The organism is Pseudomonas sp. 28 E 9, assembly GCF_900004785.1.
Taxonomy (GTDB): Bacteria; Pseudomonadota; Gammaproteobacteria; order Pseudomonadales; family Pseudomonadaceae; genus Aquipseudomonas; species Aquipseudomonas orientalis_A.
Window position 1 is genome coordinate 294,998 of sequence record NZ_CVTK01000050.1, and the last position, 50,337, is coordinate 345,334.

Below are 50,337 nucleotides of genomic sequence, written 5' to 3' on the forward strand. Positions count from 1 at the left end.
CGTCCTGCCGGGTTGCCCACGGATTCAAGCCTGCGTTCGGCCAGCGTGGTTTAACGGGGCGCCTGAGATCAAAAGCAGATCAAGATCAAGATCAAGGGCGACTCGCTTCGCATCGTGGTTAGCGTTGGGTGCTACCGCGTTGTGTCGATACCTATGGCTGTCAGGTACCAGCGGGGGCATCCGGCACGTGCGGCAGCGGCGTACCCTTGGGCCATAGCATCCAGATCTGGCCCTGCTGCTTCATGTTCCCCGCCAACTCGCCTGCTGCTTCGCCTGTGCCCCAGAACAAATCTGCGCGCACTTCCCCGGTGATGGCGCCGCCGGTGTCCTGGGCTGCGACGGGTCTGGCGATCGGTGAGCCGTCGGGTTTGGTGGTGGATAGCCACAACAGACTCCCCAGCGGAATCACCTTGCGGTCCACCGCCACGCTGTATCCTGCTGTCAAGGGCACGTTCAGCGAGCCGCGCGGCCCTTCATTGCTGTCGGGGCGGGCGCTGAAGAACACATAGCTGGGGTTGCTCGCCAGCAGTTCGGGAATGCGTTGCGGGTGCGCTTTGGCCCAGGCGCTGATGGCGCCCATGCTCACGTCGTCCTTTTTCAGCTCACCCTGTTCGATCAGCCAGCGACCGATAGGGCGATAGGGATAGCCGTTCTGGTCGGCATAACCCACGCGCAGTTGACGCCCATTGGCCAGTTGAATACGCCCGGAGCCCTGGATCTGCAGGAACTGAAGGTCCATCGGGTCGGTCAGCCAGGCGATCGGCTTGGCGCTCGAGCCTTGGCCGTTGAGGGTGCCGGCATCGTCATACGGCTTGAGCACGCGGCCCTCCAGGCGACCGCGCAGGCGTTTGCCCTTGAGTTCCGGGTAGATGGCTTCCAGGTTGACGATAATCAGGTCGTCCGGCACGCCATACACCGGCACATGGGCGGTGGCGGTTTCGGTGAGGCTGCCGGGGTAGACCGGCTCGTAGTAGCCGGTGATCAGGCCGTTCGGTGTGTTGTCGGCTGAACGCAGGCCAAATACATCCAGGCGCTCCTTGAGGAACCCGCGAACCGCCACGGCATCGCCCGGTACGCCGGCTGCGGCTGCGCAAGTCGCACCCCAGACCGGGTCGGCCTTGAGGCGCTGGCAGGCACTGCGCCAGGATTCGAAACCTGCCAGCAGATCGCTGTCGGAAACAGACGGCAGCGCCTCCCACGGCGCGCTCACGTAAGTGGCGACGGCATGGGGTTTGGCGGCTTCTTCTTTGGCGGGTTCTTTGCCCGCGTCCTTGCCCAGGTCGCAGCCGGCCAGCAGCGCGATCATCGGCAGAGCCCACGCCAGGCGGCTCCAGGGTTTCCAATTGTCATTCATGTACGTAATTCCTGAAGCGATTGCCCGGGCTTTATCGCGTTGGGCAACCCTTATTATTAATAGGGCTATTGGTCTTTGCGGACGAGGCGGCGATACTGGCCGCCGTTTTCCGTGACCCTGAGCCACCATGACTTTTAAACATATGACGGTTGTTGCGCTGGCCTGCCTGGCCTTGTCCGCCTGCGGCGGTGTTGACCCCAATTCGCCCCTGGGCCAGCGCAAGGCGATCTTCAAGCAGATGCTCAAGACCAGCGAAGACCTGGGCGGCATGTTGCGCGGGCGTATCCCGTTCGACGGCGCCCGGTTTGCCGACGGCGCGGTCAAGTTGGACGTGTTGGCCCATGAACCCTGGCAGCATTTCCCGAGCGTACGTGAAGACGACCACACCAGTGCCAGGGACGAGGTGTGGCAAAAGCAGGCGCAATTCCAGCAACTGGCTCGCGACCTTGAGGCGGCCACCGGTGAATTGGTGACCGCAAGCCAGGTCCAGCCCTATAAGGCCGGCAGCCTTCAACCTGCGGTGCAGAAAGTCGAAGATGCCTGCAGCGCTTGCCATAAGCAGTTCCGGGACCATTGAGCGGTTTTACTGGTCGAGTTCTTCCACAGCATCCTGCAACTCCTTGCGCGATTCGGCGAGCTTGTCCTTGCGCTTGTTGATCTTGTCCGCATCGCCTTTTTTCATGGCCTTGTCGAGGTCGGCCTGACGGCGGCTGACTTCGTGCTTGGCATCGAGCACCTTGTTTTCGCGCTCTTTCTTCAGCGATGCGTCAGTGCAGTTGGCGGTGACCTCGCTCAGGGCTTTTTCCAGTCCGGCCTGTTGGGCGCTGTTGCCATGGGCCTTGGCCTGTTCGATCTGGGTACTGATGGCTTGGCGCTTGGCGGCGCAGCCTGTCAGTTGGGGGGCTTCGTCGGCGGCCAGCAGCGGCGTGGTCGTGAAGCTTGCGAAGGTGAGTAACGCAAGAGGGGCAAGAAATTTCATATAAGGGCTCCAAGGTAGCAATCAGAGGGCCGGGCCGGTTTCAAAAACCGTCTATGCCGGCGCCATGTAATATTTCAGCCAATGCCTGTACCTGCGGGTCGCGGAAAAAAGCGCTCAGTTGCGCTGCGCGTCCCGGGCCGATGCCGTCAGAGGCCAGCCAGGCTTGGGTGTCTTTGGCGACCAGCGTATGCCAGTCGCCCTGCAGGTTGTTGCGCGCCGCGGGCGGCACCCCCAATGCCTTGAGCCATTGTGCAAAAGGCCGTTTGCGGGCGCTGTGAATACTGTCGAGCACCCGCGTACGGGTGCGTTCGCCGAAGCCATCAATGTTAGCAAGCTCTGCCGCATCCAGGGTCAACCAATCGAGAAAGCCTGCGATTAGACCGGCCTGGATCAATACGTTCCAGGTTTCACGGCCCATATGGGGCAACGCCAGGCCCTGGTTGCTGCTCAGCCAGGTGAGGCGCGAGAGCAGTTGCTCCTCGCAACCAGGGTCCAGTTGCCAGCAACTCAAGGCATGAAAGTCGCGAGTATCGGGCACCGGCACTTCCACCCGGGTCTTGTTGCGCAGGACCACCTCATCGAGCCGGGGAATGACCTGGCCGGCCAGGCTGATGGACACCTGGTCGCCGGGACGGATGTCCAGGTTCTGCCAGTTTTTCAGCGAGCCTGCGCTGACCCGCCTGATTTGCCGATCATCCAGCCACACGGGGTCCAGTTCGAGAATCGGTGTGATACGCCCGGTACGCCCGATCCTGAACTGCACCTTGCGCACCAGCGCCAACGCCTTGCTCACCGGGTACTTCCAGGCCACGGCCCAGTAGGGTGCGCTGGCTTTCCAGCGTTTGGCCGGCGCGCGCGCCGCCTGATGCAACACCACGCCATCGCTGGCGAACGGCAGCGGATGGTTGTACCAATGCAGACGCCAGCGCGCGGCATCGCTGATGCTGGCGATGGACTGGCTATACCGCTGGCTGTCGGTAAACCCCCACCGTGCCAGCGTGGCCAGGCGCTCGGTGAAGCTGGCCGGGCCCTCGGGCCAGGCCCACACGAACAGCCCGATACCGCCTGCCTCGGTGTCGCTCAATTGCCGTCGGTTCATCAAGCCCGCCACTTTACTGCGCGCGTTGAGCCCGCCCTGTGCAGACTGTACGTGGTCGTCGAGGCGCCAGTAGAGCTCGCCTTGCAGTACCGCATCGACCGGCTCCGACAGTTGCTGGACGATACCCGGGATTCTGCGTGCGCCAGCGGACCAATCGTGACCGAGCAGGCCGTCGCCGCGGCTGATGAGTTGGTGCAAGCGGCCTTTGCGATACACCAGGGTCACGGCGACGCCGTCGACCTTGGGTTGAATCCAGACGTCCTGTCGGGTGCTGAGCCAATCACCCACTTCGGATGCGTCCAACAGCTTCTCCAGGCCGGTATGGGCGACCGGATGGCGGACTGTGCCACGAGCGCTTGCCAGCGGGTTGTCAGCCCTGGGTGTGGGTTGCAGCGCGCATTTGCGCCAATGGGCCAGGCGACGCCGGGCCTGGTCGTACAGTTCATCGCTGATGGGGGATTGGCCCTGTCGGTGGTAGGCGTCATCCCATTGGCTGACCTGCCTGGCCAACGTGTCGATTTGCGCTCGGACATCATCGGGGCAGTCTTCGGCCCAGGCCCGGCACGCTAGAAAGCTGATCAGGAAAATCATCAACAGACGCATCGTGAGCATCCTTGCTCGGAAAGGGTGCTCAGCCTAAGTGATCGGCACGGCCACAAAAAAGCCCCGACCGAGCGGGGCTTTTTACCGGGTGTTTCTGCCTGGGTGAACAGGCCGCCCCACGCGTGCGGCGCGTCGTTGTTATCCGTCTCGGCGCCGCGCTTTTGCTGGCCCGCGTCGACTTCGGCCGCGGTTTCAACGATTTTGTTGCAACCTTTGAGAAACAAAAAGCCCCGCCGGGCGAACCCGGCGGAGCTTTGGCGGCCGCGAGCGATTACAGGCCGGCAGCGGTCCGCAGGTCGTTGGCGCGGTCGGTTTTTTCCCAAGTGAAGGTGGTGAAGGTGTCGTCGCCGACCGTCTTCTGCGCAGGGGTACGGCCGAAGTGGCCGTAGGCTGCGGTTTCCTTGTACATCGGGTGCAGCAGGTCGAGCATGGTGGTGATCGCGTAAGGGCGCAGGTCGAAAATCTCACGCACCAACTTGACGATCTTGTCATCGCTGATCTTGCCGGTACCGAAGGTATTCAGCGAGATGGACGTCGGCTGGGCTACGCCAATGGCGTAGGACACCTGGATCTCGCAACGCTCGGCCAGGCCTGCGGCGACGATGTTCTTGGCCACGTAGCGACCGGCGTAGGCGGCGGAACGGTCAACCTTGGACGGGTCTTTGCCCGAAAATGCACCACCGCCGTGGCGGGCCATGCCGCCGTAGCTGTCGACGATGATCTTGCGACCGGTCAGGCCGCAGTCGCCCACTGGGCCACCGATGATGAACTGGCCGGTCGGGTTGATATGGAACTGGGTGTCCTTGGTGAGCAGTTCGGCCGGCAGCACGTGCTTGACGATCAGCTCCATCACGCCTTCGCGAAGGTCTTTGTAGGAGACGTCCGGGTTGTGCTGGGTGGACAGTACGACGGCGTCGATACCGACCACTTTGCCGCCGTCGTAGCGGCAGGTGACCTGGGACTTGGCGTCCGGGCGCAGCCATGGCAACAGCCCGGATTTGCGCGCTTCGGCCTGGCGCTGGACCAACTGGTGGGAGAAGGTGATAGGCGCGGGCATCAGCACGTCGGTTTCATTGCTGGCGTAGCCGAACATCAGGCCCTGGTCGCCGGCGCCCTGATCTTCAGGCTTGGCGCGGTCGACGCCCTGGTTGATGTCGGGGGACTGCTTGCCGATGATGTTCATCACGCCGCAGGTCGCGCCGTCAAAGCCCACGTCGGAGCTGGTGTAGCCGATGTCGGTGATCACGTCGCGCACGATCTGTTCCAGATCGACCCAGGCCGTGGTGGTGACTTCGCCGGCGATGATCGCCACGCCCGTTTTCACCAGAGTCTCGCACGCCACACGGGCGAACTTGTCTTCAGCAATGATGGCGTCCAGCACCGCGTCAGAAATCTGGTCGGCGATTTTGTCCGGATGCCCTTCAGACACGGACTCGGAGGTGAAAAGGGAGTATTCGCTCATCTCGATGTTTTCCTGATATTTACCGATGGTGAGTGTCGCCAGCCGGTCGCTGAAAATGGCGGACCTGAATCTGGAAACCATTACGTAAACCTACATAGAGGCTTTCCCCGGGAACGAGTCCCGCAGCGGTGGCCCAACGGGCCAGATCGTCCTGTTCAAAACCCAGCCAGAGATCACCGCAGGCCTCCTTGGCCCAATTCTGGTTGTGGCTGCATAAATCCGTCACCAGCAGGCTACCGCCGGGGTGCAACAGCCCGGCCATTTGCCTGAGCGCATCGGCCGGGGCGGCGAAATGGTGCAAGACCATGTTCAGCACCACGCAATCGGCCTGCAGGCGGGTGTCACTCAGGGCATCGGCCAGTTGCAGGCTGACATTGGCCAACGCTTCGCGCTCGCACAACTGGCGGGCCAGTTCGAGCATCGCCGGACTGTTGTCCAGTGCCGTCACCTGCCCGAAGCGTCGCGCCAGGTCCGGCAGAAAACCGCCGTCGCCAGGGCCCACTTCCAGGGCCGTGGCCTTATCACTGAAGCTCAGCTTGTCCAACAGCGCCAGTACGCTTTCGCGGTACTGGGGCAAGCCGGCGATCAGGTCCTGCTGGGCACGAAACTTGTCGGCGACCCGGGAGAAAAAGTCCTGGCTGGCGGCAGCACGTTGCCCATGCACCTGGGCGATCCGCGCTTGCACAGCGCCGGGCAGGCCCAGGTTGTCGACTTCTTCGAGCAGCGCCGCGTGCAACTTGCCGCCGAGCAATTCGGTGTGGGGCAGGGCGCGGCGGTAAAAAATCGCATTGCCTTCGCGGCGGGTGGCCACCAGGTCGGCCTGGGCCAGCACCTTCAAATGATGGCTCATGCCGGACTGGCCGATGGCGAAGATCTGCGCCAGTTCCAGTACCCCGAATGAATCATTGGCCAGTGCGCGCAATACGTTCAAGCGCAACGGATCACCCGCAGCCTTGCAAAGGGCTGCCAGTTCATCGCTGTCGGCGGGAAGCAGGGAGGGCACGGGTAGGTTCATAAGGCCAGCAGTCTAGTGACGGGTGGTACTCGCCGCAAGGTCAATATCAAAAAGTTTTGATATTGATCGATAAGTGGCGGTTATAAGCAGCCGCTATTGCCTTTAGACGAACCCGCAGCGCAATTGTGCAAGGGATCGGTGCGCAAACCGCGGGAAAAACCTGCTCAAGTGACTATCTGTCATTGCCCGCAGGCGGTGGCTGAGGGAAAATGCCGGTCCTTTTTTCCGTTTCCTTATTCAAGCCCCCAGGAGATCAGCGATGCCCAGCCGTCGTGAGCGTGCCAACGCCATTCGTGCCCTCAGCATGGATGCCGTGCAAAAAGCCAACAGCGGCCATCCCGGTGCCCCGATGGGCATGGCGGATATCGCCGAGGTACTTTGGCGTGACTACCTGAAACACAACCCGAGCAACCCGTCGTTCGCCGACCGTGACCGCTTCGTGCTGTCCAACGGCCATGGCTCGATGTTGATCTATTCGCTGCTGCACCTGACCGGTTATGACGTCACCATCGACGACCTCAAAAGCTTCCGTCAACTGCACAGCCGCACCCCCGGCCACCCTGAATTCGGCTACACCCCAGGCGTCGAGACCACCACCGGTCCCCTGGGCCAGGGCCTGGCCAACGCTGTCGGCTTCGCGCTGGCGGAAAAAGTCCTGGGCGCGCAGTTCAACCGCCCCGGCCATGACATCGTCGACCACCACACCTACGTGTTCCTGGGTGATGGCTGCATGATGGAAGGCATTTCCCACGAAGTCGCCTCCCTGGCCGGCACGCTGGGCCTGGGCAAGCTGATTGCCTTCTACGATGACAACGGCATCTCCATCGACGGCGAAGTCGAAGGCTGGTTCACCGATGACACCCCCAAGCGTTTCGAAGCCTACAACTGGCAGGTAATCCGCAACGTCGACGGTCACGATCCGGAAGAAATCAAGATCGCCATCGACACCGCCCGCAAGAGCGCGCAGCCGACCCTGATCTGCTGCAAGACCACCATCGGTTTCGGTTCGCCGAACAAGCAAGGCAAGGAAGACTGCCACGGCGCCCCACTGGGTGACGCGGAAATCGCCCTGACCCGTGAAGCGCTGAAGTGGACCCACGGCCCGTTTGAAATCCCGGCCGATATCTACGCCGAATGGGATGCCAAGGAAAAAGGCCTGGCCGCCGAAGCCGAGTGGGACCAGCGTTTCGCTGCCTACTCCGCCGAATTCCCGGAGCTGGCCAATGAACTGGTACGCCGCCTGGCCGGTGACCTGCCTGCCGACTTCTCGGAAAAAGCCTCGGCCTACATCGCCGAAGTCGCGGCCAAGGGCGAGACCATCGCCAGCCGTAAAGCCAGCCAGAACACCCTGAACGCCTTCGGTCCGTTGCTGCCGGAGTTCCTCGGCGGTTCGGCCGACCTGGCCGGTTCCAACCTGACCCTGTGGAAAGGCTGCAAAGGCGTGTCGGCTGAAGACGCCAGCGGTAACTACATGTACTACGGCGTGCGTGAGTTCGGCATGAGCGCCATCATGAACGGTGTGTCCCTGCACGGTGGCCTGGTGCCTTACGGCGCGACCTTCCTGATGTTCATGGAGTACGCCCGTAACGCCGTACGCATGGCCGCGCTGATGAAGAAGCGTGTGATCCATGTGTACACCCACGACTCCATCGGCCTGGGTGAAGACGGCCCGACGCACCAGCCGGTCGAGCAACTGACCAGCCTGCGTACCACGCCGAACCTGGATTGCTGGCGCCCAGCCGACGCGGTGGAATCCGCCGTGGCCTGGAAGCACGCCATCGAGCGCAAGGACGGCCCTTCGGCGCTGATCTTCTCGCGTCAGAACCTGCAACACCAAGTGCGTACCGACGCGCAGATCGCCGACATCAGCCGTGGTGGTTATGTGCTCAAGGACTGCATCGGCGAGCCGGAGCTGATCCTGATCTCCACCGGTTCCGAAGTGGGCCTGACCGTCCAGGCCTACGACAAGCTGACCGCGCAAGGTCGCAACGTTCGCGTTGTATCCATGCCGTGCACCAGCGTGTTCGAAGCCCAGGACGCCGGCTACAAGCAATCGGTACTGCCGTTGCAGGTCAGCGCGCGTATCGCTGTCGAAGCGGCCCACGCTGACTACTGGTACAAGTACGTGGGCCTGGAAGGCCGCGTGATCGGCATGACCACCTACGGTGAGTCGGCGCCGGCGCCAGCGTTGTTCGAAGAGTTCGGTTTCACCCTGGAAAACATTCTGGGTCAGGCTGAAGAGCTGCTGGAAGACTAAGGCGCTAACGCGGTGGCCCACTGGCCACCGCCTCTACTGTAGGAGCGAGCTTGCTCGCGAAGATCGTCAACGATAACGCAGCGTTTCTGGTTTAACGCGGCGCTCTCAAGTTCTTCGCGAGCAAGCTCGCTCCTACAGTTTGTGTCGCCCACAATGCGAGAACCCCATGCCCCAACCGCGTCCCTACAAAGTTGCACTCAACGGCTACGGCCGCATTGGTCGTTGCGTCTTGCGTGCGCTGTTCGAGCGAGGGGCGGCGGCCGGGTTTGAAATTGTCGCGATCAACGATCTGGCCGACATGGCCAGCATCGAATACCTGACACGCTTTGACTCCACCCACGGCCGTTTCCCCGGCGAAGTGCGGATCGAAGGTGATTGTCTGCATATTAATGGCAGCTGCGTGCAGGTCTTGCGCAGCGCCACCCCTGAAGGCATCGACTGGAAAGCACTGGGCGTCGACCTGGTGCTGGAGTGTTCCGGTGTCTATAACACCCGTGCCGACGGCCAGCGTTTTCTCGACGCCGGCGCACCGCGCGTGCTGTTTTCCCAGCCGATGGCCAGCGAGGCCGACGTGGACGCCACCATCGTCTACGGCATCAACCAGGATTGCCTGACTGGCGCTGAGCTGCTGGTGTCCAATGCCTCGTGCACCACCAACTGCAGCGTGCCGTTGTTGCGCCTGCTGGATCAGGCGATCGGCATCGATTACGTGTCGATCACCACGATTCACTCGGCAATGAACGACCAGCCGGTGATCGACGCCTATCATCATGAAGACCTGCGCCGCACGCGCTCGGCATTCCAGTCGGTGATTCCGGTGTCCACCGGCCTGGCCCGCGGCATCGAGCGACTGTTGCCGGAACTTGCCGGACGAATCCAGGCCAAAGCCGTACGGGTGCCGACGGTGAATGTGTCTTGCCTGGACATCACCCTGCAAACCGTCAGCGACACCGATGCGACGGAGGTCAACCGGATCCTGCGCGACGCCGCCACCCGCGGCCCGCTCAAAGGCCTGCTGGCCTACACCGAGTTGCCGCACGCCAGTTGTGATTTCAACCATGACCCGCATTCGGCCATTGTCGATGCCAGCCAGACCCGCGTTTCCGGCCCGAGGCTGGTGAACATCCTGGCCTGGTTCGACAACGAATGGGGTTTTGCCAACCGCATGCTTGATGTGGCAGAACACTATCTGCACATCGCCGCTAAACAACCTCAACAGTAACTCAGGAACTGCGACCCATGACCGTGTTGAAGATGACCGACCTCGATCTGCAAGGTAAGCGCGTACTGATTCGCGAAGACCTCAATGTCCCAGTCAAGGACGGTGTTGTCACCAGCGATGCGCGAATCCTGGCCTCGCTGCCGACCATCAAGCTGGCCCTGGAAAAAGGCGCGGCCGTGATGGTCTGCTCCCACCTGGGCCGCCCGACCGAAGGCGAGTTTACCGCCGAAAACAGCCTCAAGCCGGTCGCCGAGTACCTGAGCAAGGCCCTGGGCCGTGACGTGCCGTTGGTCGCAGATTACCTGGGTGGCGTGGACGTGAAAGCCGGCGACATCGTGCTGTTCGAAAACGTGCGCTTCAACAAGGGCGAGAAAAAGAACAGCGACGAACTGGCCCAGCAATACGCAGCTTTGTGCGACGTGTTCGTGATGGACGCCTTTGGCACCGCCCACCGCGCCGAAGGCTCGACCCACGGCGTGGCCAAGTTCGCCAAGGTCGCCGCGGCCGGCCCGCTGCTGGCGGCTGAGCTGGATGCATTGGGCAAGGCCCTGGGCGCTCCGGCACAACCGATGGCGGCCATCGTCGCGGGTTCCAAGGTTTCCACCAAGCTGGACGTGCTCAACAGCCTCAGCCAGATCTGCAACCAGTTGATCGTCGGCGGCGGCATTGCCAACACCTTCCTGGCTGCAGCGGGTCACCCGGTGGGCAAGTCCCTGTACGAGCCGGACCTGCTGGACACCGCCCGCGCCATCGCCGCCAAAGTCAGCGTGCCGCTGCCGGTGGACGTGGTGGTCGCCAAGGAATTCGCTGAAAGCGCTGAAGCGACCGTCAAGCTGATCGCTGACGTGGCCGACGACGACATGATCCTGGACATCGGCCCGCAAACCGCAGCCAACTTCGCTGAACTGTTGAAAGCTTCCCAGACCATTCTGTGGAACGGCCCGGTCGGCGTCTTCGAATTCGACCAATTCGGCAATGGCACCAAAGTACTGGCCAAAGCCATTGCTGAAAGCTCCGCATTTTCCATCGCCGGCGGCGGTGACACCCTGGCGGCCATCGATAAATATGGCGTTGCTGATCAGATCTCCTACATTTCTACCGGTGGCGGTGCGTTCCTCGAATTCGTCGAGGGTAAGGTACTGCCGGCCGTGGAAGTGCTGGAAACCCGGGCCAAGGGTTAAGGCGCGCGTGATCAGGAAAAGGAGTGTTCCCATGATCAAGTCGTTGGCACTGGTGATCGCAGCGGGCCTGTTGGCCGGCTGCGGCAGCACGCCGAGTGCGGCGCCCGAGGCGGAAAAGGCCTCGGCCCCGCTTAAAAAAAGCTGCTACCAGGCTGACTGGCAAGCCGAGACCATGCCGGTGATCAACAAGCGCATCGGCAACGAACGGCTGGAGAAATACGACTCCGCGCCCAACGGTCAGGAACAGGGTTGCCCATGACGGGTCTGATCCACTAACCCACAGCAACGGCGGCCTCTGGTCGCCCTGCGAGGATTGGCAATGAAAGGCGTTTTCGCCCTGGCAACCCTGGCCTTGTTGGCCGGTTGCAGCAGCATGAGCATGTTCGACAAGGCAGAGCCTGTAGGCAAGTGGACCACCTGGACCTGCGACAGCAAGGCCGAGGTCAACTGGCGCTTTGTCAATCAGGACCGCAGCGAGGTGGATGTACGTCTCGGTGGTTCGGATCAGGTCTACCGCCTCAAGCAGGACGTGGCGGCATCGGGCGCGCTGTACAGCGACGGCCAACTGGCCTTTCACACCAAGGGTGAGGAAGGCCTGGTGTATTGGGTGGCCACGGATGATCTGATTGGGCGCGGCTGCAAGGCCAACTGAGATCTGTCATGAGATGAGATCCAAATGTGGGAGGGGGCTTGCCCCCGATTGCGGCGTGTCAGTCAGCACTTGGGTGTCAGGCTGACCGCTATCGGGAGCAAGCCCCCTCCCACATTGATTCGGTTTCAACTTGGAATTTGAGTCGGCTACACCAGCAATAACGATTCAGCAGCTCAAGCTCAACCCCTTGATCTGCAATAACTTGAATAGCAGCCGCCGCTACGGCAGGCTTGCACGATTAACGACCCTCGATCGGGAGAGACAACACAATGGCACTTATCAGCATGCGTCAAATGCTGGACCACGCAGCCGAGTTCGGCTACGGCGTCCCAGCCTTTAACGTCAACAACCTTGAGCAGATGCGCGCCATCATGGAAGCCGCTGACAAGACCGACTCCCCCGTGATCGTCCAGGCTTCGGCCGGTGCCCGCAAATACGCCGGCGCGCCGTTCCTGCGCCACCTGATCCTTGCCGCCATCGAAGAATTCCCGCATATCCCGGTGTGCATGCACCAGGACCACGGCACCAGCCCTGACGTGTGCCAGCGCTCCATCCAACTGGGCTTCAGCTCGGTGATGATGGACGGCTCCCTGGGTGAAGACGGCAAGACCCCGACCGATTACGAGTACAACGTACGCGTGACCCAGCAAACCGTGGCCATGGCTCACGCCTGCGGCGTGTCGGTAGAAGGCGAACTGGGCTGCCTGGGCTCCCTGGAAACCGGCATGGCCGGTGAAGAAGACGGCATCGGCGCCGAAGGCGTGCTCGACCACAGCCAGATGCTGACCGACCCGGAAGAGGCTGCGGACTTCGTCAAGAAGACCCAGGTCGACGCCCTGGCCATCGCCATCGGCACCAGCCACGGCGCCTACAAGTTCACCAAGCCGCCTACCGGCGACGTGCTGGCGATTGATCGCATCAAGGAAATCCACAAGCGCATCCCTAACACCCACCTGGTGATGCACGGTTCTTCCTCGGTACCGCAAGAGTGGCTGGCGATCATCAACCAGTACGGCGGCGACATCAAGGAAACCTACGGCGTACCGGTTGAAGAAATCGTCGAAGGCATCAAGTACGGCGTGCGCAAGGTCAACATCGATACTGACCTGCGCCTGGCGTCCACGGGTGCGATGCGTCGCCTGATGGCGACCAATCCGAGCGAATTTGACCCGCGTAAATTCTTCGGTGCGACTGTGACCGCGATGCGTGATGTATGTATCGCGCGTTATGAAGCATTTGGTACCGCCGGTAATGCTTCGAAGATCAAGCCGATCTCGTTGGAAGCAATGTATCAGCGGTATTTGAAAGGTGAGTTGAACGCTAAGGTGAACTAAGTCTTAGCGTGTGACTTTTAAAAAAACCCGCTGCAAAGCGGGTTTTTTCATAGTGCCCTATAAGTGCGTTTTGGTTGTTTAAAAAAACGCTGGAGCTTAGTTGAATTTTATAAGCTCCATGGTCCCAGCAACGTTGTTAACCCAAAAGTTTCCGGTAAGTTTTTGGAACGGTGTACTTTCGTTTACCACATTTGAAACCAGTGAAAATCTATAGCCTATTTTTGCTCCGGCGGCTCCATCCAAGGTAAAGCTGGCGGGCCCTCCTTTTTCAGCATTGGCGAACTTATAAGTTCCAGTGAGCGAGTAAGCATCTTTGCCGTCATGAAAGTCTGCCGTTATAGCACCGCTGCTGCTATTAGCTGAGGTAATAGTAAGCTGTTTGGGGCCAGTGGTGCTTCCTCCGACATAGGTACCCATTGGGTTAGGCATTGTCATGACTTCGTTCCTCTCGAGGTGGTGAATACAAAGCGGTGAGAACTTAAAGTAATGCGCCTCGCGCCTGAAGAAACCTGTCATAACTGACAGTTGTTTAGAGTGTCTGGAGCTAACTTGGTGACGAAAAGGCTATAAGAAGCAGAGGGTGAAATTGGGTTTTTATAAAAGGCATACGCCGCAAGGGGCAGATTTCTAAGAACACACTAAGCGCGACTTAGCGTTCGGCTTTTTCAATGTGATGAAAAACCCGCAAAATGCGGGTTTTTTTGCTTTAGAGTTGATCAGGCGGCGCAAGGCGTATCGAACCCGCGTTGTTCAATCACCCGAAACACATCACTCACATCCTGCACCAGAATGCGCGCGGTATTGGCCACATGGTTCAGGTCGCGCTCGGCGAAGTCCGGCAGGCTGGAGCAGGCCATGAGGTTAAGGTGTTCGAGGGCGGCGTTGAGGCGTTCGCGCAGGCAGGCGTGGAGGTCCAGCAATGGGGCTTCGCTGTCGATCAACAGCACGGGGTAGTCGGTGGCGGTTTCGGTGCAGGGGGTGAAGCGGCGGGGTGGAAGTTGTTGGGTCATGGCAAATATTCCTCGTATCTGAAAGGACTACCGCCATTCGCTGCGAAACGAATTGGGTGGTAGCTGTGTGCGGGTTCGCAGACCGAGGATACGAGGAACCCGGCAGACCCGAAGGTCTCCCACACACAGCTACCATAAAAACAGACGACGGGCGCCGAAGCGCTCATCGTTGTATTCATGATGCTTGGTTACACACGTATCGTTAGGGCTGCGAAACCCTGTCGCTGTTCAAGTCCAGCGACGGAGCGAACTATAAGCGGCGATCTGTCTGGCCGCAACGATACTGTAGGACGAACACCAGCCTCTCAGGCCAAGCAGGACAACTGTGGGAGGGGGCTTGCCCCCGATTGCGGTGTGTCAGCATACACAGTCGGCGGCTGGCCCACCGCTATCGGGGGGCAAGCCCCCTCCCACAGTGGATTCAAGCGTCTGGACCTATCGGGAATGATCCTCGCGCTCATCGGACATGGCCTACTCGCATTGAGGCCAATCCGTCACTCGTGAGCAGCCGCCCGTCTGCAATTGCATCAGACGTACGGTGACTGAAATGTCCATTATAACGGACATAATCAGATTAATTTCATTAAAAGTTCTGTATAGGTGACATTTTGCTCATCACTACTCCCCCGGCTTTTGGCGAGCGGATCAGGCAATTGCGCCGGGCGAAGCACTACAGTCAGCAGCAACTCGCGGAAAAAGCGCGGTGCAGCCGTAAAACCATCATCGACCTGGAAGCGGTGGAAAACGTGGCCATGTACACCGCCTTCAGGGTGATTATGGCGTTGGGAATGGCATTGGAAGTGGTTGACCGGCGAATCGATCTCAAATCCCTTGCCGAACTGGTAGAGCACGATGAGTAAAATCATGCGGCTTAACATTGCCACACCTCAAGGCAATGCGGGTGAACTGTCCAAGGGGTCGCAGTTTTCCTCCGCATATGCGATTGAGTATGGTCGCAAGCACTGCGGTGTAGCAGCCCCAGGCGTGATCATCGAGCGTATTGCAGACGCAATGTCCGAGGCGCTTGGCGCCCATCAGACGCGAGTTGATGTTGAGCTTTTTTCCACAATGCGCAAGGAGTGGGACGCGGGCCGTGCGATGGCGTTACACGACTCGGTGGCGTCGGGTATGCGACGCAAGCCGGTGGTAAAGCCTTTGCATTAAGGCTCATGGAAAACCCGCAAGAATGCGGGTTTTGGCCTTCGGGTCAGGCGGCGGCAGGTATATCAACCCCACGCTGTTCAATCACTCGGAATACAAGCAGGACAACTGTGGGAGGGGGCTTGCCCCCGATTGCGGTCTGTCAGCATACATAGTCGGCGGCTGGCCCTCCGCTATCGGGGGCCCCCTCCCACAGGTGGACTGCAGTGGATTCAAGGCCTGGGAACGGTCCCTGGGTTTATCAGACCTTGCCTGCATAAGCTGGGCCGATCCGTTTTACTCGTGATCAATATCCAACTTGGCAAACGTCACCCGTGCGCCTTCCTTGCTGTCCCCACTGTTGTCCTGCACATACACCCCCGCCTTGAAGTACAGCGGCTTGTCGCCCCAGGCCGCGCCGATGCGATCATTCCACTCGCTGTCGGCCGCGTTCACGCTGAGCAATCCGGCCTTGTTGAGGTTGATCACATAGGTAAAGCTCTTCTCCAGGGGCACGTTGGAGGCGACCGTGATGACCCTGCTTTCGGATTCATCCGGGCGCATGCGCACTTTGGCGACGATGTTGCCGGTCTGGGTTTTTTCCTTGAATTGGTACTCCAGCTTGATCAGGGGTTTCTGGCTGTCATAGGCATGGATCTGGCCGATCACGACCTTGCCGCTGGACGGCACCTGATTGACGGTGAGTGTGGCGCGCAGGAAGTTGTCGGCCTCGGGGTAGGTCCAGTTGCGCAGGCGCCCGTCGGCGTAGGTTTCGCGCAGTTCGCTGCGCGGGTAGATGGCGTTTTCGGTGCGGGTGCCGGTGACGGGCGTCCAGAACTGCACATCGCTGCCTTCGGCCTGGAAGTACTGGTCATTGAAGCCGCTGAGCAGCTTCGGGGTTTCGATGGTCGTGGGCGGGGAGCCGACCGGAATGCTCAGGTTCCAGGTGGAAAGGTCGATCATGGTGTTGGCCTTTTGACGAGGGGTGAACGCTTTAGCCCGAGGGCTGCACAGGTTCTTTATAGGTGGTGTTAACCCACTTGTTAAACGCTGGCTGGCAATTTATTGGCGTCAGAGGAATGCCAAAAAGCCATGTTGCCCATGGTACGCGGGCTGCAGCGCCTTACCGTTAGTCGGCTTCCCGGGGTTTGGCGCGATGATGGCACCGACGTTACTTCTGCTTTTATATTCCCGGGGCTAGAGTGAGGCCTCATTATTTGTCCGGTTTTGAGTACCCGAAGTGACCGGTGCAGTTCCTTAAGGAAGAGACGTAGCATGGATTGCGCTTCAAACCTCGGCGACGGTCGTTCAGTTCTCCTGGTGGTCGATGACTACCCGGAAAATCTCGTCAGCATGCGTGCCGTGTTACAGCGTGAAGACTGGCGAGTGATTACCGCGACTTCCGGTTTGCAGGCCCTGGAGTTGCTGCTGGAGCATGACGTCGACCTGGTGTTACTGGACGTGCGGATGCCGGGTATGGATGGCTTCGAGGTGGCGCGCCTGATGCGCGGCAGCCAGCGCACGAGCATGACGCCGATCATCTTTCTCTCGGCTGCTGCCCAGTCCCCCGACGCGGTGCTCCAGGGCTACGCCAGCGGTGCGATCGACTACCTGTTCAAGCCCTTCGACCCGCATATTCTCAAGCCCAAAGTGCAGGCGCTGCTGGAACATCAGCGTAATCGCCGTGCGCTGCAGCGGTTGAGCCATGACCTGGAGGCCGCCCGCGCCTTCAATGCCTCGGTACTGGACAACGCCGCCGAAGGGATTCTGGTGGTGGGCGAGGGCAGCGTGATCCAGTACGCCAACCCGGCTATCTCCAGGCTGCTCAATGCCACGATGGCCGAGTTGCAGGGTGAGAGTTTCCTGAGTTTCCTGCAAAAGCCCCATGTGCCGGCCTGGCTGGGGTTCCCGATGTACGAGGCGTATTGCAAAGGCGAAACGTGGCGCTTGCACGACGCTATTTTGCGCACCAGTCGCGGTCAACAGGTGCCGGTGGCGTTGTCCTGCGCACCCTTGCCCGCAGAGCAGAAGGCGATGGTGGTGACGGTGCTGGACATGTCCGAGGTGCGCCACCTGCACCAGCAGTTGGAGTTCCAGGCGGTGACCGACCCGTTGACCGGGCTGCTCAATCGTCGGGGCTTCCACCAGACGGTGGAGAGCATGTTGTCGCGCAGCGAGCGCAATGAGCAGTCGCTGGTGCTGCTGTACCTGGATCTGGATGGTTTCAAGCGCGTCAACGACACCCTGGGCCACGACGCCGGCGATCGCGTGCTGCGCTGGGTGTCCGAGCAGATGCAGGCGTGCTTGCGCTCCTACGACATTCTTGGGCGCATGGGCGGGGATGAGTTCACGGCATTGCTGGAGCTGGAATTCCCGGAGCAGGCCGCGAAAATTGCGGAAAAACTGATCGAGCGGGTGTCTGTGTGCCAGCAGGTCGACGGTTTGGAGGTGATGCTCGGCGTCAGCATCGGTATCGCGACCTTTCCGGACTGCGGCTCGGACCTGAGCGGCCTGTTGCGCGCGGCGGACATCGCCATGTACGAAGCCAAGCGCGCCGGCCGTCAGCAATATCGCTATTACGACCATGAAATGAACGGTCGAGCCCGCTCGCGCCTGATGCTTGAGGACAGTGTGCGCACCGCGATTCAAAACAAGGATTTCGTCCTGGTGTACCAGCCCCAGGTGTCGCTGGTGGATGGGCGCTTGCGGGGTGTCGAGGCGTTGCTGCGCTGGCAGCACCCGAGTGTCGGTGACGTGCCGCCGGGGTTGTTCCTGCCGCTGCTGGAAGAGGCGCGGCTGATCAGCCAGTTGAGCAGTTGGATTTACCAGCAGGTCGCTGCCCAGCGCCAGGTCTGGCAAGCGTCTTTCGATGATGAGCTGGTGTTGAGCGTGAGCCTGAGCAGCAGTCAGTTCAATACGCCCAACCTGGTCGGCCAACTGCGGCAGGTCCTCGAACGGCACGGTTTGCAGGGGCGGCAACTGGAGGTGGAAATCAGTGAAGACTGCCTGATGAGCAACCTTGAGGAATCGACCAAGCAGCTCACCTTGTTGCGTGAGCTGGGGGTGCGTATCGCCCTGGATGACTTTGGCGCGGGTCGCTGTTCCCTGGCCCATCTGCGCGACCTGGCGTTCGACACCCTCAAGCTTGACCCGCAATTGGTGGCCCGATTGCCAGGCTCCGCGCGGGATGCCGCAATGGCGCGCAGCATCATCGAGCTGTGCGGGCATTTTGAGGTGCTGGTGATCGCCGAAGGCGTGCAAAGCCTCGAACAGGCGCAGTGGCTCAAGGCCAACGGGTGTTCATTCATCCAGGGCACCTGGGCGGCGGCACCGCTGATGGCCGAGGACGTCGTCGGTTGGTCGCACCCTCACGCGCTGTGAATTCGCTACACTGGCGGCCGTCCGAATCACATTGCAGCCCCCATGACCGCGTTGAAATACCTTCAGGCCTATCCCGCCGCCCTTCAGGAACAAGTGCGCCAATTGATCGCCAAGGACCAGTTGGGCGCCTACCTGGAGCAGCGTTACCCCGAGCGCCACGCCGTGCAGAGCGACAAGGCCCTGTACGGCTACGCCCTGGCCTTGAAGCAGGAACACCTGCGCAATGCACCGTCGATCGACAAGGTGCTGTTCGATAACCGCCTGGACCTGACCCACCGCGCCCTGGGTTTGCACACCACGATTTCCCGGGTGCAGGGCGGCAATCTCAAGTCCAAGAAAGAGATCCGCATCGCCTCGCTGTTCAAGGAGGCGGCCCCCGAGTTTCTGCGCATGATCGTGGTGCACGAACTGGCGCACTTCAAGGAATCGGACCACAACAAGGCGTTCTATAAACTCTGTGAACACATGATGCCGGGCTACCATCAGGTGGAATTCGACCTGCGGGTGTACCTCACCTGGCGCGATTTGCAGGGCAAGCCCCAATTACAAGGCGATTGACCATGGATGTGAGCAAGACCAAGAGCAGCTTTTACCGTCGCCTGTATGTGGCGTACCTGATCGACAGCGGGCTGGCCAGCAGCGTCCCGGCGCTGACTGAAGTGACCGGTATGCCGCGGCGCACGGCGCAGGACACGATTGCGGCGTTGGCCGACCTGGATATCGTGTGTGAGTTCGAGCAGGAAGAGGGGGCGCGCAATCACGCCGGGGGTTATCGGATTCGTGAGTGGGGGGCGATTGATCGGGGGTGGATCGAGGCCAATCTTGTGGCGGTCAAGCGGGTGTTGGGTTATCCCTGAGTGATGCGGTGTTTGGGCTGGCGCTATCGGGGGCAAGCCCCCTCCCACATTTTGACGGTGTTCACAAATCAACAGTGTGGGAGGGGGCTTGCCCCCGATGAGGCCCTCAAGCCCGCCGCATACCAATATGTGGAATATCGTCCTCCAGATATTCCTCACCCTCCACCACAAACCCATACCGCCCGTAATACCCCTGCAAATGCGCCTGGGCCGACAGGAAGATTGGTGTCTCGGGCCAGATCTCCTCGATCTGCCTGAGGGTTTCTTCCATCATTAAATGCCCCAGCCCGGTGCCCCGCGCCGACGGCGCAACGATTACCCGGCCAATCACCACATCGCCACCCTGTGACTCCGGGTCGAGCAGCCGCAGGTAGGCCACCAGCTCATCCGCTTTCCAGGCCATCAGGTGGTGGGTATCGCCGGACAGGTCCTGCCCGTCGATGTCATGGTAAACACACTGTTGCTCAACCACGAACACTTCGCCGCGCAGGCGCAGGATGGCGTACAGCTGTTCCTTGCCCAGATCGTCGTGATGTCTGCAGATCCAATCGACCGTCATGAGGTGCGCTCTTGTCAAAGGCTTGGCAGGGATAGTAAGTGCGACCGGCGCGGCTGTCCAAAGCCGGTCATTTTTGTGAATGGCGTCAATTTGCCATCATTCAGTGCATGCGTGCCTGACTTCTTTGTGCAATAACCAATGCAGGCTCATTGATGAGCTACTGTTATCAGGCCATCGCCTGCCCGCCAAGGATTTTAAGCATGCCGCGATTGTCTCGTGCCGTTGCTTTGATTGCAGTGTTGTTGCTGGCTCAACCGGTATTGGCGCAGCGTTTGCGCTTGGTGGCGGACGGTTGGCCGCCGTTTACCGATATCACGCTGATCAACGGCGGGCTGGCTACGGATATTGTCAGCACCGCACTGGCTCGGGCCGGGTACGCGAGTGATTTTGAGCAGGTGCCTTGGGCGCGCGCGCTCAAGGGCATAGGCGATGGGCGCTACGATGTGCTGATCAACGCCTGGTACAACGATGAGCGCACGCAGTTGGGTGAGTTTTCCGCGCAATATCTGGTCAACCGCGTGCGCTTTATCAAGCGCCGCGACGACCCTGTCGATTATCAGGACCTGCAACGGTTGCACGGCGAAAGCATCGCCGTGGTGCGTGGTTACGCCTATTCGGCGGCGTTCGACCAGGATGCGCTGCTACAGAAAGTGCCGGTGCATAACTTTGCCATGGCCGTGCGGATGCTGGCGGCAAAACGTGTGCGCCTGACCCTGGAGGATGAGTTCGTGGCGCGTTACTACCTGGCGCGCGAGTCGCCCAGGGTGCGCAGCGCCGTGGAGTTCGTGGGCGAGCCGCTGAGCGAGAACAGCCTGCATATCCTGGTCAGCCTGAAGAACCCCGAGCATGCGCAGATCGTTGCCGGCTTTGATCGGGAGATCGCCAGGATGAAGGCGGATGGCAGTTATGCGAAGTTGATGAAGGCCCATGGGATGTAGTGTTCTTGCGGGCCTCATCGGGGGCAAGCCCCCTCCCACATTTGAATGTATTCACACATCTGAATCTGTGAACACAGTCAGTGTGGGAGGGGGCTTGCCCCCGATGGCGGCCTAAGCCGCGCGGGTATCTTTGATCAGATGCGCCGCCAGCGTACGCAACGGCCCCAACTGCCGACAAATCAACGCCAACTGCGTCTGCACCAGCCGCTGGCCCTCATCGATCTCATCCGGCATCTGCTCAAGCTGCGCTGCCAGTGCTTCCTCGTCATCGCTCTGGATCGCAATCGGCTGTTTGTTCGCCAACCCCGTAGCGATCTCATCAATGCTCGCTGCCAGGCTGTTGCCCGCGCCTGCGATCAACTGTTCGCGCACGTCGGCCGGCAGTTGGGTATCGCGGTGTGCGCCAAGGCCCGACAAATAGCTGAGCAGCGTGTGCGAGAGCACCAGGAAGCGGAAGCCGACGTCGGCCTCCTTACGAAAGTGTCCAGGCTCCATCAGCATATTCGCCAGGGTGGTGGACAGCGCCGCATCGGCGTTGTGCGCGTTGCGCCGGGCCAGGCGGTAAGCCAGGTCGTCGCTCTTGCCGGCGGCGTACTGCTGCATGATCTGGCGCAGGTAAATGCTGTTGCAGGTCAGGGTGTTGGCCAGCACTTTGTTCAGGCGCCGGCCTTGCCAGTCCGGCAGGAACAGGAACACCGCCAGGCCCGCGATCAGGCTGCCGAGCAAGGTATCGAACAGGCGTGGCAGGAACAGTCCGTAGCCATCGCCCACCTGGTTGAAACAGAACAGCACCATCAGGGTGATCGCCGCCGTGGCCAGGGTGTAGCGCGTGGTGCGGTTGATAAAGAACACCAGGCCGGCGGCGATGGCGAACATCGACTGCACCACCGGGTTTGGGAACAGGTCGAACAGCGCCCAGGCCACGGTCAGGCCGATCGCGGTGCCGATGATCCGCTGACCGAGCTTGCGGCGCGTCGCCCCGTAGTTCGGTTGGCAAACAAACAGCGTGGTAAGGATGATCCAGTAACCCTGGGAGGCATGGATGGCATGCAGGGTGGCGTAGCCGACGGTCAATGCCAGGGACAGGCGCAAGGCGTGGCGAAACAGCAGCGAGGTCGGCGTGAGCTGGGTGCGCAGGCGCGTCCACATTTCCTTGAGGTTGCGTGGGGCACGGTCCAGCAGGTTGCTGTCGGTGGCGTCGGCCAGGGCGTCGGGGTTGCTTGCGTCGCCGAGCAGGCGGTCGAGGGTCGACAGGTTGGCGGCCAGGGCGCGCAACGAGCGCAGCAGGCCGCGCCAGGCCGGGTTGCTCTGGATGCGCAGGTGTTCCAGGGAGGCATTCAAATCGCCCAGGGCTTCGGCAAAGCTGTCGTCATAAATGAACGGCTGGCGCAGTTGGATCGACTCGGCCAGGGCCTGGCAGGCCTTGCCCTGCTGGCGAAGCAGGCGTTGGCAGCGGAACAGCACGTCGCTGTGGAAGAACGCGTCGGCCAGGGCGTTATAGGGGTAGTGGGACGAACTGGCGCGCTCGTGGATGTCCTGGGCCAGGAAGTACAGCTTCAGGTAGCGGCTGACCTTCGAGCCCGGCCGGCCATTGCCGACGCGGTGCAGGATGATTTCCTTGGCCGCATTCAACGCCGCGACCACCCGACCATTCTGTTGGGCCAGTTCCAGGCGGCGTGCTTCCACATCCAGTTGGCGGATCGGCTCGAACAACGCAGATTTGAGCTTCAGATAACGCCCCAGCTCGCGGAACAACCGCGCCAGGCTCTGTTGCACCGGCTGATTGGAAAACAGCGCCTGCCACAGCACCGACAGCACGCCGTACCAGGCCGCGCCTGCCACCAGCAGCAGCGGCTCGTGCCAGAAATCACTGACGGCACCGCCGCGCTGGTCCACGCCGATCATGGTGTAGACCGACAGGATCAACGTGGCCGAGGCAATCGCGCCATAGCGTTCACCGAGCGCGCCGAGCATGGTCAGGCCGAACGTGGCCAGGGCCAGGGAGGCCGCGAAAATCCAGGGGTAGGGAAACAACAGCTCCACCGACAGCGCGGCGATGCTGAAACACACCAACGTCACCGCCAGGGCGTTGAGACGGCCTTGCCAACTGTCATCGGTCTCGGCCAGGGCGCTGGCGATAATCCCCAGGAACAGCGGGATCAGCAGCGTCATTTCATCCTGATACCAGCACAGCGCCATGCTGCCGGTCAGGGCGATGAATACCCGAATGCTGTAGCTGAATTTATCCAGTGCCCACAGGCGTCGCAGGGACTGCTTGAACGAGGTCGATGACATGAAGTCTGGAGTCTTCCGGGACGTTGTCGCTAAATTGAGCTATCAAGGACGCCACGGCAAGGGTGGTGATCACATCGATGTGCAAATATTTCCCTGACACCCTGCAAAACAAAATGTGGGAGGGGGCTTGCCCCCGATAGCAGTGTGTCAGCCAGCTCATCAGGTGACTGATACACCGCCATCGGGGGCAAGCCCCCTCCCACATTTGACTGTGTTGTGTCAGACGTATTGCGCGGCTGCGTAGCCCGAAGCCCAGGCCCACTGGAAGTTGAACCCGCCCAGGTGACCGGTCACATCCAGCACTTCACCGATAAAGTACAGCCCGGGGCTTTTCAGGGATTCCATGGTCTTGGACGACACTTCCCGCGTATCCACCCCGCCCAGCGTCACCTCGGCCGTGCGATAGCCCTCGGTGCCCGCCGGTACCAGTTGCCAGTTGCCGAGCTTCTCGGCGATGTCGGCGATTTCGGCATGGGTGTACTGCTTCATCGGCTTGGACGCGAACCAGGTGTCCGCCAGCAGGTTGGCCATCTTCTTGGTGAAAATCTCGCCCAGCAGTGTCTTCAACTCGCTGTTGGGACGCTCGGCCTGTTGCTGTTGCAGCCACGTGTGGGCGTCGTGGTCGGGCAGCAGGTTGATCTCCACGGTGTCACCGGGTTCCCAGTAGGAGGAAATCTGCAAAATCGCCGGCCCGCTCAGGCCGCGATGGGTAAACAGCAGGTTCTCGCGAAAGCTCTGGCCGTTGCAGCTGACCAGGCAATCCACCGAGGTGCCGGACAGCTCGCCGCACAGGTCCTTGAGCTGGTCGGTGATGGTGAACGGCACCAGACCCGCGCGGGTCGGCAGCAGTTCATGGCCGAATTGTTTGGCCACTTGATAGCCAAAACCGGTGGCGCCGAGGGTTGGAATCGACAGCCCACCAGTGGCGATCACCAGGGATTCGCAACGCAGCTCACCCAGGGTGGTCTGCAACTGATAGCCGCCATCCAGTCTGGCGATTTCCTGGACGGAGGTGTCCAGATGCAGGCTCACGCCGGTCTGGATGCATTCATCGAGCAGCATGCCGAGGATGTCGCTGGACTTGTTATCGCAGAACAGCTGGCCGAGTTTCTTTTCGTGGTACGGCACGCCGTGCTTGGCCACCAAGCCGATGAAATCCCACTGGGTGTAGCGCGCCAGGGCCGACTTGCAGAAGTGCGCGTTGTGCGAGAGGAAGTTGGCCGGCTCGGTGTACAGATTGGTGAAGTTGCAGCGGCCACCACCGGACATCAGGATCTTTTTGCCGGCCTTGTTCGCATGGTCGATCAGCATCACCTTGCGCCCGCGCCCGGCGGCGGTCAGTGCGCACATCAAGCCTGCGGCGCCGGCGCCAATGATCACAACTTCGGTCGAGCGCACAGCCATGTCCTCATACAAATATTCATCTGAAATGTAATCAAAACTGTGGGAGGGGGCTTGCCCCCGATAGCGGTGTATCAGTAACAGATGGACTGACTGACACACCGCCATCGGGGGCAAGCCCCCTCCCACATTGGATCCTCATTGGATCAACGGTCGTGTTACAGGATCCGCACGCGCAACGAACGGCCTTTGATCTTGCCGTCGTTCAAGCGCTGCAGCGCCTGCTTGGCGATGCCGCGTTCCACGGCCACGAAGGCCTGGAAGTCAAAGATCGCGATCTTGCCGACCTGGGCACCCGGGATGCCGGCGTCACCCGTCAGTGCGCCGAGGATGTCGCCTGGGCGCACCTTGTCCTTGCGACCGGCGGCGATGCACAGCGTGCTCATCACCGGCAGCAGCGGACCACCGCTCTGCGGCTTGAGGTTGTCCAGTTGATCCCAGTTCAGCGGCGACTTCTGCAGTTGCTCGATGGCCTGGGCGCGGTGCGCTTCGGACGGCGCCACCAGGCTGATGGCGAGGCCGGTCTCACCCGCGCGACCGGTACGGCCAACACGGTGAATGTGGATTTCCGAGTCGCGGGCCAGTTCGACGTTGATCACCATGTCCAGCGAGTCGATGTCCAGGCCACGGGCGGCGACGTCGGTGGCCACCAGCACCGAGGTGCTGCGGTTGGCGAACATGGCCAGTACCTGGTCACGGTCGCGTTGCTCCAGGTCACCGTGCAGGCCGACGGCGGAAATGCCCTTGGACGTCAGGTGATCCACGGTTTCCTGCACTTGCTGCTTGGTAAAGCAGAACGCCACGCACGACGCCGGGCGGAAATGCGCCAGCACCTTGGTCACGGCGTCCATGCGCTCTTCCGGCGAGATCTCGTAGAACCGCTGTTCGATCTGATCGTCGGAGTGGAACGCTTCGGCCTTCACTTGCTGCGGCGCGCGCATGAACTTGGAGGCCAGTTGCTTGATGCTCACCGGGTAGGTGGCCGAGAACAGCAGGGTCTGGCGGCGTGCCGGGGTCTTGCTGATGATATCTTCGATGGCGTCGTAGAAACCCATGTCGAGCATGCGGTCGGCTTCGTCGAGGATCAGCGTGTTCAAGCCGTCCAGTACCAGCGAACCTTTGCGCAGGTGCTGCTGGATGCGGCCCGGGGTGCCGACGATCACGTGGGCACCGTGCTCAAGGGAGGCGATCTGCGGGCCGAGGGACACGCCGCCGCACAGGGTCAGCACCTTGATGTTGTCTTCGGCGCGGGCCAGGCGACGGATTTCCTTGGCCACCTGGTCGGCCAGCTCGCGGGTCGGGCACATCACCAGGGCCTGGCACCCGAAATAGCGCGGGTTGATCGGGTTCAGCAGGCCGATACCGAAGGCGGCGGTCTTGCCGCTGCCGGTCTTGGCCTGGGCAATCAGGTCCAGCCCCTTGAGGATCACCGGCAAGCTCTGCGCCTGGATCTGCGTCATCTCGACATAACCCAGCGAGTCGAGGTTAGCCAGCATGGCGGCGGACAGGGGCAAAGTATTAAAAGCGGTGGCGATGGTGGTCACGGGACTGGCTCTGCAAAACAAAATGTCGCGCAGTGTACCAGTCTCGTGGGAATTTCCCCGCAAGTTCTAGACGAGACGCCGGTCAGTGCTCGATATCATGCTCACGGCTGACCACGCGTTTACCGTCTTTTGGCGACAATTGCAGGAAGATCGCCGCCGCCAGCATGGCCATGATGCCCACGGTGAGGAACGTCAGCTGGAACGCGCCGAGCACCGTGTTCACCCCATCGTTGCCGGTCTCCAGGGTGAACCCGCCGAGCAGGGCACCGGCGCAGGCCACGCCCAGGCTCAGGGACAGTTGCGCCACCACCGAGAGCAAACTGTTGCCGCTGCTGGCCTGGGCGTCGTCGAGGTCGATCAGGGTCACGGTGTTCATCGCCGTGAATTGCAGGGAGTTGATGGCGCCGAGCACCGCCAGCATCGCCAGCAGCAGCGGGTAAGGGGTTTGCTCGCTGACCAGGCCCATGCTTGCGAGCATGGCGCCCAGGGCCAGGGTGTTGCCGGTGAGCACCACGCGATAACCCAGGCGCTCGATCAACGGCCGGGCGATGGACTTGGCAAACATCGCCGCCGCCGCCAGCGGCAGCATGCTCATGCCGGCCTGTGACGGCGAATAACCCAGCGCCACCTGCAACAGCAGCGGCACCAGGAACGGCAGCGCACCGCTGCCCAGGCGCGCGAACAGGTTACCGAGGATGCCCACGGCAAAGGTGCGGGTCTTGAACAGCACCGGCGAGAACAGGGCGTTGTCGATATGCCCGGCGCGCAGCCAATACGCCGCCAGGCACGCCAGCCCGCCGAACAGCAGCAACATCACCCGCAGGTGCGGCAGGTGCAGTTCGCCCAGGCCCTCCATGGCGATGGTGATCAGCACCATGGCCGCGCCGAACAGCAGGAAGCCGAGGCTATCGAAGCGCGTGCGCTCGCTGCCGCGCAGGTCGGGGATGAACTTCCACACCGCGTAGCAGCCGATCATGCCCACCGGCAGGTTGATCAGGAAGATCCAGTGCCAGGTCAGGTATTGCACCATCCAGCCGCCCAGGGTCGGGCCGAGCAATGGGCCGAGCAGGCCGGGGATAGTAATGAAGCCCATGATCCGCACCAGCTCGGAACGGGGATAGGCGCGCAGGACCACCAGGCGCCCCACCGGCAGCATCAGCGCGCCGCCCAGGCCCTGGATCACCCGCGCACCCACCAGCATGCTCAAGCTGCTGGACAAGGCGCACAACAGTGACCCGATGCTGAACAGCAGGATGGCGCCAAAGAAGATTTTCTTGGTGCCGAAGCGGTCGGCGATCCAGCCCGACGCGGGGATCAGCAAGGCGACGGTGAGCATGTAGGCAATGACCACGCCCTGCATGCGCAGCGGGTTTTCCGCCAGGTCCCGGGCCATGGCCGGCAGCGCCGTGTTGAGGATCGTCCCGTCCAGCGACTGCATGAAGAAGGCAATCGCGACCACCCAGGGCAGCCAGCGGGCGGTCTTGGCGTCGAGAGGGGCACGATTCGGCATGGGAACCCTTTTGTTAGCAGGCTATGTGTCGGCGATTATGCGCCATTCGTCGCTGTTTTTCCCACTAGCGGTTCGTCTATAGCCGACAACGCGGCGTGCTCGCCCAGCAGAAAATCCAGCAAGGCACGATGCACCGCCAGCGCCGCCTCGCGTGATTCCAGGTCGAGCAAATGGCCGGTGTGTTCGGCCACGGCGAAACTGCTGCGCTCTACGTAATCGCCGAACAACCGGGCTTCGGCGGCAGGGGTGTATTCGTCCAGCGTACCGTTGAGGAAGTACACCGGTGTTGCAATGTGCCGCAGCGCCGGCAAGTAGTTGCCATCGCCCAGCGCCAACACCTGGTGGATGTGAAAACGCGCCTGGCGATATTCGGTGGTGGCCATGTTCGACAGGTGGCGGTGGTTGTTGCGCTTGAGGCGCGGCGACAGGTATTTGCCGACTGTCTCGTTGAGCAGGTGGCCCACGGCGGATTTGTCATCGGCCTCGATCAGCACGCGCACGCGCTCCACGTACGCAAGCATGGCCGGGTTGAGGTTGGGGGCGAGGGCCATCACCACCGAGCTTTCGATGGACGGCGGGTTGTGCGCCAGGGTCAGCAATGTGGAGATGCCGCCCCAGGAGGCCGAGACCAGATGGTTGACTGCAAGGCGCTCCACCAGCGCGCGCAGCATCTGTACCTCGTCGTCCTTGGTCACCAGGTCCAGGTCGGTGTTGTATTCACGCGAATAGCCGGAGAATGGCAGGTCGAACAGCAGCACATTGAAATGCTCGGCCAGGCATTTGCTGGTACGGGCAAAAGAGCGCGTGGTGGACAGTGCACCGTTGACCATCAGCACGGTTTTTCTGTGCGGGTCGTCGCCCAGTTGCTCTACGTGGACGTTGTAGTGCTTGTATAGCTTCTCTATGACAAAACTTCCCTGGGTCATCGCTGCACTCCCTGTGATGTGGCGGTATGCCATCACTCCTTATAACGGGGTTTTTTGCGGGCGACAACAGGGCTGTCCGTGCAGAACGGGAAGAAGAGAATGGACGGTAGGAAGGGTTGAAATTGATCTGTCTGAAATCAACTCAGGACAATGTGGGAGGGGGCTTGCTCCCGATAACAGTGTGTCAGTCAGTACATGTGTCACTGATACACCGTCATCGGGAGCAAGCCCCCTCCCACAGGGGTTTTATATTTACAACGTCAGGGTCAGGCGTTTGACCAGGGCGCCTGGCAGCAGATTCGACGCGGTGTTGCGCTGCCCATACGTGCTGGCCGACAGCAGCAGTTCCCGTTCAATCGTCAACGCTTCCAGCTGTGAGCCCAGCAGGCTGTACACACTGTCATCAAAGCGCATGGTGCTGACCGGGGCCTTGATCTCGCCGTCTTCCACCCAGAACGTGGCGAAGCGGGTCATGCCGGTCAGGCGCGCCGCCGGCAGGTCGGAGTAGTTCAGGTACCACAGGTTGCTGATGTACAGCCCGGTGCCCAATTGCTTGAGGATATCGGCCTGGGCCAGGTTGCCGGCGGCCATCTGCAGGGCGCTGGGGGACTCGTCGCCGCCGGCGCCGTTGGCACTGAGGCCATATTCGGCGGCGCTGCGCGAGTTGACCAGTTGGCCGTCGGCGCGGCCTGCATCGATCAACCTGACATCGCTGCGCGGGTAGCCTTCCGGGGAAAAGGCCTGGCTCAGTGAACCGCTGATCTGCTCGCTGACGGTCACCAGCGGGCTCAGGTGCTGTTCGCCGGCATACAGGCGTTGCAACGAGCTGCCTTTGCTGGCGATGGCCTGGGCGGAAAAGCCGCCCCAGGTCACGATGCTGATGATCTCTTCGAGTGCCGCCGGAGCGAGGTAGGCGCGGTACTGTCCGGGCGGCAGCGGGTGCAGCGGTCGGCCCAGGAAGTGGAGCTGGTCGCGCGCCTGTTGGACGCGCCGGGCGAACTCGGCACTGTCCCAGGTGTGCCCGGCGTAGCTGGCCTTGACCGCTTCGCCATTGGCGTGGAACAGGCTGAAGTCGAAGTTGAAGCTATTGGCCTGGTGCCAGCCGAACGCGCCGTCGGAGCTGGCAAAGCCACGGCTGATGGGACCGGCGGCATAGAAGCCGACCAGGTCCACGTCTTCTGCAGCCCGGCTGATGTCTTGCAGCACCTGGGCCATCTCCGGCAGGGGGCGCAGCTGTTCGTTGTGGCTGTGCCAGGCGTCGTGGTTCAGCAACAGGTACGGGTCCGCCGGCAGTAGCGGCAAGGTTTCGCGCAGTTGTTGCAGGCCATCGGCCAGACGCTGGCGATCCAGCGCCGGCTCGCCGGACAGGGTGATGCCCAGGTCGGCGTGGCGGCCGTCGTTGATCAGCTTGAGGTTCAGGCTCGATTGTTGCACCTGGCCGGCCTGGCGCACCTGTGCGTGGTTGAACCGCACGAATTCCGACGATTCATCCGCGTAGCCGAGGTGAAATTGCTCTTTATCGGTGATGGCCTGCTTGAGCCAGTCCACCAGTGCCTTGAAGTTATTCATCAGGCGTCTCCCCCGAATACATCGACGTTACTGAACACACAGGCCGGCGACGCATGGCCGACGCGGATCACCTGGTTGGGTTCGCCCTTGCCGCAGTTCGGCGTGCCCAACACCTTGAAGGTGCTGGCATCGCCGACCGCGCTGAGGTTGCGCCAGAACTGCGCGGAAATGGCGCGGTAGTTGGGGTTCTTCACCACACCCTTGAGTTCGCCGTTTTCGATCAACTGGCCCCACTCACACCCGAACTGGAACTTGTTGCGCGCATCGTCGATGGACCACGAACGATTGGTCGACATCAGGATGCCGTGTTCAATACCGCCCACCAGTTGCGCGAGGTTTTTATCGCCGGGCTCGATATTCAAGTTGGCCATTCGATCGATGGGCGGGCGATTCCAGCCGCAGGCGCGGCTGTTGGCGACGCCTGGCAGGTTGGCGCGAAATTGCGACAACGCGCCGCCCAACGGCTTGAGCAGCAGCCCTTGGCGGATCAGGAACTGCTTGCTGGCGCGGGTGCCGTCATCGTCATGGCTGTAACTGGCAAGCTGCTCGGGGATGTCCGGGTCGAAGGTCACGTTGAGCAGCGGTGAACCGTATTGCAGGTGGCCGAAGTCGCTGGCCTTCACAAAGCTGGTGCCGGCGTAGTTGCGCTCGTCGCCAAGGATGCGGTCCAGCTCCAGCGGATGGCCGATGGACTCGTGGATCTGCAGGATCATCTGGTCGGGCATCAGCAGCAGGTCACGCGGACCCTGGGGCGTGTTCGGTGCCAGCAACAGTTGCAGGGCCTCGTCGGCCACGCGCGGCGCGGCGCCGATCAGGCCGAAGCGGCTGATTACGTCAAACCCGCCTTGCTGGCCGAAGTTGCTGCCGCCGAGGGTGCGGGTCTGGCTGTCGTTACCGTCGAAGGCCGTGACATTGACGCCGGGGAACACAAAGCGCTGGGCCTGGCGCAATTGGGCGCCGGCGGTGTTGAGGTAGATCTGTTCGACGGTGGTCTGGCCCAGACTCACGTCCCAGCTGACCAGGCGTTCATCCCTGGGCACGGCAGCGGACTCATCGCCGAGCAGTTGGTAGCAGTCGCTCAGGGTGGGGAAGGGCTGGTCGAAGTCGGGCGACAGGTAGTCGGCCACGTCACTGGACACCGCTTGCTCGCGCAGGTCGAGCAGGGCGTGGGGCTGGATCTGCCGGGCCTGCTGCTCGGCGCGCTCGAGGGCGGCTTGCAGGCCGGCCAGGGAAATATCGTTGGTCGCGGCGTAGGCTTCCACGCCGTTGAGGCGCACGGTGAGCATGGCGCCTTCGTCGTGGCTCAGGTGCGGCGGTTCGGCGACGTTCTTGCGTACCGACAGGTATCGGCCGGATTCGCGGACATAGCGCAGGGAGAAGAATTGGGCGTTGGTGCGCAGGGCACTGAAGTGTTTCTTGAGCGTGGCGTGGTGTTCGAACATGGGGCCTTCCTTGTGGGCGGCTCAGCGCGGGCAGGCCAACAGAGTAGGCCGGGGCTGGGAGCTGATCAAGGGAGGGGGTTGTGTGTTGTTTGTTCGGGCCTCATCGGGGGCAAGCCCCCTCCCACACTTGACCGCGTACTTCCTTTGGAACACGGTCGAATGTGGGAGGGGGCTTGCCCCCGATGGGAGCGCCGCAGTGTTTCAGTTACTGCGCAATTTCACGCATCGGCTTGCCACGCACCGGCGCATCGCCGGCCACGTAGTAGTCGGCGGTGCTGCGCGGCAGTGGCGTGCGGCCACGGATCTTGTCGGCGATTTTCTCGGCGATCATGATCGTCGGCGCGTTCAGGTTACCGGTGGTGATGATCGGCATGATCGACGCATCCACCACACGCAAACCCTGCATGCCGTGCACGCGGCCTTCGCCGTCGACCACCGCCATCTCGTCGGTGCCCATCTTGCACGAGCAGGACGGGTGGAACGCGGTCTCGGCGTGCTCGCGGATGAACTTGTCCAGTTGCTCGTCGGTTTGCACGTCGATACCCGGGCTGATTTCGCGGCCACGGTAAGGGTCGAGCGCCGGCTGCTGCATGATTTCGCGGGTCAGGCGGATGCCGTCACGAAATTCCTGCCAGTCCTGTTCGGTGGCCATGTAGTTGAAGAGGATGCTCGGGTAGTCCCGTGGGTTCTTCGACTTCAGGTGCACGCGGCCACGGCTTGGCGAACGCATGGAACCCATGTGCGCCTGGAAGCCGTGCTCTTTCACGCCGTTGCTGCCGTTGTAGTTAATGGCGACCGGCAGGAAGTGGTACTGGATGTTCGGCCATTCGAATTCCGGGCGCGAACGGATAAAACCGCCGGCCTCGAACTGGTTGCTGGCGCCGATACCGGTGCCGTTGAACAGCCATTCGGCACCGATGGCCGGCTGGTTGTACCAGAGCAGCGAGGGGTACAGCGACACGGGCTGGGTGCAGGCGTATTGCAGGTACAGCTCAAGGTGATCCTGCAGGTTTTCGCCGACGCCTGGCAGGTCATGGACCACCGGGATGTCGAGGCTTTCCAGCAATTTGGCCGGGCCGACGCCGGAGCGTTGCAGCAGTTGCGGCGAGGCGATTGCGCCGCTGCACACCAGCACTTCCTTGCGCGCACGGGCTTCAACGCGCTCTTCGGCGGCGCCGATCAGGTAACGCACGCCGACCGCACGCTTGCCTTCGAACAACACTTTGTCGGTGAGGGCGTGGGTGACGATGGTCAGGGTCGAACGCTTTTTAGCCGTGTCCAGGTAACCGCGTGCGGTGCTGGCGCGACGGCCATTGGGCGTGACGGTGCGGTCCATCGGGCCGAAGCCTTCCTGCTGGTAGCCGTTCAAGTCTTCGGTACGCGGGTAACCGGCCTGTACGCCGGCTTCGACCATGGCGTGGAACAGCGGATTATTGCCTGCTTTGGGCGTGGTCACGCTGACCGGGCCTTCGCCGCCGTGGTAGTCGTTGGGGCCGATGTCGCGGGTTTCGGCCTTGCGGAAATACGGCAGGCAGTCCAGGTAGGTCCAGTCTTCCAGCCCCGGCAGCTTCGACCAGTTGTCGTAGTCCATGGCGTTGCCGCGGATGTAACACATGCCGTTGATCAGGGAAGAGCCACCCAGGCCCTTGCCGCGACCGCATTCCATGCGGCGACCGTCCATATGCGGCTCCGGATCGGTTTCGTAGGCCCAGTTATAGCGGCGGCCTTGCAGCGGGAACGCCAGGGCGGCGGGCATCTGGGTACGGAAGTCGAGGCGGTAGTCCGGGCCACCGGCTTCCAGCAACAGGACGGTGACGCCTTCGTCTTCGGTCAGGCGAGTTGCCAGGGTATTACCGGCGGAGCCGGCACCCACAATGATGTAGTCGTATTCTTGGGACATTGGATGCACCCTCTTTGAAGTGTGGTCAGGTCGGGCCTCATCGGGGGCAAGCGCCCTCCCACATTTGAAGGTGTTCACAAATCAAAGTGTGGGAGGGGGCTTGCCCCCGATAGCGGCCTCAAAGGCACTACAAGGCTCGGGTTCTTAGAACACCGAGGCGTAATCACCCAACTCAACCTGTACCGATTTGATGCGCGTGAAGTTGTTCAGCGAGCTGATCCCGTTCTCACGGCCCACACCCGATTGCTTGTAGCCACCCACCGGCATCTTCGCGTCGGACTCGCCCCAGGCGTTGATCCAGCAGATACCCGCTTCCAGTTGATGAATCACGCGGTGAGCGCGGTTCAGGTCCTTGGTGACCAGGCCGGCTGCCAGGCCGAAGTCGGTGTCGTTGGCGCGGCGGATCACTTCTTCTTCGGTCTCGTAGGTGAGGATGCTCATCACCGGGCCGAAGATCTCTTCACGCACGATGGTCATGTCGTCGGTGCAGTCGGTGAACACGGTCGGGGCCACGAACGCGCCTTTGGCCAGGTCGCCGTCGGTCAGGCGATCGCCGCCGCACAGCAGGCGTGCGCCTTGCTCTTTGCCCTTGGCGATGTAGCCCAGCACGCTTTCCATGTGGGCGAAGCTGACCAGCGGGCCGAAGTTGGTGTTGTCGTCCTGCGGGTCGCCTACACGGATGCGCGCAACACGCTCAAGAATCTTGGCTTCGAACGCTGCTTGCAGATGCTTGGGCACGAACACGCGGGTGCCGTTGGTGCAGACCTGGCCGGAGCTGTAGAAGTTGGCCATCATCGCGATGTCGGCGGCGCGATCCAGGTCGGCGTCTTCGAACACGATCAGCGGCGACTTGCCGCCCAGTTCCATGGTCACTTCCTTGAGCGAGGAGCTCGAAGCGCTGGCCATGACTTTCTTGCCGGTGTCGGTGCCGCCGGTGAACGAGACTTTCTCGATGCGCGGGTGCTCGGTCAGCCAGGTGCCGACTTCACGGCCGCTGCCGGTCAGGACGTTGAACACACCGGCCGGAACGCCGGCTTCGGTGTAGATCTCGGCCAGTTTCAGGGTGGTCAGCGAGGTGACTTCGCTGGGCTTGAAGATCATCGCGTTACCGGCGGCCAGGGCCGGTGCGGATTTCCACAGGGCGATCTGGATCGGGTAGTTCCACGCGCCGATACCGGCGACCACGCCCAGCGGCTCGCGGCGGGTGTAGACGAAGGAGGTGTCGCGCAGCGGAATCTGCTCGCCTTCGATGGCCGGCACCAGGCCTGCGTAGTATTCGAGTACGTCGGCGCCGGTGACGACGTCGACGTATTTGGTTTCGGAGAACGCCTTGCCGGTGTCCAGGGTTTCCAGGGCGGCCAGCTCATCGTTGCGCTCGCGCAGGATGTCGACGGCGCGGCGCAGGATGCGCGAACGCTCCATGGCGGTCATGGCGGCCCAGATCTTCTGGCCTTTTTCGGCGCTGACCACGGCACGTTCAACGTCATCTTTCGTTGCGCGTTGCACTTGGGCGAGAACTTCACCGTTAGCCGGGTTGATGGCTTCGAAGGTGGCATCGCTGCCAGCGTCGCTGTAGCCGCCGTCAATGTAGAGTTTTTGCAGTTCGAAACGGGCCATAAAGTCCTCGCAAGTGCATAAGTGGTTGGCGCGGTTCGGGAGTTGAGCGGTTATGTGCTCTGACTCACCTGCTTGGCCAATTGGAAATCCATGTATTCGTGAGCAATGCGTTGCGCCTGCTCCGTGTCGAAAGCGTCTCCCGACAGGGCACCGCGCAACCACAAACCGTCGATCAGGGCCGCCAGGCCTCGGGCTGCGCTGCGTGCTTCGGGCAACGGCAGCGCACGGCGGAACTGGCAGCACAGGTTGGAATACAGACGTTGATCGTTGATCCGCTGCAACCTGTGCAAAGACGGGTGGTGCATGCTGGAGGCCCAGAAGGCCAGCCAGGTTTTCATTGCCGGGCCGTTGACCTGGCTGGCGTCGAAGTTGCCGGCGACGATCACCTGAAGGTGGGCGCGCGGGCTGTCATCCTTCAACGCTTGTCGACGTGCGTGGATGTTTTCCATCAGCACGCTCATCAAGTACTGCATCGTCGCTGCGATCAGGCCGTTCTTGTCCCGAAAGTAGTGACTGATGATGCCGTTCGAGACGCCTGCCAAACGGGCGATCAGCGCAATGCTGGCATCTCCCATTCCGACTTGATCGATGGCCGTCATCGTGGCTTCGATCAACTGCTGGCGGCGTATGGGTTGCATACCGACCTTGGGCATGTAGCACCTCTCCTTTGGCCTGCCGACAGGCGATCCACGTCCGTCGGCTTGAAGGCCAGTCTATTTTGTTTTGATTGAACGTTCAATCAACAAAGAATAAGCTCTGCGACAAATGGTCGCTGCCTACAGAAGTTTCCTACCTGAGAGCCGCGACCTCTGACACCTGCTAAAACCCCTGAAACAGGCCGTATCAGGGCTTGGGCACCGCTTCGGCGGGGTCCGGGATTTTCGGGATGTCTTTATAACACCCGTCCGTCGACTGCCGAAAAATCGATGTCCCGGGATAACCGTTGCCTTGTGTTTCTCTCTCGCACTGCCCGGAGCATCTGCGCCATGAGTTCTGCCTCTCTTATAAAGACTCCGCCCGAAAAGGTGCGGGTCAACGGTTGGGTGTTCTACACCTCCACCGCGCTGATTCTGTTGTTGACCGCCATTCTGATCATCGCCCCGCAGGAGGCCGGGCGCATGCTCGGCGTCGCCCAGGCCTGGCTGTCGAAAAGCTTCGGCTGGTACTACATGGTGGTCATCGCCGCCTACCTGGTGTTCGTGGTCGGACTGGCGTTTTCGTCCTATGGCAAATTGAAACTGGGCAGCAAGGACGACACCCCGGACTTCAGCTACGGCGCCTGGGCCGGCATGCTGTTCTCGTCGGGCATCGGCATTTCGCTGCTGTACTTCGGCGCCTCCGAGCCGCTGGATCACTACTTCAACCCGCCCGAAGGCGCGGCTGCCAGCAATGGCGCGGCACGTCAGGCCCTGCAACTGACCTTCCTGCACTGGGGCCTGCATGGCTGGGCGATCTATGCGCTGGTCGGCCTGGCCGTGGCGTACTTCGCGTATCGCCATAACCAGCCGCTGGCCTTGCGTTCGGCGCTGTACCCGCTGGTGGGCGAGCGCTGGGTAAAAGGCGCGGCCGGCCACGCGGTGGACGGTTTCGGCATGTTCGTGACCTTGCTCGGCCTGGTGACCAACCTGGGGATTGGTGCGATGCAGGTGTCGTCGGGGCTTGAAAACCTGTTCGGCATGGCGCACAGCAACACCAACCTGCTGATCGTGATCATCGTGATGAGCACCGTGGCGACCATCGCGGCGGTGTCGGGCGTGGAGAACGGCATTCGCCGCCTGTCCAACCTCAACATCGTCTTGTTCAGCGGCTTGCTGATTTTCGTGCTGCTGTTCGGCCCAACCCTGCACTTGCTCAACGGCCTGGTGCAGAACACCGGTGACTACCTCAACGGTATCGTGCTGAAAACCTTCGACCTCTACGTGTATGAAGGCGACGGCGCCAAGACCGAACGCTGGATGGGCCTGTGGACCCTGTTCTACTGGGCCTGGTGGATTTCCTGGGCACCTTTCGTGGGCATGTTCATTGCGCGTATTTCCCGTGGGCGGACCGTGCGTGAACTGGTGGCCGGCGTGCTGCTGATCCCGCTGGGCTTCACCCTGGCGTGGTTGTCGATCTTCGGCAACTCGGCGCTGGACCTGGTGCTGAACCATGGCGCCGTGGAGCTGGGCAAGACCGCGCTGGAACAACCGTCCATGGCGATCTACCAGTTGCTTGAGCATTACCCGGCGTCGAAAGTCGTCATCGGTGTGTCGATCTTCGTCGGCTTTGTGCTGTTCCTGACGCCGGCGGATTCCGGCGCGGTGATGATGGCCAACCTGTCGTGCAAGGGCGGCAACGTGGATGAAGATGCGCCGCACTGGCTGCGCATCTTCTGGTCGGCGGTGATTACCCTGGTGACCATCGGCCTGCTGTTCGCCGGCAACTTCGAAGCCATGCAGACCATGGTGGTGCTGGCGGGGCTGCCGTTCTCGGTGGTGCTGATTCTGTTCATGTTCGGTTTGCACAAGGCCATGCGCCAGGATGTGGCCATCGAACAGGAGCAGGCGCAGTTGGCTGAACGCGGGCGTCGCGGCTTCAGCGAGCGCTTGACCGCACTGGACCTGCAACCGAGCCAGGGCACCGTGCAACGCTTTATGGACAAGCACGTCACGCCGGCGCTTGAAGAAGCGGCGACGGCGTTGCGTGAACAGGGTTTGCACGTGCAGACGCTGCTGGGCAAATCCAAGCGCTGCATCGGTGTGCGGATCGAGATGGAAGAGGGCAACCCGTTTGTCTACGAAGTCAGCCTGGATGCCTACTCGTCGGCGCCGGCTGACTTGCCTGAAGAAGAGCGCACGCGTTATTACCGTGCCGAGGTGTACCTGCACAACGGGCCTCAGGAATACGACCTGATGGGCTTCACCCAGGAGCAGATCACCCGGGATGTGCTCGATCAGTTTGAAAGCCATCGGCAACTCCTTGGCCGGGTCTATAGCTGATAGTTGAAGCCTGATGGTGCCTTAAATGTGGGAGGGGGCTTGCCCCCGATGGCTGTGTATCAGTAACAGGTGTACTGACTGACACACTGCCATCGGGGGCAAGCCCCCTCCCACATTTTGCTTGGCAGTGTTTGCTAGCCCAGGTTCTTGCCCAGCAGGGCATGGTAGAGCTCGCTGTCACCCAGGATGCCCACCACCTTGTTGTTGTCATGCAGCACCAGCTTGTTGCCTGTCTGATACCGAATCTGCAACGCATCGCGCATGCCGATGTTGGAGTCCACCAGGGTCGGCACCCGGCCCAGACCTTCCACCGCTTGCCCCGGCGCCCAGTTCTGCAGGTTCATCACCACGCCGTTCTGCCGCGCGCCCTGGATGGTGTTGCCTTCGGCCAGGTCCAGCCAGGAGTCGCCGCCCGGGTCCAGGCATACCGAACCGTTGACCCGCGTGCAGTTGTCCAGCGTCCGCATCAGGCTGCGGCCGCACAGCACGTTCAGCGGGTTGGTATGGGCGACGAAGGTGCGCACATAGTCGTCCGCCGGGTTCAGCACGATCTCTTCCGGCACGCTGTACTGGATGATCTTGCCGTCTTTCATGATCGCGATGCGGCTGCCCAGCTTGAGGGCCTCGTCGAGGTCGTGGCTGACGAACACGATGGTCTTGTTCAGCTTGCGCTGCAGTTCCAGCAGTTCATCCTGCAGGCCCTGGCGAATCAGCGGGTCGAGGGCGGAGAAGGGTTCGTCCATCAGCAGGATATCGGCGTCCATCGCCAGCGCACGGGCCAGGCCGACGCGCTGTTGCATGCCGCCGGACAGCTCGTCCGGCTTCTTGTTGCGCCATTGGGTCAGGCCCACCAGTTCGAGTTTTTCGTCGACCAGCGCGCGCCGTTCCTTTTCCGGGCGACCCTGCATTTCCAGGCCGAAGCTGATGTTCTCGCGCACGGTCAGCCAGGGCATCAGGGCGAACTTCTGGAACACCATGGCGATGCGTTTGGTGCGCATCATTTTCAGCTCGGCCGGCGTGCAGGAGGCGATGTCGATCTGGCGCCCCTCGTGCTCGACAAACAGTTGGCCACGGCTGACCGTGTTGAGGCCGTTGATGCAGCGCAGCAGACTGGATTTGCCGGAGCCCGACAGGCCCATCAGCACACAGATCTCGCCTTTCTCGATATCCAGGCTGGCGTTTTCCACGCCGACAATCTGCCCGGTCTTTTTCAGGATTTCGTTACGGCTCATGCCCTGGTCCAGCAGCTTGAGCGCTTCGCGTGGGTCTTTGGAAAAGATCACGTCGACTTTGTCGAATCGGATAATGCTCATGCATCACCCCCTACTTTGGCGTCGGGTTGTTTGCAGATACGGTCGAGCATGATGGCCAGCAATACGATTGCCAGGCCCGCTTCAAAGCCCAGGGCGATATCGGCCGTGTTCAGTGCGTTGACCACCGGCTTGCCGAGGCCGTCGGCACCCACCAGCGCCGCGATCACCACCATCGACAACGACAGCATGATGCATTGGGTAATGCCGGCGGCGATGCTCGGCATGGCGTGGGGCAGTTCAATGCGCGAGAGCAACTGGCGGCGCGAGCAGCCGAAGGCCTTGCCGGCGTCCATCAGCTCCTGCGGAACGTCGCGGATACCCAGGTAGGTCAGGCGGATGGGCGCGGCAATCGCGAACACCACGGTGGAAATCAGCCCGGGCACCACACCCAGCCCGAAGAGGGTCAGGGTAGGGATGAGGTAGACGAAGGTCGGCACGGTCTGCATCAGATCGAGTACCGGCCGCATCATGGTGTAGAACATCGGCTTGTGCGCGGCAACAATGCCCAGCGGCACGCCGATGACCACGCAGACCAGGGTGGCGAACAGCACCTGGGCGAGGGTTTCCATGGTTTCCTGCCAGTACCCCAGGTTGAGGATCAGCAGGAAGGAGGCAATGACGAACACCGTCAGGCCCCATTTGCGTTGAATAAAGTGAGCCAGCAGCGCAATCAGACCGATCAATGCCAGCGGATTGAACCAGGTCAGCGCAAACGTCACGCCGTGGATCATCGTTTCCAGTGTCGATGCGATTGCGTCGAAGTAGTTGGCACCGTGTTGGGTCAACCAGTCGACGAAGGCAGCGATGTACTGGCCTAGTGGGATTTTCTGTTCAGTCAGCATGGTAGTGAATGTCCACATGCGAAGGGGAATACATCCCGGGGCAGCGCACCGCCCCGGGGTCAGCGGGTGCTATTTGGCGAGGTAAGCCTTGACGGCATCGAGTCCTGGTTTGCCATCGACGGTGGTGACACCGGCGAGCCAGGTGTCGAGCACTTGCGGGTTCTTCTGCAGCCAGGCCTTGGCGGCGGCGTCGGCCTTCATCTTGTCGTCCAGGACGTTACCCATCAGGGTGCTTTCCATGTCCAGCGTGAACACCAGGTTTTTCAGCAACTGGCCAACGTTGCTGCATTCCTGGGTGTAGCCCTTGCGGGTGTTGGTGTAGATGGTGGCCTGGCCGTAGTTGGGGCCGAACGAATCGTCACCCCCGGTCAGGTACTTCATCTTGAAGCGGGTGTTCATCGGGTGCGGCTCCCAGCCCAGGAACACGATGGCCTGGTTGCGCTTTGAGGCGCGTTCAACCTGGGAGAGCATCCCGGCTTCACTGGATTCGACCACCTTGAAACCGGCGGTCTTGAGGCCGAAGGCGTCTTTGTCGATCAATGTCTGGATGGTGCGGTTGCCGTCGTTGCCCGGTTCGATGCCGTAGATCTTGCCGCCCAGCTCATCCTTGAATTTGGCGATGTCGGCGAAGTCTTTCAGGCCCTTGTCATACAGCGCCTCGGGCACCGCCAGGGTGTATTTGGCGTTCTCCAGGTTGGCGCGTACGGTTTCCACGGTGCCGGCTTCGCGGTACTGCTTGATGTCGTTTTCCATGGTCGGCATCCAGTTGCCGAGGAAAATGTCCATGTTCTTGCCGTCGGCCAGGGACTTGTAGGTCACTGGGACCGAAATCATCGTGGTGCGCGGCTTGTAGCCCAGGCCCTTGAGGATTTCGCTGGTGGTCGCGGTGGTGACGGTGATGTCGGTCCAGCCGACATCGGAGAAGTTGACGGTCTTGCACTGTTCCGGTTCTGCGGCGTGCGCCATGACCGGCAGACTCAGCATGGCGGCCAACAACAACGAGGGTGAACCTTTCATCGGGGTAGACTCCTGTGTTTTTTCTGGCGGCATTCGCCGCGCTTTATAGGTGCTGCTATTGGAGTGTGTGTTGGACAGCTCTGGCACGGTGCCTTGCAAACGAGTCGTGACTGATCATGTACCAGTGAAAATCTGACGCCTACAGGGGGCGTCGTATCCAGTACAGGGAGGGTCGCATCCAGTACCGATGACGTCGCTTACAGATTTTTCCAAAGGTAAAACCGCTGTTTTTACCCTTCTGCACCGCAAAAAACGCCCAAAACAGGCCATTACACGCGAGCGACGCTGGTGAGCATGGATGCGTCGGTGTGAGACGCCGTGAGCGGCCGCAAAAGCCTGATGATGCGGCCATCTGGGCGATCTGAGCGTAGCACCTCGTTCAAGCCTGGCCGTGCTTATCGAGGAGTTCTACCGCAATGGCTATCAGTGTTTTCGACCTGTTCAAGATCGGCATCGGGCCTTCGAGTTCTCACACCGTCGGCCCCATGCGCGCCGCCGCGCTGTTCGTTCAAGGCTTGCGCGAGCGTGATCTGTTGGACCAGGTTCGGCGCGTCGAGGTGCAACTCTACGGCTCCTTGTCGGCCACCGGCATCGGCCATGGCAGTGACACCGCCACCATCATGGGCTTGATGGGCGAATGGCCGGACGCAATCGACCCGTCGCAGATCGGCGTGCGTATTCACACGCTGCGCGAAACCGACACCTTGTTGCTCGACGGCCGTCTGCCGGTGCCGTTCGTATGGTCACGGGACATGCGCCTGCTCGACGAAAACCTGCCGTTCCATCCCAACGCCATGACCCTGGTGGTGTGGGGGGATGACGGCGAGTTGCACCGCGACACCTACTACTCGGTGGGCGGCGGCTTTGTGGTGGATGAAGCCCAGGCGCAAAGTGGCGTGGCCGATATGGACGGCACCGTACTGCCTTACGATTTCTCCAGCGCGGCCGAGTTGCTGCAGCTGTGCAAGACCCACAACCTGCGGGTCGCCGAACTGATGCTGGCCAACGAAAAGACCTGGCGCTCCGAAGAAGAGATCCGCAGCGGCCTGATGAAACTCTGGCGTGCCATGCAGGATTGCGTGGAGCAGGGCCTCAAGCACGAAGGCATCCTGCCCGGCGGTCTCAACGTGCGCCGTCGCGCTGCCAGGCTGCACCGCAGCCTGCAGGAACTGGGCAAGCCGAATGTGATCGGTTCGACCTTGAGCGCCATGGAGTGGGTCAACCTGTTCGCCCTGGCGGTCAACGAAGAAAACGCCGCCGGTGGGCGCATGGTCACCGCACCCACCAATGGCGCGGCGGGGATCATTCCGGCCGTGCTGCATTACTTTATGAAGTTCAGTGAAGAAGTGACTGAGGCCAACGTGGTCGACTATCTGCTCGGCGCGGCGGCAGTGGGCATTCTGTGCAAGAAGAACGCCTCGATCTCCGGTGCCGAAGTCGGTTGCCAGGGCGAAGTGGGTTCCGCCTGCGCCATGGCCGCAGCGGGCCTGGCCGAAATTCTCGGCGCCACGCCGGAGCAACTGTGCAACGCTGCGGAAATCGGTCTGGAACACAACCTGGGCCTGACCTGCGACCCGGTGGGCGGCCTGGTGCAAGTGCCGTGTATCGAGCGTAATGCGATTGCGGCGGTCAAGGCGATCAATGCGGCGCAGATGGCCTTGCGCGGCGACGGCCAGCACTTTATTTCCCTGGACCGGGTGATCCGCACCATGCGCGATACCGGGGCGGATATGCACGACAAGTACAAAGAAACGTCGCGCGGCGGGTTGGCGGTCAGCGCTGTTGAGTGCTGAGACCGCGTCGCCTGCTATCGGGGGCAAGCCCCCTCCCACAGGGGAACGCATTTCGACTGTGGGAGGGGGCTTGCCCCCGATAGCGGTAGTGCGCTCAATATTGCTCACAAAGTGAACACCCCAATCAAAACCGCCACCTTTTAGCGCGTCGCAAATAGATAAGTAGCCTGCGAACGATTTACCCCTCCGTTACCCGTCCCCCGTGCTTTGGGTGACAGACTTTTCCTACGCCCGCAAAGCGCCTTCCCACAAGTGCTACCGTTCTGCTCACGGCCCTTGAACACTCATCCTGTGCGTTATATCCCACGTTTAATGCGCGGGCTTATATAGACGCGTCAACAGGTCGTTTTCAGGATTTGTTGAATGGCCATTCAAATTTAGGCATGGCATTTGCTCTATCAATTCAAAGCCTCTGTCCTTGCAAGGGATGAGCGCAATAACAAGAGCCTCGCCTGAGGCCATCACCCGCTTTGTGTGAGGAGATACTGTGATGACGTCGTCCAACTCCGGGGGCCAACCCCAGAACCGTGCGCCTCAATCCATCGGCTTTCTGCTGCTGGACAATTTCACGCTGATTTCCCTGGCGTCGGCCGTGGAACCGCTGCGCATGGCCAACCAGCTGTCCGGCCGCGAGCTGTATCGCTGGACAACCCTGAGTGTCGACGGCAACCAGGTGTGGGCCAGCGATGGCCTGCAGATCACGCCCGATGCCGCGATGCACAAGGCCCCGGTGCTGGACACGGTGATTGTCTGCGGCGGCGTCGGCATCCAGCGCACCGTCACCCGCGAACACGTGTCGTGGCTGCAAAGCCAGGCGCGCCAGTCCCGGCGTCTCGGGGCGGTGTGCACCGGCAGTTGGGCCCTGGCCTGCGCGGGTCTGCTCGATGGTTTTGATTGCAGCGTGCACTGGGAATGCCTGGCGTCGATGCAGGAAGCGTTCCCCCGCGTAGCCATGAGCACCCGCCTGTTCACCCTCGACCGCAACCGCTTTACCAGCTCCGGCGGCACCGCGCCGTTGGACATGATGCTGCACCTGATCAGCCGCGACCACGGCCGTGAACTGTCGGCAGCGATCTCCGAGATGTTTGTGTACGAACGCATCCGTAACGAACAGGATCACCAGCGCGTGCCGCTCAAGCACATGCTCGGCACCAACCAGCCCAAGCTGCAGGAAATCGTTGCGTTGATGGAAGCCAACCTGGAAGAGCCGATCGACCTGGACGAACTGGCGGTGTACGTCGCCGTGTCGCGTCGCCAGCTGGAGCGGCTGTTCCAGAAATACCTGCACTGTTCGCCGTCGCGCTATTACCTCAAGTTGCGCTTGATCCGTGCGCGGCAGTTGCTCAAGCAGACACCGATGTCGATCATCGAAGTGGCGTCGGTGTGCGGGTTTGTGTCCACGCCGCATTTTTCCAAGTGCTACCGCGAATACTTCGGCATTCCGCCACGGGATGAGCGCGTAGGTTCCAACACCACCCAGCAAGTGGCGATGATGCCGATTCCGCAGGCACTGGTGTTGTCACCGCTGTCGGGGCCGATGTCGGCGTTGAGCCAGGCGCGCAATGAGTCGACGTTCGCCAGCGTAAGGCTCTGACACTGGCCGCTTAAAATTGTAGGAGCGAGCTTGCTCGCGAAAAACTCAAGATCGCGGTGGGGTATCTGAGGCCCCGCGTCATCGTTGACGATCTTCGCGAGCAAGCTCGCTCCTACAGGGAGAGTGTCTCTCAGGCGCCAGAGTTCTGCTTGAACTGCATCAAAGCCGGCAACAACTGCTTATCGATCGCCTGCCGCACCGCCGGCAGAATCGTCGCCTTGCCGGTGTACATCTGTTCCACCATGCCCTTGAGCGCCCTGGCCCGCGCTTCGCTCAAACCGCGTACCGCACACTCGCATGCCTGCTCGGCCGTGGCACCGCTGGACACTTCAAAACCCAGCGAGCGCAGTTGGCTCAGCAGGTCATCCTGGTCAATCAAATCCGCGTGCATCATGACGTTTATCCTGGTGTAGGGAACGGTGATTGAGCTCGATTCTGGTAGGCCCCCGGCCGGTGGGCAAGCGCAGAATCGAGCAATGCCTCGGATGGCTATGAACAGGTCGTTTTCGGGTTACTCAGGCTTGCAGGTAATAGGCACACTGGCGCCAGGCACGCAGCTTGATGGTTTGGTCACCCTCGGGATGCACGGCTCACACAAGGCACCTCTGCCCCGATCCAGTCACGGCTGGTTCGGGGCTTTTTTTGCCGGCAAACCGATGACCCGGCCGAGCAGGGCGGGCCGTGGCAGCTCGGCCTGTGCAGCGCTGATTGCGGTGAGCTTGTGCAGCGTGGCCTCAGTGAACGGCGTTGCGTGCGGACCGGCCAGGTCGACATGCAGCAGCATCTGTTCGTTGCCGGCCAGCTCCTTTTCATCACCCAGCAGATGCAGGCTGTGATAGAGGTGCAGGCGCTTGGCATCAAAGGCGATCAGTTGGGTGCGCACCTCGACCTCGGCCCCCAGCTTCACTTCGTGCAGGTAGTTCAAATGCAGCTCCAGGGTGAACAGCGAGTGGCCGCTGGCTTCGCGGTTGTCGCTGTCCAGGCCCAGGGTGTCCATCAGCGCGTCGGTGGCGTAGCTGAAGATCAGCAGGTAGAACGCGTCGCGCAGGTGGCCGTTGTAGTCCACCCAGTCGGGCTGGATTTTGGTGGTGTAGGTTTTCAATGCGGACATGGTCTTCTGTACTCGGTAAAAAAATGTGGGAGGGGGCTTGCCCCCGATGGCGGTGTGTCAGTGGCAGATGGGCTGGCTGACCCACCGCTATCGGGGGCAAGCCCCCTCCCACAGTGTTATTCGGCAAAGGTCATGCCGTGCTTGGCCTTGGTGGTTTTCACCGCCTCCAGCACCGCCAGCAGGCAATCATCACGATAGCGCTCCAGCGCCGAAATGCTGTGGCTGCCCAGTTGGTCGCTGGTGCCGGCAACCACATCGTCAATCAGCGTGTCGGTCAATTCGGGCGCGGGCAGATACGTCCACGGCAACTGCAATGCCGGGCCGAACTGCGCCATGAAGTGGCGCATGCCCGCGTCGCCGCCCGCCAGCGTGTAGGTGAGGAAGGTGCCCATGAACGACCAGCGCAGGCCGGCGCCAAAACGAATCGCATCGTCGATTTCACCGGTGGTCGCCACGCCATCGTTGACCAGATGCAGCGCCTCGCGCCACAGCGCTTCCAGGAGTCGGTCGGCAATGAACCCAGGCACTTCCTTGCGCACGTGCAGGGGGCGCATGCCGAGGGATTCATACACCTTGATGGCGGCCTGGATCGCCTCCGGCGCGGTGCGTTTGCCGCCCACCACTTCCACCAGGGGCAACAGGTACACCGGGTTGAAGGGGTGGCCGACCACGCAGCGTTCGGGGTGGGTCGAGTCCTCATAGAATTCGCTCGGCAGCAGCCCTGACGTGCTCGAGCCGATCAACGCATCCGGCTTGGCTGCTGCGCTGATCTGGCGGTGCAATTGCAACTTCAGCTCCAGGCGTTCCGGGGCGCTTTCCTGGATAAAGTCGGCGTCTTTGACGCACGCTTCGATGGTGGCGACAAAGCGCAGGCGATCCTGGGAAGCGCCCGGGGCCAAGCCTTGTTTCTCCAGCGCGCCCCAGGCATTGGCGACACGTTTGCGCAGCGCCGCCTCGGCACCGGGCGCCGGGTCCCAGGCCACGACATCCAGGCCGTGGGCGAGGGCGCGGGATACCCAGCCGCTGCCGATAACACCGCTGCCGAGGGCGGCGAAGGTTTTGATTTCTGTGATAAAGCGCATGGGTGCATTCCTAAAGAGTTTGGTGATCCCCTGTGGGAGGGGGCTTGCCCCCGATGGCGGTGCGTCAGTCGATGCATTCGTTACTGATCCACCGCAATCGGGGGCAAGCCCCCTCCCACATTTTTTATCCGCGCTTGGTCAGGCCCATCTTCACGCGGCCTTCCGCCGGGGTCATGACCCGCGCCCCCAGGCGGCTGAGGATTTCACTGGCGCGCTCCACCAGTTGGCCATTGGTGGCGAGCACGCCCTTGTCCAGCCACAGGTTGTCTTCCAGGCCGACCCGCACGTTGCCGCCCAGCAACACCGCTTGCGCTGCCATCGGCATCTGCATGCGGCCAATGCCGAAGCCGGCCCACACCGCGTCGGCGGGCAGGTTGTCGACCATGGCTTTCATGGTGGTGGTGTCGGCCGGAGCGCCCCACGGGATGCCCAGGCACAGTTGAAACAGTGGGTTGTCGAGCAGGCCTTCCTTGATCATCTGCTTGGCGAACCACAGGTGGCCGGTGTCGAAGATTTCCAGCTCGGCCTTCACGCCCAGCTCTTGAATACGCTTGGCGCCCGCCCGCAGTTGCGCCGGGGTGGACACGTAAATGGTGTCGCCATCGCCGAAGTTCAGGGTGCCGCAGTCCAGGGTGCAGATTTCCGGCAGCAGTTCTTCCACATGCGCCAGGCGTGTCAGCGGGCCGACCAGGTCGGTGTTGGGACCGAACGCCATAGGGTGCTCGCCGCCGCCGATCTCCAGGTCGCCGCCCATGCCGGCGGTGAGGTTGACGATGATGTCGATGTCGGCTTCGCGGATGCGCTCCATCACTTCGCGGTACAGCGCCACGTCGCGGCTGAACTTGCCGGTGTGCGGGTCACGCACATGGCAGTGCACCACGGTCGCGCCGGCCTTGGCCGCTTCCACGGCGGCGGCTGCGATCTGTTTGGGGGTGACCGGTACGTGCGGGCTTCTGGCGCTGGTGTCGCCAGCACCGGTGAGTGCGCAGGTGATGATGACGTCGTGGTTCATGGGACGGTTCCTTACAGGCGTGGTGGTGCCGTTCGCGGCCTCAAATGGCCGCGAAACGGTGATTCGGAGAAGGTTATTGGCTGGTCAGTTTCAGATTGGCAGCGGCGGGTTTGCCGTCGAAGGTGGTCACGCCTTGCAGCCAGCGCGCCTGATCTTGCGGGTGATCTTTGAGCCACTGCCGGGCCGACTCAATGGGGTCCTTGTGATCCAGCAACGGCTGCATCATCCGGCTCTCATCGGCGGCGGTGAAGGTCAGGTTGGTCAGCAGTGTGTGCACGTTGGGACATTGCTCGGCGTAGGCCGGCGCAGTGACTGTCCACACGGTGGCCATGCCTTCGTTCGGGCCCAGGGCGTCGTCGCTGCCGGTGAGGTAGGTCATGGCGACGTTGACGTTCATCGGGTGCGGCGCCCAGCCGAAGAACACCACGGCTTCCTTGCGGCGTACCGCACGGTCAACGGCAGAGAGCATGGCCGCTTCACTGGATTCAACCAGCTGGAACTTGCCCAGGCCGAACTGATTCTTGGCGATCATCGCCTTGATCTGGGTATTGGCGCCCGAACCCGGCTCGATGCCGTAGATCTTGCCGCCCAGCTCTTTCTCGAACTTGGCGATATCGGCAAAGGTCTTCAGGCCCTTGTCCGCCAGGTAAGTGGGGACGGCGAGGGTGGCGCGGGCGTCTTCCAGGCTCGGTTTGTCGAGCACCTTGACTTGCCCGGCGTCGACGAACGGCGTGATGGTCTGGGTCATCAGCGGGTTCCAGTAGCCCAGGAACAGATCCAGGCGCTGGTCGCGGATGCCGGCAAAGATGATTTGCTGGGAGGCGCTGGTCTGTTTGGTTTTATAGCCGAGGCCGTCGAGCAACACTTGGGCCATGGCACTGGTGGCGATCACGTCGGTCCAGTTCACCACGCCCAGGCGTACGTTCTGGCATGAAGCGGCATCCGCTGCCATGACGTGGGTGCTCAAAATAGCGCTGACGCTGAGTGCAAGCACGCTGCGGCTGATCAGTCGGTTCATGGTGGAGCCCTCGGCAGGTCGTTATTGTGGGGTCCGGCGTCTTTGTGCGCCGTGCAGCCAAGTTACGTACCTTCGCCAGCGCCGAAACGCACAGCGGCGACCGGCTCTTGCACTGCAGCGACCTGCGCGCTTGAATCCGCCCTTGAACGGGAGTATCACAGTGCCACGCTGGTCGTCCCACGAGAGCGCCATCATGTCCCAGGATTTTTATTTTTTGCTGATGCCGGGGTTCTCGGCCATCGGCTTTATCTCTGGCCTTGAGCCGCTGCGCGTGGCCAATCGCTTTCGTGGCGAGTTGTACCGCTGGCACATATTGAGCGCCGACGGCGGTGCGGTGCTGGCGAGCAACGGCATGTCGGTCAACGCCGATGCCGCGCTGGAGCCGCTGAAAAAAGGCGCGACCTTATTGGTGGTGGCCGGCTTTGAACCCTTGCAGTTCGCTACGCCTGCCCTGGCGCACTGGTTGCGTCGCCTCGACCACGACGGTGCAACCCTCGGCGCCATCGACACAGGTGCCTGCGTGCTGGCCGAGGCGGGCCTGCTCGACGGCCACCGGCTGACCCTGCACTGGGAAGCCATCGACGCCTTCAAGGAGGCCTATCCGCACCTCAGCGTGACCCAGGAACTGTTCGAGATCGACCGCCGCCGCATCACCTGCGCCGGTGGCACCGCGTCCATCGACCTGATGCTCGACCTGATCGCCCAGGCCCACGGCCCGGACCTGGCCATCCAGGTCTCCGAGCAATTCGTGCTCGGCCGTATCCGCCCGCGCAAAGATCACCAGCGCATGCAAATCGCCACCCGCTACGGCATCAATAACAAGAAATTGGTGCAGGTGATCGGCGAAATGGAACAACACACCGAACCGCCCCTGAGCACCCTGGCCCTGGCCGACGCGATCAAAGTGACGCGCCGCCAACTGGAGCGCTTGTTCCGCCTGCACCTGAACGACACCCCGAGCAACTTCTACCTCGGCCTGCGCCTGGAAAAAGCCCGGAAACTGCTGCGCCAGAGCGGCATGAGTGTGCTGGAGGTGAGCATTGCGTGCGGGTTTGAATCGCCGTCTTATTTCACCCGGAGCTATCGGGCAAGGTTTGCGAAATGTCCGAGGGAGGATCGGCGACGGGAGGTGGTTTGATCGTTTTTTAGTCAATTAGGTATAAAAGCGGCCGGCACCGCTGATCAATGTGGGAGGGGGCTTGCCCCCGATGGCGGCCTCTGGGCCGACCAGGATGCTGGATCAGATCGAGTACATATCCGTTTCTGCGGTAACGGCCACTTAGGGTTCCGCCCTGACGGCGGCTCACTTTTGAAAAGCGCAAAAGTAAGC

44 protein-coding genes are annotated in these 50,337 nt (G+C 61.6%); 17 read left to right on the top strand and 27 right to left on the bottom strand.

Annotated elements, in window-relative coordinates:
• Positions 1-160 precede the first annotated feature (160 nt).
• Positions 161-1,354 (bottom strand): murein transglycosylase A, encoded by a 1,194-nt coding sequence (locus BFQ00_RS17605; RefSeq protein WP_065934239.1) that lies wholly within the window; start codon positions 1,352-1,354, stop codon positions 161-163.
• 127 nt (positions 1,355-1,481) lie between these two features.
• Between BFQ00_RS17605 and BFQ00_RS17610 the strand changes: the two genes are divergently transcribed.
• Entirely contained in the window at positions 1,482-1,931 is a 450-nt protein-coding gene (locus BFQ00_RS17610; RefSeq protein ID WP_065934240.1) for a c-type cytochrome, read from the top strand.
• A gap of 6 nt (positions 1,932-1,937) precedes the next feature.
• Here BFQ00_RS17610 and BFQ00_RS17615 read toward each other — a convergent pair whose 3' ends face one another.
• From BFQ00_RS17615 to BFQ00_RS17630, 4 genes are all read right to left on the bottom strand, one after another.
• Positions 1,938-2,333: a DUF1090 domain-containing protein gene (locus tag BFQ00_RS17615; RefSeq protein ID WP_065892426.1), complete on the bottom strand. Its 396-nt coding sequence runs from the start codon at positions 2,331-2,333 to the stop codon at positions 1,938-1,940.
• Between the two features lie 40 nt (positions 2,334-2,373).
• A complete protein-coding gene (gene ligB, locus BFQ00_RS17620; protein ID WP_065934241.1) occupies positions 2,374-4,035 on the bottom strand; it encodes an NAD-dependent DNA ligase LigB in 1,662 nt (553 codons plus the stop codon).
• Positions 4,036-4,306: 271 nt separating this feature from the next.
• On the bottom strand, positions 4,307-5,497 hold the full coding sequence (gene metK, locus BFQ00_RS17625) for a methionine adenosyltransferase (protein ID WP_065892428.1): 1,191 nt from the start codon (positions 5,495-5,497) through the stop codon (positions 4,307-4,309).
• 19 nt (positions 5,498-5,516) lie between these two features.
• A complete protein-coding gene (locus tag BFQ00_RS17630) occupies positions 5,517-6,512 on the bottom strand; it encodes an ArsR/SmtB family transcription factor (RefSeq protein ID WP_065896308.1) in 996 nt (331 codons plus the stop codon).
• Between the two features lie 259 nt (positions 6,513-6,771).
• Between BFQ00_RS17630 and tkt the strand changes: the two genes are divergently transcribed.
• From tkt to fba, 6 genes are all read left to right on the top strand, one after another.
• Positions 6,772-8,769: a transketolase gene (gene tkt, locus BFQ00_RS17635; protein ID WP_065892430.1), complete on the top strand. Its 1,998-nt coding sequence runs from the start codon at positions 6,772-6,774 to the stop codon at positions 8,767-8,769.
• 166 nt (positions 8,770-8,935) lie between these two features.
• Positions 8,936-9,991 carry an erythrose-4-phosphate dehydrogenase gene (gene epd, locus BFQ00_RS17640; protein ID WP_065885403.1) on the top strand — a complete coding sequence of 352 codons (1,056 nt, stop codon included), beginning with the start codon at positions 8,936-8,938 and terminating at the stop codon, positions 9,989-9,991.
• A gap of 17 nt (positions 9,992-10,008) precedes the next feature.
• Positions 10,009-11,172, top strand: a complete 1,164-nt coding sequence (locus BFQ00_RS17645; RefSeq protein WP_065934242.1) for a phosphoglycerate kinase — start codon at positions 10,009-10,011, stop codon at positions 11,170-11,172.
• Between the two features lie 31 nt (positions 11,173-11,203).
• The gene (locus tag BFQ00_RS17650) at positions 11,204-11,431 is read left to right on the top strand and encodes a hypothetical protein (RefSeq protein ID WP_065885404.1); all 228 of its coding nucleotides are present in this window, start codon (positions 11,204-11,206) and stop codon (positions 11,429-11,431) included.
• A gap of 60 nt (positions 11,432-11,491) precedes the next feature.
• The gene (locus tag BFQ00_RS17655) at positions 11,492-11,824 is read left to right on the top strand and encodes an MliC family protein (RefSeq protein WP_065885405.1); all 333 of its coding nucleotides are present in this window, start codon (positions 11,492-11,494) and stop codon (positions 11,822-11,824) included.
• A 269-nt stretch (positions 11,825-12,093) separates the two neighbouring features.
• Positions 12,094-13,158, top strand: a complete 1,065-nt coding sequence (gene fba / locus BFQ00_RS17660; RefSeq protein WP_003177554.1) for a class II fructose-bisphosphate aldolase — start codon at positions 12,094-12,096, stop codon at positions 13,156-13,158.
• Positions 13,159-13,254: 96 nt separating this feature from the next.
• Here the strand turns inward: fba and BFQ00_RS29265 are convergent, their stop codons facing one another.
• Together BFQ00_RS29265 and BFQ00_RS17665 are read right to left on the bottom strand one after the other, a co-directional pair.
• Positions 13,255-13,593 carry a hypothetical protein gene (locus tag BFQ00_RS29265; protein ID WP_139114999.1) on the bottom strand — a complete coding sequence of 113 codons (339 nt, stop codon included), beginning with the start codon at positions 13,591-13,593 and terminating at the stop codon, positions 13,255-13,257.
• A 281-nt stretch (positions 13,594-13,874) separates the two neighbouring features.
• Complete coding sequence (locus BFQ00_RS17665; protein ID WP_065934243.1) at positions 13,875-14,168, bottom strand: fructose-bisphosphate aldolase; 294 nt, start codon at positions 14,166-14,168, stop codon at positions 13,875-13,877.
• 653 nt (positions 14,169-14,821) lie between these two features.
• On the opposite strand from BFQ00_RS17665, the gene BFQ00_RS17670 reads away from it, so the two are divergent.
• Positions 14,822-15,028 carry a transcriptional regulator gene (locus BFQ00_RS17670; RefSeq protein WP_256536798.1) on the top strand — a complete coding sequence of 69 codons (207 nt, stop codon included), beginning with the start codon at positions 14,822-14,824 and terminating at the stop codon, positions 15,026-15,028.
• Positions 15,021-15,332: a hypothetical protein gene (locus BFQ00_RS17675; protein WP_065934245.1), complete on the top strand. Its 312-nt coding sequence runs from the start codon at positions 15,021-15,023 to the stop codon at positions 15,330-15,332. The genes BFQ00_RS17670 and BFQ00_RS17675 overlap by 8 nt, the downstream gene beginning before the upstream one ends.
• A gap of 273 nt (positions 15,333-15,605) precedes the next feature.
• On the opposite strand, the gene BFQ00_RS17685 is transcribed toward BFQ00_RS17675, so the two are convergent.
• A complete protein-coding gene (locus tag BFQ00_RS17685; protein ID WP_065885408.1) occupies positions 15,606-16,271 on the bottom strand; it encodes a polysaccharide lyase family 7 protein in 666 nt (221 codons plus the stop codon).
• Between the two features lie 312 nt (positions 16,272-16,583).
• Here BFQ00_RS17685 and BFQ00_RS17690 point away from each other — a divergent pair, with 312 nt between their 5' ends.
• From BFQ00_RS17690 to BFQ00_RS17700, 3 genes are read left to right on the top strand one after another with little or no spacing between them, the layout of a single operon-like run.
• A complete protein-coding gene (locus tag BFQ00_RS17690; protein WP_065934247.1) occupies positions 16,584-18,689 on the top strand; it encodes a putative bifunctional diguanylate cyclase/phosphodiesterase in 2,106 nt (701 codons plus the stop codon).
• A gap of 42 nt (positions 18,690-18,731) precedes the next feature.
• Entirely contained in the window at positions 18,732-19,247 is a 516-nt protein-coding gene (locus tag BFQ00_RS17695; protein ID WP_065934248.1) for a M48 metallopeptidase family protein, read from the top strand.
• 2 nt (positions 19,248-19,249) lie between these two features.
• Positions 19,250-19,546: a winged helix-turn-helix domain-containing protein gene (locus BFQ00_RS17700; RefSeq protein WP_065934249.1), complete on the top strand. Its 297-nt coding sequence runs from the start codon at positions 19,250-19,252 to the stop codon at positions 19,544-19,546.
• Positions 19,547-19,652: 106 nt separating this feature from the next.
• Here the strand turns inward: BFQ00_RS17700 and BFQ00_RS17705 are convergent, their stop codons facing one another.
• Positions 19,653-20,105, bottom strand: coding sequence for a GNAT family N-acetyltransferase (locus tag BFQ00_RS17705; protein ID WP_065934250.1), 453 nt, complete (start codon positions 20,103-20,105; stop codon positions 19,653-19,655).
• A 200-nt stretch (positions 20,106-20,305) separates the two neighbouring features.
• Between BFQ00_RS17705 and BFQ00_RS17710 the strand changes: the two genes are divergently transcribed.
• On the top strand, positions 20,306-21,043 hold the full coding sequence (locus BFQ00_RS17710) for a substrate-binding periplasmic protein (protein WP_065885413.1): 738 nt from the start codon (positions 20,306-20,308) through the stop codon (positions 21,041-21,043).
• A 111-nt stretch (positions 21,044-21,154) separates the two neighbouring features.
• Here BFQ00_RS17710 and yccS read toward each other — a convergent pair whose 3' ends face one another.
• From yccS to betI, 10 genes are all read right to left on the bottom strand, one after another.
• Positions 21,155-23,338 (bottom strand): YccS family putative transporter, encoded by a 2,184-nt coding sequence (gene yccS / locus BFQ00_RS17715; RefSeq protein WP_065934251.1) that lies wholly within the window; start codon positions 23,336-23,338, stop codon positions 21,155-21,157.
• 219 nt (positions 23,339-23,557) lie between these two features.
• The gene (locus BFQ00_RS17720; RefSeq protein ID WP_065934331.1) at positions 23,558-24,736 is read right to left on the bottom strand and encodes an NAD(P)/FAD-dependent oxidoreductase; all 1,179 of its coding nucleotides are present in this window, start codon (positions 24,734-24,736) and stop codon (positions 23,558-23,560) included.
• Between the two features lie 161 nt (positions 24,737-24,897).
• Positions 24,898-26,235 carry an ATP-dependent RNA helicase DbpA gene (gene dbpA / locus BFQ00_RS17725; protein ID WP_240995367.1) on the bottom strand — a complete coding sequence of 446 codons (1,338 nt, stop codon included), beginning with the start codon at positions 26,233-26,235 and terminating at the stop codon, positions 24,898-24,900.
• 130 nt (positions 26,236-26,365) lie between these two features.
• The gene (gene mdtD / locus BFQ00_RS17730; RefSeq protein WP_065885417.1) at positions 26,366-27,793 is read right to left on the bottom strand and encodes a multidrug transporter subunit MdtD; all 1,428 of its coding nucleotides are present in this window, start codon (positions 27,791-27,793) and stop codon (positions 26,366-26,368) included.
• Between the two features lie 35 nt (positions 27,794-27,828).
• A complete protein-coding gene (locus tag BFQ00_RS17735; protein ID WP_065934252.1) occupies positions 27,829-28,719 on the bottom strand; it encodes an alpha/beta fold hydrolase in 891 nt (296 codons plus the stop codon).
• Between the two features lie 252 nt (positions 28,720-28,971).
• Positions 28,972-30,288 (bottom strand): TldD/PmbA family protein, encoded by a 1,317-nt coding sequence (locus tag BFQ00_RS17740; protein WP_065934253.1) that lies wholly within the window; start codon positions 30,286-30,288, stop codon positions 28,972-28,974.
• Positions 30,288-31,730 (bottom strand): TldD/PmbA family protein, encoded by a 1,443-nt coding sequence (locus BFQ00_RS17745; protein ID WP_065934254.1) that lies wholly within the window; start codon positions 31,728-31,730, stop codon positions 30,288-30,290. The genes BFQ00_RS17740 and BFQ00_RS17745 overlap by 1 nt, the downstream gene beginning before the upstream one ends.
• Before the next feature lie 205 nt (positions 31,731-31,935).
• Complete coding sequence (gene betA / locus BFQ00_RS17750) at positions 31,936-33,630, bottom strand: choline dehydrogenase (protein ID WP_065885421.1); 1,695 nt, start codon at positions 33,628-33,630, stop codon at positions 31,936-31,938.
• A 144-nt stretch (positions 33,631-33,774) separates the two neighbouring features.
• Positions 33,775-35,247 carry a betaine-aldehyde dehydrogenase gene (betB, locus tag BFQ00_RS17755; protein WP_065934255.1) on the bottom strand — a complete coding sequence of 491 codons (1,473 nt, stop codon included), beginning with the start codon at positions 35,245-35,247 and terminating at the stop codon, positions 33,775-33,777.
• Between the two features lie 50 nt (positions 35,248-35,297).
• Positions 35,298-35,900 (bottom strand): transcriptional regulator BetI, encoded by a 603-nt coding sequence (betI, locus tag BFQ00_RS17760; RefSeq protein ID WP_057723583.1) that lies wholly within the window; start codon positions 35,898-35,900, stop codon positions 35,298-35,300.
• Between the two features lie 390 nt (positions 35,901-36,290).
• Here betI and BFQ00_RS17765 point away from each other — a divergent pair, with 390 nt between their 5' ends.
• Positions 36,291-38,225 carry a BCCT family transporter gene (locus tag BFQ00_RS17765; protein WP_237140441.1) on the top strand — a complete coding sequence of 645 codons (1,935 nt, stop codon included), beginning with the start codon at positions 36,291-36,293 and terminating at the stop codon, positions 38,223-38,225.
• Positions 38,226-38,359: 134 nt separating this feature from the next.
• Here BFQ00_RS17765 and choV read toward each other — a convergent pair whose 3' ends face one another.
• The 3 genes from choV to BFQ00_RS17780 all read right to left on the bottom strand — a co-directional run bounded on the left by choV (position 38,360) and on the right by BFQ00_RS17780 (position 41,397).
• On the bottom strand, positions 38,360-39,538 hold the full coding sequence (choV, locus tag BFQ00_RS17770; protein ID WP_065934256.1) for a choline ABC transporter ATP-binding protein: 1,179 nt from the start codon (positions 39,536-39,538) through the stop codon (positions 38,360-38,362).
• Entirely contained in the window at positions 39,535-40,380 is an 846-nt protein-coding gene (gene choW, locus BFQ00_RS17775) for a choline ABC transporter permease subunit (protein ID WP_003194913.1), read from the bottom strand. Before choW ends, choV begins: the two co-directional genes overlap by 4 nt.
• 69 nt (positions 40,381-40,449) lie before the next feature.
• A complete protein-coding gene (locus tag BFQ00_RS17780) occupies positions 40,450-41,397 on the bottom strand; it encodes a choline ABC transporter substrate-binding protein (RefSeq protein WP_065885425.1) in 948 nt (315 codons plus the stop codon).
• Positions 41,398-41,813: 416 nt separating this feature from the next.
• Between BFQ00_RS17780 and BFQ00_RS17785 the strand changes: the two genes are divergently transcribed.
• Both BFQ00_RS17785 and BFQ00_RS17790 read left to right on the top strand, forming a co-directional pair.
• Entirely contained in the window at positions 41,814-43,190 is a 1,377-nt protein-coding gene (locus BFQ00_RS17785; protein ID WP_065934257.1) for an L-serine ammonia-lyase, read from the top strand.
• Between the two features lie 490 nt (positions 43,191-43,680).
• On the top strand, positions 43,681-44,784 hold the full coding sequence (locus BFQ00_RS17790; RefSeq protein WP_065885427.1) for a choline metabolism transcriptional regulator GbdR: 1,104 nt from the start codon (positions 43,681-43,683) through the stop codon (positions 44,782-44,784).
• Positions 44,785-44,914: 130 nt separating this feature from the next.
• Here the strand turns inward: BFQ00_RS17790 and BFQ00_RS17795 are convergent, their stop codons facing one another.
• The 5 genes from BFQ00_RS17795 to BFQ00_RS17815 all read right to left on the bottom strand — a co-directional run bounded on the left by BFQ00_RS17795 (position 44,915) and on the right by BFQ00_RS17815 (position 49,007).
• On the bottom strand, positions 44,915-45,178 hold the full coding sequence (locus tag BFQ00_RS17795) for a hypothetical protein (RefSeq protein ID WP_065885428.1): 264 nt from the start codon (positions 45,176-45,178) through the stop codon (positions 44,915-44,917).
• A 225-nt stretch (positions 45,179-45,403) separates the two neighbouring features.
• Complete coding sequence (locus tag BFQ00_RS17800) at positions 45,404-45,895, bottom strand: thioesterase family protein (RefSeq protein WP_065934258.1); 492 nt, start codon at positions 45,893-45,895, stop codon at positions 45,404-45,406.
• Between the two features lie 116 nt (positions 45,896-46,011).
• Positions 46,012-46,977, bottom strand: coding sequence for an L-carnitine dehydrogenase (locus BFQ00_RS17805; RefSeq protein WP_065934259.1), 966 nt, complete (start codon positions 46,975-46,977; stop codon positions 46,012-46,014).
• Between the two features lie 124 nt (positions 46,978-47,101).
• Complete coding sequence (locus BFQ00_RS17810; RefSeq protein ID WP_065896293.1) at positions 47,102-47,989, bottom strand: 3-keto-5-aminohexanoate cleavage protein; 888 nt, start codon at positions 47,987-47,989, stop codon at positions 47,102-47,104.
• A 73-nt stretch (positions 47,990-48,062) separates the two neighbouring features.
• Complete coding sequence (locus BFQ00_RS17815) at positions 48,063-49,007, bottom strand: choline ABC transporter substrate-binding protein (protein ID WP_065934260.1); 945 nt, start codon at positions 49,005-49,007, stop codon at positions 48,063-48,065.
• 193 nt (positions 49,008-49,200) lie between these two features.
• Between BFQ00_RS17815 and BFQ00_RS17820 the strand changes: the two genes are divergently transcribed.
• Positions 49,201-50,145, top strand: a complete 945-nt coding sequence (locus tag BFQ00_RS17820) for a GlxA family transcriptional regulator (protein ID WP_065934261.1) — start codon at positions 49,201-49,203, stop codon at positions 50,143-50,145.
• Positions 50,146-50,337: the final 192 nt, after the last annotated feature.

Bases quoted from the DNA above. Each gene is read 5' to 3' on its own strand.
- BFQ00_RS17605 (WP_065934239.1), bottom strand. From the start codon at position 1,354: ATGAATGACAATTGGAAACCCTGGAGCCGCCTGGCGTGGGCTCTGCCG.
- BFQ00_RS17610 (WP_065934240.1), top strand. From the start codon at position 1,482: ATGACTTTTAAACATATGACGGTTGTTGCGCTGGCCTGCCTGGCCTTG.
- BFQ00_RS17615 (WP_065892426.1), bottom strand. From the start codon at position 2,333: ATGAAATTTCTTGCCCCTCTTGCGTTACTCACCTTCGCAAGCTTCACG.
- ligB (WP_065934241.1), bottom strand. From the start codon at position 4,035: ATGCGTCTGTTGATGATTTTCCTGATCAGCTTTCTAGCGTGCCGGGCC.
- metK (WP_065892428.1), bottom strand. From the start codon at position 5,497: ATGAGCGAATACTCCCTTTTCACCTCCGAGTCCGTGTCTGAAGGGCAT.
- BFQ00_RS17630 (WP_065896308.1), bottom strand. From the start codon at position 6,512: ATGAACCTACCCGTGCCCTCCCTGCTTCCCGCCGACAGCGATGAACTG.
- tkt (WP_065892430.1), top strand. From the start codon at position 6,772: ATGCCCAGCCGTCGTGAGCGTGCCAACGCCATTCGTGCCCTCAGCATG.
- epd (WP_065885403.1), top strand. From the start codon at position 8,936: ATGCCCCAACCGCGTCCCTACAAAGTTGCACTCAACGGCTACGGCCGC.
- BFQ00_RS17645 (WP_065934242.1), top strand. From the start codon at position 10,009: ATGACCGTGTTGAAGATGACCGACCTCGATCTGCAAGGTAAGCGCGTA.
- BFQ00_RS17650 (WP_065885404.1), top strand. From the start codon at position 11,204: ATGATCAAGTCGTTGGCACTGGTGATCGCAGCGGGCCTGTTGGCCGGC.
- BFQ00_RS17655 (WP_065885405.1), top strand. From the start codon at position 11,492: ATGAAAGGCGTTTTCGCCCTGGCAACCCTGGCCTTGTTGGCCGGTTGC.
- fba (WP_003177554.1), top strand. From the start codon at position 12,094: ATGGCACTTATCAGCATGCGTCAAATGCTGGACCACGCAGCCGAGTTC.
- BFQ00_RS29265 (WP_139114999.1), bottom strand. From the start codon at position 13,593: ATGACAATGCCTAACCCAATGGGTACCTATGTCGGAGGAAGCACCACT.
- BFQ00_RS17665 (WP_065934243.1), bottom strand. From the start codon at position 14,168: ATGACCCAACAACTTCCACCCCGCCGCTTCACCCCCTGCACCGAAACC.
- BFQ00_RS17675 (WP_065934245.1), top strand. From the start codon at position 15,021: ATGAGTAAAATCATGCGGCTTAACATTGCCACACCTCAAGGCAATGCG.
- BFQ00_RS17685 (WP_065885408.1), bottom strand. From the start codon at position 16,271: ATGATCGACCTTTCCACCTGGAACCTGAGCATTCCGGTCGGCTCCCCG.
- BFQ00_RS17690 (WP_065934247.1), top strand. From the start codon at position 16,584: ATGGATTGCGCTTCAAACCTCGGCGACGGTCGTTCAGTTCTCCTGGTG.
- BFQ00_RS17695 (WP_065934248.1), top strand. From the start codon at position 18,732: ATGACCGCGTTGAAATACCTTCAGGCCTATCCCGCCGCCCTTCAGGAA.
- BFQ00_RS17700 (WP_065934249.1), top strand. From the start codon at position 19,250: ATGGATGTGAGCAAGACCAAGAGCAGCTTTTACCGTCGCCTGTATGTG.
- BFQ00_RS17705 (WP_065934250.1), bottom strand. From the start codon at position 20,105: ATGACGGTCGATTGGATCTGCAGACATCACGACGATCTGGGCAAGGAA.
- BFQ00_RS17710 (WP_065885413.1), top strand. From the start codon at position 20,306: ATGCCGCGATTGTCTCGTGCCGTTGCTTTGATTGCAGTGTTGTTGCTG.
- yccS (WP_065934251.1), bottom strand. From the start codon at position 23,338: ATGTCATCGACCTCGTTCAAGCAGTCCCTGCGACGCCTGTGGGCACTG.
- dbpA (WP_240995367.1), bottom strand. From the start codon at position 26,235: ATGCTGGCTAACCTCGACTCGCTGGGTTATGTCGAGATGACGCAGATC.
- mdtD (WP_065885417.1), bottom strand. From the start codon at position 27,793: ATGCCGAATCGTGCCCCTCTCGACGCCAAGACCGCCCGCTGGCTGCCC.
- BFQ00_RS17735 (WP_065934252.1), bottom strand. From the start codon at position 28,719: ATGACCCAGGGAAGTTTTGTCATAGAGAAGCTATACAAGCACTACAAC.
- BFQ00_RS17740 (WP_065934253.1), bottom strand. From the start codon at position 30,288: ATGAATAACTTCAAGGCACTGGTGGACTGGCTCAAGCAGGCCATCACC.
- BFQ00_RS17745 (WP_065934254.1), bottom strand. From the start codon at position 31,730: ATGTTCGAACACCACGCCACGCTCAAGAAACACTTCAGTGCCCTGCGC.
- betA (WP_065885421.1), bottom strand. From the start codon at position 33,630: ATGTCCCAAGAATACGACTACATCATTGTGGGTGCCGGCTCCGCCGGT.
- betB (WP_065934255.1), bottom strand. From the start codon at position 35,247: ATGGCCCGTTTCGAACTGCAAAAACTCTACATTGACGGCGGCTACAGC.
- betI (WP_057723583.1), bottom strand. From the start codon at position 35,900: ATGCCCAAGGTCGGTATGCAACCCATACGCCGCCAGCAGTTGATCGAA.
- choV (WP_065934256.1), bottom strand. From the start codon at position 39,538: ATGAGCATTATCCGATTCGACAAAGTCGACGTGATCTTTTCCAAAGAC.
- choW (WP_003194913.1), bottom strand. From the start codon at position 40,380: ATGCTGACTGAACAGAAAATCCCACTAGGCCAGTACATCGCTGCCTTC.
- BFQ00_RS17780 (WP_065885425.1), bottom strand. From the start codon at position 41,397: ATGAAAGGTTCACCCTCGTTGTTGTTGGCCGCCATGCTGAGTCTGCCG.
- BFQ00_RS17785 (WP_065934257.1), top strand. From the start codon at position 41,814: ATGGCTATCAGTGTTTTCGACCTGTTCAAGATCGGCATCGGGCCTTCG.
- BFQ00_RS17790 (WP_065885427.1), top strand. From the start codon at position 43,681: ATGACGTCGTCCAACTCCGGGGGCCAACCCCAGAACCGTGCGCCTCAA.
- BFQ00_RS17795 (WP_065885428.1), bottom strand. From the start codon at position 45,178: ATGATGCACGCGGATTTGATTGACCAGGATGACCTGCTGAGCCAACTG.
- BFQ00_RS17800 (WP_065934258.1), bottom strand. From the start codon at position 45,895: ATGTCCGCATTGAAAACCTACACCACCAAAATCCAGCCCGACTGGGTG.
- BFQ00_RS17805 (WP_065934259.1), bottom strand. From the start codon at position 46,977: ATGCGCTTTATCACAGAAATCAAAACCTTCGCCGCCCTCGGCAGCGGT.
- BFQ00_RS17810 (WP_065896293.1), bottom strand. From the start codon at position 47,989: ATGAACCACGACGTCATCATCACCTGCGCACTCACCGGTGCTGGCGAC.
- BFQ00_RS17815 (WP_065934260.1), bottom strand. From the start codon at position 49,007: ATGAACCGACTGATCAGCCGCAGCGTGCTTGCACTCAGCGTCAGCGCT.
- BFQ00_RS17820 (WP_065934261.1), top strand. From the start codon at position 49,201: ATGTCCCAGGATTTTTATTTTTTGCTGATGCCGGGGTTCTCGGCCATC.